Raw genomic sequence first — 57,196 nt, 5'->3', positions numbered from 1 at the left:
CTGTCGCAGGGTTCACGAGAAAAGCGGGCACACAAATCAGCCAGGGCTTCCGGCAAATCGGCAGTGCGATCTCCCGCAGCTTGGCAACGACGGTCTTGCGGAGCAAAACGGCGGGAGCAGGCGAAGGCTTTGCGGTCAGCGTGATGGATGACCGGGCGCGCGGGAAAAAGGTGGATTACCGCAAGGCGGTAATTGCGGCAGCCATCGGGGCGCTGCTGGTGACCGGCGGATCGATTGGACTAAACAAAGCGTATTCTACCGGGCAGGAAACGGCGCAGGCTGTGGTGAAGAGTGGTGCTGAGCAGAGTGGATCAAAATTCTTGTTACCTATTGATTTACAGTATTTTTCTTCCAAGGGGACGAGTGAAATTCAGACTGGTGGTAGAGAACTGTCCCTGAAAGAATGGCTTCGTCAAGAAGAAGAAGCTATCAAAATGTATGACTCAATAAGAAATTCTACATCAGATGTTAGTACCATTGCGAAGAATACTGGTATACCGGAGTGGCGTATTCAACGGATTAAGGAACATGTATTTATTAAAGAACATGCAAAATCAAGTGGGTATGGACGATTCGACCCTGATTATGAAATTGCTCAAGCATGGCAGAGGTTACAGAATGGTACACATACTCAAAAGGATATTGAACTACTTAATCACGAAATTTTTGAATCAAAATTTGAAGGTATGTTTAAGACGGATTACGAAAAAGCACATTCTGCCGCTGAAAAATCAGGGAGAGTATGGAGACCTTAGGAGGTATCAATATGGCGTCATTTGTACTATTGCTGAAAGATTATGAGGATGAGGAGAAGGTTGTTTATCATTTTGGGCCGAACGAGCAAATATTGGGAAAAATTGAATTGAACAAAAAGAGCGAAACTATTAGGGAAATTGAACCAGTATTAAACTCAACCCACGAATCGAAATTTTATTTTGACAGGGCGGCTCAAAGACTGGCTAGATGTTTGTATAAAGAAGGGGGAGTATTTCCAGATAAAGCTACATTTGAGTCATAATCATTACTCCCTAGCATAGAGGGGCGGCTACCCAGTGCCGAACGAACCACTTTACCTCATCATCACCAACATAATCTTTGTTCTATCTGTAGGAAGTATTCACGAATATTGATGTACGTACAGAATGTTTGGAAAAAGTATCCCTATTTAACGTAATAGCGTTACACGAAACAGGTCAATTATGGTCAGATACCGCCATAATAGACCTGTTTTTTGTTATGTTGATTTCCTGGCAGTTTTTTCAAATATGTTTGCAACTCTCTCCGTACATAAAGCGATAAATAGGATGAAAGGAACATCGTGCAACTTTTGTGTGGTGCCTGCAAAATCCAGCTCAGTCAAACTTAAAGCTAGTGGTCAACATTCCTGCCAAGAACCAGGTCAAGAAAGCGCGCAGCAATGGGACCAATCTCTTCATCCTCCAGCCGTGTACATATGTATACCGGACGCTCGATCTCAACGCCGGTAATACGGACGCGGCCAACCTCCCCTCGCTGCACCAAATCGCTGACAGCCGGTTCTGGTGCCAGCATGGCGCCATACCCGGCCTTGACGGATTGAATGGATTCAACCAAGCCGTGGTACTGCAGCCCGACTCTCGGCGGGGCGACCCCATGCTCCCGGCAGAGCGAGAACAGCTTTTCGCGTGTAGAGCTGCCCGTTTCTCTCAGCAGAAACGGCTCCCGCATCAAAACCTTCAGGGGAACCTCCTGACCAGCGAGAGGATGGTCGCGAGGCACGACAAACCAGTATTCTACATTCGTGATCAGCTCTTTTCTGACAGGGTGGTCGTCCCAGGACTCGTTCGTGATCACGGCGACGTCAGCTTGATTGCGGAGCAGGCGCTGGAGCGATTGCTGGGAATTGCCCGTGCGCATTTCCACCTCCACCTGCTCATAACGTCGTTTAAAAGAGGCCAGCCAGGCGGGAACAAAATACAGCGAGGGCAGAAAGGTTGAGGCGACCCGCAGCCGGCCGCGCATGCCAGACTTGACGTCTTCCCACTCCGCTTCCAGCTCTTTTTCCCAATCAAAGATGCGGCGTGCCCGCGCATACAAAAATTGTCCTTCCTGAGTAAGGACGATGCCTCTGCCTTTCGGGGCCAGGAGCCGTTTTCCCAGCTCTGCTTCCAGCTTGCGAATCTGTGCGGATACCGCCGGTTGGCTAATCGACAGGGAAGCGGCCGCAGTTGTCACGTTTCCTTTGGAAGCCACCTCGACGAAGATGCGCAGGGCATGCAGATTCATACGCTCTCTCTCCAATCATCCATTTTGTTTATGAATCAGGCGAAAATATGTATTGGAACTGATTGATTCTACCTCGTAGTGTATAGAGAGAAGACAGAGAAAGTAAAGGGGAACGGCATGGATCATTCAAGGAGTAGAGAAACAGGAAAAAAAGAAGTCGTCATGCTCTCAATCGTGACGGCTCTCTGTTTGTTGGGAGACTCGATGCTGTACGTCGTTCTCCCGCTGTATTGGAAAGAGGCAGGGCTGGAATCTCTTTGGGAAGTAGGGGTGCTTCTTTCGATCAATCGCCTGGTGCGCGTGCCGCTGAATCCGCTGGTCAGCAAATGGTACGAGCGCTCCGGCGGACGCTCCGGCTTGCTGCTGGCTGTCGCGCTCACCTTTGTCAGCACCGCTGCCTATTCGCTTCAAGGCTTTTGGCTCTGGCTGATCATGCGGGGGGTATGGGGGCTTGCCTGGACGTTTCTGAGGCTGGGGGCATTTGCGCTCATCGTGGAGGTCGCAGATAACGGCAACAGAGGGCATTTCATGGGGCTTTACAACGGATTGTATCGATTGGGCAGTCTGGTCGGGATGGTCCTCGGAGCCATTTTGGCGGCATGGGGCGGCATTCAGACGGCTGCGCTCGTGTTTGCAGGTGCCTCATTGCTTGCGTTTTTCCCGGTGCTTTTCTCCATTCGGCCATCGTTCGTGAAAGAACCGCGGATGTCTTCGGCCCCATCGTCTGAGGCTGTCTCTCTTTTTCGTTGGCCAAAGGGGATGGCGGCAACGATGTTGACCGGCTTATTTGTCGCGATGTGCTACCAGGGCATGTTTACGGCTACCCTCAGCAGGCTGATTGAGCTTTTTCATCCGACGATGGTGATAGGCGGAATTCTGATCGGCTCGGCGGTGATCTCCGGAGCGGTGCAGGGAGCTCGCTGGCTGTGGGAACCGTGGCTGGCGCCCTGGTTTGGAAGGCTGTCGGATCGATACGGACGCGGCAAGCTGTTTGTCATTTCGATGCTGGCAGCGTCCATTCTTTTCATCTGTGTCGCAGAGGGCCTTTCCTTGCCGCTTTTTTTGCTGGCTCTGCTTGGAATACAGGTAACCGCCACCATTTTGACCACAGTCATGGACACACTGGCGGCGGATGACGCGTCTCGCCGGGAAAACAGTTCGTCAGCGATGATGGTCTATTCGGTCATGACCGATTTGGGGGCGGCGCTAGGGCCAATGCTTGCCTTCTGGGTAGAGGAAAGGGCAGGCTTGCCGTTGCTGTTCACGGGCATGGGTGTCTCATTGCTTCTCGTTTCCCTCGGGTGGCGGAGCAGGAGAGTGCTCGCGTACCGCAGCTAGAACCCGGGCAATGGCGTCATCCCGGTCGGCATCGTGAAAAATCATATGACCGGAACGATCATACCAGGTGATATGTGGAGCGCAAGAGGGGGAAACGCTGCTGGCCAAATGCTCGGCGCTGCGAGCCTGAACAGTGTCATCCCGGCGCGACTGCAGCAGGACGTAAGGGATCGAAACCTGCGGCAGAATCGCTTTCGTCTCGGCAAGCAACTGACGGAACTGCAGCATGCTGCGGACAGGAATTTTGACCAGTCCCTGTACATACCTGCGCGAGTGGGAAGAAAAATCCTCGCGCAAATAAGCAAGCGCCTGTTCGACATCCCAGTAGGCGTAAGGCGTATTGATGGTAATCAAAAGCCGCGCCGGATAGCGGTGGACGAGGTTGATGGCGAGCAGGCCGCCCATGGAAAAACCGATCACGATGATCTCCTGGGCGCGCAGGGAAAGGCGTTTGTAGGCTTCGTCTGCGGAACGCAGCCAGTCCTTGCGCGTGCTTTTGGCAAGTACCCGTCTGTCCAGCCCGTGTCCTTCCAGTGTGGGGCATTCTACGTGATACCCTTCGGCGCGCAGAGCGTTGGCCAGGGGGAGTACATCGCGGATATCTCCAGCGAATCCGTGCAAAACAAGACAACCGACAGCAGGCATCATCGGGAATTCTCCTTTCCGATCCGGTAAAAAGCGAATGTTTTTCTCTCTTGCTATTATACACATAATGGAAAATCACTGTTGAATGAGCAAATGCAAGCGCGAATCCATTTCAGCCGATTGCTCGCAAAACGCTGCTGCAGTCCCGTAAAAACCGCATCCATTTTGCCAAGAAAAAACCGCCAGGATTGTTCCCGGCGGCATTCTTTATGCCTAGACCTTGACTGTTTTTAACTCGCTGGACACCAACAGCTTTGGCTGCGTGCAGGCCTGAATATCCTCCGGCGTGTAGCCTTCCGCTACTTCCACCAGCAGCAGACCTTCCGGGGTCACGTCCAGCACGGCCCGGTCGGTGATGATCCGATTGACCACTCTTTTTCCGGTCAATGGCAGGGCGCACTCGTTTAAAATTTTCGGCTCGCCGTGCTTGTTCACATGATCCATGATCACGACGATTTTCTTGGCGCCGTGCACCAGATCCATGGCGCCGCCCATGCCCTTGATCATCTTGCCGGGGATCATCCAGTTGGCGAGGTCGCCGGCAGCGGATACTTCCATCGCGCCGAGGATGGCCAGATCGATGTGGCCGCCGCGGATCATGGCAAACGATTCGGCACTGGAGAAGTAAGCGGCGCCCGGTATTGCCGTGACCGTTTCTTTTCCGGCGTTGATCAGATCGGGGTCTACCTCGGACTCAGTGGGGTAGGGACCGATCCCGAGCAGTCCGTTTTCAGACTGCAGCACGACGGTCATCCCCTCGGGAATGTAGTTGGCCACAAGCGTCGGCATGCCGATTCCCAGATTTACATAAAAGCCGTCCTGCACTTCCTGGGCGGCGCGCATCGCAATTTGTTCACGCGTAAGAGACATAGCGTTGTCCTCCTTCGTTCATACTGGGTGGCTCCCGTTATTGACGCACCGTTCTGCGCTCGATCCGCTTTTCAAAAGAGGGGGCCTGGATCAGGCGCTGCACGTAAATGCTCGGCGTGTGAATGTGATCGGGATCAAGCTCGCCCGTCTCCACGATTTCCTCTACCTCGACGATCGTTATTTTCCCCGCAGCTGCCATCATCGGGTTGAAGTTGCGAGCCGTTTTGCGGAAGACGAGGTTGCCCATCTTGTCTGCCTTCCACGCCTTGACCAAGGCGAAATCGCCTGTGATGCCATATTCGAGCAAGTATTCCTTGCCGCCAAAGTCGCGGGTCTCTCTGCCCTCTGCGACTGGTGTTCCTACTCCAGCAGGGGTGTAGAAGGCGGGAATTCCGGCACCGCCTGCCCGAATCCGTTCAGCGAGTGTACCCTGCGGCGTCAGCTCCACTTCCAGCTCTCCCGAGAGGAACTGCCGCTCGAATTCCTTGTTTTCGCCAACGTATGAAGAGACCATCTTTTTGATCTGCTTTTCCTTGAGCAAAAGGCCAAGACCCCAGTCGTCCACGCCGCAGTTGTTGGAGACGACAGTCAGGTCCTTCACGCCCTTGTCTCGCAAAGCAATGATCAGATTCTCAGGAATTCCGACGAGACCGAAGCCGCCGACCAAAAGGGTGGCTCCGTCGTGGATGTCAGCCACGATGTCCGCGTAGGACGTGTAGATTTTTGCCATGAAGCTCACTCCCACCATCAAAATTGAACTGCACACAGCTGAAAGCGTTGTCAAAAATGGAATCCCTCTGAAAACGGAGATGCTGCGAACTGAAAAGCGTGAGGATTTCCACTTTTTCTACTATAATAACAGGAAGAGTTACAAACGAGTGACGAACGCAGCCGGAGATTAATAAAGAAAAATAAAAAATGACAGAAAAGTGGTACAAATAATCCGACCCTTCTGTAAAATATATTTTGTCATTTTATGTTCATTTTAGGGAAAAAAAGTTTTGAGCAGGAGCTGATGGAATGAAAAAATGGATCGGGCTCACGCTGGTTGCGCTGTTGCTGACGGGGTGCGGGAAGCTGAGTGAGAGCGTACAAAGTTTGAAGCGGCTGGAAGAAGAGACAGTCATCAAGGTAAAGACCGTAAACGCTTATACAGTTGAACCGCCGCAAGACGGATTGACACAGGAAATTTCCGGCGTGATCTCGCCTTTGAAAGAACTCTCGCTTTCATTTGCACGTTCGGGAAAAATCGCGCAAATATTTGTGCAAAAGGGCAGCGAGGTCAAAGCGGGACAAACCCTGGCTTCTCTCGATACGTCGGTATTCCAGCAGGAAGTGTCTGCCGCTCAGGGGCAAGTAGCCAGTGCCAGCGTCCGCCGCGCCAAGACCTTGCAGGGACCCGAGCAGCATGAGCTGGAGACGCAGCGGCTGCAGGTGGAAAAAGCAAAGCAGAACGCTGCCAAGGCTGCCGAAGAGCACGCCCAGGCACAGCTTTTGTATGCAAATGGCGCGATTGCCAAGGATGAGCTGGATCGATTGGCACTTGCCGACAGGCAGGCCGCAATTGCTTTCCAGGAACAGCAGATTCGCTATGACGAGCTGAAAAAAGGCGCCGACAAGCTGGAGATCGAAGCGGCCAACGCAGAAGTCCAGCAGGCCAATGTCCAGTTGACGCGAGCTCGTCAGGAAGCGGCTGACGCGGTGCTGAAGGCTCCTTTTAACGGAGTGGTTGCGTCGATTGCGCAGACCGAGTCGGAGCAGACCGGACCGGGAAGCGAAGTCATCCGTCTGGTGGATACATCGCAGTGGCTGGTCAAGCTGCAAGTGGACAGCGGGCAGATCGGCAGTTGGCAGAAAGGCAAGACGGTGGTGGTCAAGGCAGCGGACGGTACGGAGGCGGAGGGGGTCGTCTCCTTTGTCGCGCCTGTGATGGATACGGCGACCGGCACCTATCCGGTGGAAGTGACTGTCCGGGAAAAAGCGGACCACTGGAGAGGCGGAATGGCCGTAACCTGCGTCTACCAGGTAAAGACCAACAACTCCTTGTTTGTACCCGTCACAAGCGTAGGTGTTGCCGAGGAGTCCTACTACGTCATGAAAATTGTAGAAAACACGATTAAAAAGCAGCCTGTCAAGGTTGGCAATTTGTACGGAACCCATTACGAGGTCTTGGAAGGATTGCAGCAGGGGGATCAGATCGTCTCCTCCGGACTATCCTACGTGGTGGACGGCGAGGCGGTGAAGGTGGAAGATGAATAACCGGACGTTTGCTTCTACATGGCCTGCGTTGGCCAAGCTTTTGGCGCTGGTTTGTTGTCTTTTGGCCGTGGGGGCCGCGCTCCGCATGGAGATCAGGCTTTTCCCCGACCGGCCACTGCCGGAGTATACGGTTCGTTTTACCGCTTCAGGCATGAGCGCGGAGATGGTCGATGAAAAAGTGGCGAGACCCGCTGAGGAGGCGATCCGCTCCACAGGTCTCGCCCTGAAAATATCGGCAAGAGCACAGGCCGGTTCAGCAATGATCACGGTCAAGACACGCAACAGTCTGTTTGGGGACGACCGGGAAAAGCTGGAGAGCAAGCTGCGGGAATTGGCCGCCTCTCTCCCCGTAAGCGACTGGAAGCTTAGCCAGTCCAACCTGGCGGATGATCGCGTTGGCTACTATCTTGTGCATGGCTCCGATGTACAAACGATCTCTGACGCGGCCCGGTATGAAGTGGCCGAAAAAATCGGGGCGATTCCGGGAGTGGCGCGTGTGGAAGTAGACAATACCAGCCTCCGTCAGGAAATGGAGCTGGTATTCCGTCCATCGATGCTGCAGGTATACGGACTGACCCCCGGAGATGTGATCGGCCAGATGCAGGGAAAAGCTGCCCGGGAACAAGTCGGCAGCGTCGGAACAGGAACGGATCAGACTCACCTTCAATGGTCTGCGGAGTGGACGAGTCCACAGGAACTGGGGAAACAGCTCATCTCTACCGAACGGGGCTACATCCCCTTGAAGACGCTCGTTGACATCCGCGACCTCAGAGGAAGCAAGGGGGAATCCGTGTACGTATACAGAGGAGAGCCTGCTGTCGGTATCACGGTGTACGGAGCAGCAGGCTCCCAGCTTCCCTCGATCCGGGCTGAAGTGATGAATACGGTCAGCGAATTGAACAATGCGGCGAAAGGGCGGTACCAGATTGACCTGGCGGATGACTTTGCCGCCAAATTGACCGCGGCTGTTCGCGATACAGGCTGGCTGGTTATGCTGCTCACACTCGGCAACGCGCTTGCTGTGGGCATCATCCTCCGCAGCCTGATGGCAGGAAGCCTGTCTCTTCTGTCCCATCTGATGGCCACGGGAGCCTTGCTGGGAGGCATGTGGCTTTGCGGCATACCGCTCACGCTCACCTCGATCGGGCCGGTTGCGCTGTTTGCCGTTTTGTTTGCAGGAGCGGGCGTACCGCTTTTTCACCGGATCGGACAGGAAGGGGTTCCTTCCCAGGAGAATTGCCTGAATCACGCAAGAGAGTTGATGAAGCCGGTCTTGCTTGCGATTGTGATTCTCGCAGCCTGCCTGACCGGGCTGATGACGACAGATATCATGAAGTCTGCTGACCTGCCGCTCCTGCATGACGTGCTGCCGGTAACGCTGATCGGTACGGTGGTAATGCTGGGCGTCTACGGCTTTATCGTTCCGATCCTGATTGCTGCCTGGCTTCCCGAAGGTTTTGGACCAGCACGTCAGGGGAGAGGCGGCAAGTGGACAAAGTATCTGGTTTCCCGCTGGGAGCGAACCGTCGGGCAAAGATTTTTGCCATTTGGAATAGCGTTGGCTGTCTCCTTGATTGCAGTGGTTCTGTTTCATTCATTTGTGCCGGTCGATCCGTACAGCAAAACAGACGGACATAAAAAGACACTCTCCCTGGCGATGATCAAGGGCAGCACCATCGATGAAGCCATGCAGGCTGCCAAAGCAGCGGAAGAGCGTCTGCTGGCTCTCGAGGAGGTACGGGATGTCTATACGGTGGCGTCCAAGGAAAATCTAATTTTCCATCTTCAGTTGGAAGAGAAGGACGAATGGACGCGGACCCGCATTGACCTGGAAAAAGAGCTGGAGAAAAGCTTGAGGGAGATTCCCCGTACCGATCCGTTTGCCATGGTCGTCTCGGATGATCAAAAGACCCGCCTGGAGGTCACGGTAAAGGGGCCGTCTCTCCATACGACCAAAGGCATCGCGATGCAGGTCGTCAGCTTTTTGCAGGAAATGCGCTGGCTGGATAAAGACGGCAAGGAAATCATCACGGATGAGCGTCTCGGTTCCGGTACGACAGGTACGTATATCGCGATCAAACCGAAACAGGATGTGCTTGCCCGTTACCGCGTGACGGAGGTCGAAGTACGGCGGCAGATGGAGAGCTATCTTGGAAAGCAGACGGCGGGAAATATGACCTGGAACAGCCAGAGCGTTCCGGTGACAGTCCGCTTTCCCGACAACTGGATGGAGCATGCCGACCAGGTCAAAAACATCTTGATCCGCACTCCGGCGGGAGCCGTTCGCCTGCAGGAGCTGGCCGACTGGTCGCTTACGGATGAACCGCCTGTTTATCAGCGAGAGGACGGCGATTACGTATTTCTGGTAAGCAGCGCCGTTTCCGTACAGAGTTGGATTGAGGGCATCTCGTACTCGATTTCGCACCAGATGGAGGAAGAAACGCCGATTCCGGAGGGGTATCGCATTTTAAGCGCTTCCGAATTGAAAAAAGAGCAGGAAGAGGCAACAAATGACACAGACGCGACCGGACGTTTCCTCGCCGGCTTTGCCGCCATCGCGACGATACTAGTGGCAAGCATGCTGCTTCTGCGCAGAATGCGTGACGGTATCATTGCGCTTGCCCTTTTGCCTGTGCTGTCCGGCGGCGTGATGTTCGGCCTGTTGCTGTTTGACCGGCCGCTGAACGTGATGGGCTTTTACGGCATTGCTGCCGCGGCCGCGATCATGGTGCAGCAAGCCGTGATCTTCCTGAACCGGCTTGCTGAAACAAAAGAGGACGCTGAAACGCTTCTGGATGGAATCAGAGCCCAGGCTGCGAGGTCTGTCCCGGGTCTGATCAGTGTTTTCGCAGCGCTGACAGTTGCCTGCCTGCCGTTTGCCTGCGGACTTGGCAACGGGGATGATCTGCACGCGCCCTTCGCGGCTGCTCTTTTGATCGGAACGCTATTGGCCATCTACGCCGTCATCGTCCTGACACCGGCCATCTATCTCGGTTCCGAGTATCGACGATTGTACAGTCAGCCATTGAGCGTTCCCGCCATCCGGCAGCATCTGCACACCTGGTGGGAAAATGAAAAGGTGCGCCGTCTGGATAGCCGAGGTCTGAAACGAAAGAGTCCGGACGGGCAGCCTTACTCGTATGAAGACTCGGTGCAACAGCCGGCTTCGGAGAGACCGAGAGAGCTGTCCAAAGAAGATTTCTTGCCCTTGTCGGCTTCGCCGCGAGATGCCAACCAATAGCGGTTGGCATTTTCTCGTTTTCACAAACAACTTGCATGCTGGCGGCAGACCGCTGCTATATTTTGTTATGATAAAAGAAAGAAAAGCAGCATAAGACAGGCAGCGGCGGTAAGGAGGAGGCAAGTGGGAAGAGCGAAACGAGTGCTTGAGATCATCCTGCTGGTGGGCATACTTGCGGGATTGTTCATCTCATCATCGACACCGTACGGGAAGCAGGATATTCGCGGTACGATTTCAAAGTTTGTCGATGAAGGGACGGTTTCAGAAAATTGGCAGGATTTTTCCTTTCAGTATGGAAAAAAAGAGATCAGTATTGACAATAATGGAGTAGCAGGGGTTATTGAGTTCTTTCTCCGCAAGGGAACGCATTTTTCTGTATTTGCCATTTTGGCGGCGGCGTGGTATCGGGTATTGCGTCAGCGCTTGACTGCTATGGTGGCTTTGCCCTGGAGCGCTTTTTTAAGCCTGGCTGTGGCCGTGCTGGACGAATGGCATCAAACGTTTACCCCTGACAGGACCGGACAGGTCGCCGATGTAGTCCTGGATGGGATCGGCGTGTGTACGATGCTGCTGATCATTGCCGTATGGTCGCTTTGGAGAAGCCGAAAAACAAGGTGATAAAATGGCAAAGTGTTATCCATCCTAGGATGAAGGACAGACTGGAGGAAAAGATGGGAGTGGAACCAATGATTGCATCTGCTGCCAAATAAAAAAATAGCGGAGATCGGAATAGCAGGAGCATTCTACCGATCATCCCAGACGGGGTAAGCTGGTAATAGAGCGTTCCTAGAAAGAATAGGCTTTTCAGTCATTGATTATCTCTGCTATACTAATGTAATGAGGCTTCTAGTAGAGGTTCTCACCATTTTTGGGAAATGATAAAAGGAGTGCAAACTGAATGGCAGTACAAGTGGGAAGCATCATCGAGGGAAAAGTGACAGCAATTAAACCGTTTGGGATGTTCGTAGCAGTCAGCGAAACCGAGCAGGGGCTAGTCCACATTTCCCAAGTAGCAAACGGTTTTGTCAAAGATATCAACGATCACTTTTCCGTAGGAGATCAGGTCAAAGTAAAAGTCCTCTCCATTGATGATGCAGGTAAGATCTCGCTTTCGGTTCGCGCCGCACTGCCTGCGCCGGAGCGTCCAGAGCGTGAAGAGCGTCGCGGGGGTGGATTTCGTGGAGGCGACCGCGGGGGCAATTCAAGACGCGATAGCGCAGCTTCCTTCGAGGACAAGATGAAAAAATGGTTGAAGCACAGTGAGGAGAACCTTGCTACGATCAACAAAAAGAACGCAAAACGCGGCTACTAGGGCCTAACCATATCAGAGCAGGAAAAAGACGGGAGCACCCGTCTTTTTTTTCTTGGTGCGCCCAGCATGGGCGATAGCTATAGGGTGAAAGTCCCGAACGGGGGTTGGCTGTACCAACCGTTAGCTCAAGGCAAGGGTGTCGACCGCGAGGTCGAATCTGAAGGAAGCCGGCGGCAAAATCCCGACCTGAGGTACACGAACCCAATTTGAGGCTGTTGTATCCGGGCGAGTCTGCCAAACAAGACAAAGCCCCATACAGCCAAGGGATACAGTAGTAAACTTGGGCAGGTACATGGGATGAAAGTTATCGTTCTTACCTGGGGAGGTCTGCATGAAACGCCTTCAACTGTTGGTAACCGTCTCCGTAAGGAGACGCTGAACATGCAGAAGTCAGCAGAGGCCATAGTACCCGAGTAGAGGACGCTTGAATGGGGAAGGGCCGAACATCAAGTCAGCATGCGATCCATGTCTTTTGATACGGTACGTCGAAGCAGAATTCTGTCAAGGAACTACTTTTGAAGAGCAGGGGTGAAGCCCCGAGGGTACAAAAGAGGGCTGAGTATCGTACAGCAAGCACGGAGTCCGCATGTGCGAAGGAAGGAACATCATTATGGATTTGCTGGAAAAAGTCTTATCACGGGAAAACTTACGGATGGCACTCCAACGAGTGGAGGAAAACAAAGGTGTCGGTGGAGTCGATGGTGTTTCAACCGAACAACTACGCGATTATCTACGTGAACACTGGCAAGCCATCCGCGAGAAGATGGAAAGGGGAACCTATAGACCTTCACCTGTTCGCAGAGTCGAAATCCCGAAACCTGACGGTGGTGTAAGGTTATTAGGCATTCCCACCGTGGTAGACCGCTTTATTCAGCAGGCCATCCTCCAAGTGTTAACGCCGATCTTCGACCCCACCTTCTCGGAATCTAGCTATGGGTTCCGTCCAAAACGTAGCGCTCACATGGCAGTAAGGAAAGCGCAAGCGTATATCTCCGAAGGATATCGTTTCGTGGTGGACATCGATCTAGAGAAATTCTTTGATCGCGTAAATCATGATATTCTAATGAGCCGTGTGGCTCGAAAAGTTCAGGACAAGAGAATTTTAAGACTGATTCGTTCCTACTTGAATGCGGGGATCATGATAAATGGCGTCTGTACAACATCAAGTGAAGGAACACCGCAAGGTGGGCCGTTAAGCCCACTTTTGGCAAATATCCTACTTGATGATTTGGACAAGGAACTCGAAAAGAGAGGCCACCGTTTCTGCCGCTACGCAGACGATTGTAATATCTACGTGAAAACAAAACGGGCAGGGGAACGAGTAAAGAAGAGTATTCAAAACCACTTGGAGAAGGTACTAAGGCTAAAAGTAAATGAGGAGAAAAGCGCGATAGACCGACCATGGAAACGAAAATTCTTGGGCTTTAGTTTTACCTTTGCAAAACAGACAAGGATTCGCATCCACCCCAAATCCCTCCTCAAGCTAAAAGAGAAAATCCGCACGATCACGAATCCGGTGTGGAGCATCTCGATGGAGAAGCGGATTGAAAGAATAAATCAGTACCTCATGGGCTGGATTGGATATTTCGCCCTTGCAGACGCGAAGGGCATTCTACAATCCATTGAGGAATGGACAAGGCGCAGGCTCCGTCTTTGTTTGTGGATGCAGTGGAAACGCGTGAGAACCAGATATCGAGAACTTCGCTCTCTTGGCATATCTCACGTAAAAGCCATTGAAATTGCAAATACCCGCAAGGGTGCATGGCGTACCACAAAATCTCCGCATATACACAAAGCCCTCGGCATTGCCTACTGGCAACAACAAGGGCTGAAAAGCTTAGTGCAACGATATTCTCAAATTCGTCAAGCTTGGTGAACCGCCGTATACCGAACGGTACGTACGGTGGTGTGAGAGGACGGGGGTTAGTCGCCCCCTCCTACTCGATTGGGGAATCTAAAGAGGTCCCCAGCAGACAGTATATAAGAAATGGTTGTCGCAGTCTTTGGCTGATTTGATCGGGGCTGACGCCAGCTTCGAGGATCAGAAAGGAGAGGGAGAGTAAAGTGGAAGCAGAAACCGCCTGCAACTATTTGGAGCCGTTTGTAGAAGCTGTCCCGGAGCTTTCTGTTGAGCCCGGTGTCCGTCTCTACACAGTCAGCTATTACAGTCAGGGACTTCTGGTCAAAGCGGCGCTCGCTGTGCCCGATGCCCAGTTGGGGGAATGCCTGCCCGCGCTGCTTTATTGCCGCGGGGGCATCAAGGGGGTGGGCAAGGTCCGGCCGGAGCGGATTAGCCAGATGGCCTCGTTTGGCTATGTCGTGCTTGCCCCTCACTATCGGGGCAATGAAGGAGGAGAGGGGCGAGACGAGTTTGGCGGTGAGGATCGGCACGATGTCTTTTCCGCTTATGAGCTGCTCTGCCGGATGCCCGGTGTAGACAGCGGGAGGATCAGCGTCTATGGCTTTTCACGAGGCGGAATTATGGCGCTTCTGGCGGCGATCGAGTGCCCAGGTCTGCGCTCTGCGGTTGTGTGGGGAGGTGTATCCGATCTGTTTTTGACGTACGAGGAGCGCATTGATTTAAGGAGAATGCTTCGCCGTGTGGTCGGCCACCCACGCAAGCAGGAAGAGGCCTACAGATGGCGCTCGCCGATTTTTCGCGCAGCGGAAATTAGCTGTCCGGTATTGATCATCCACGGTACAGAAGATGGGAATGTCGGAGTTGAGCACGCCCGGCGCCTGGCCGATGCGCTGAAAGCAAACGGAAAGCCCCATGAGCTGTGGCTGGCGGAGGGTGCCAGCCACTTGTTCAAAGGAGAAGTACTGGAGGCGTACACGAGGCGGATGTTTGACTGGCTGGCAGCTCCTCGGGCCTAAGCGCGTCCATGGCGGCAGAGCGGCAGGGAAATGACAATTTCTGTTCCCTTGCCCGGCTCGCTGAAGATCTGCATGCTCCCGCCGTGGTTTTCAACCATGCGGCGGGAGATGGGCAAGCCAAGTCCCGTTCCCTCTTCCTTGAGGGAGAAGAAAGGATCAAAGATGCGTACCAGATGCTCGGGAGGAATGCCCGAACCGGTGTCGGCCACGCGGATTTGGACAGTCGAATCAACCACCTTGCTTCCGATGCAGAGCGATCCCCCGTGCTTCATCGCCTCGATGCTGTTCTTCATCAGGTTGAGCAAAATCTGCTTGAGCTGCTCGACGTCAACCTCCAGCCGCGTATCTTTTTCCAGCAGGTCGACGATTTCAATTCCGTGCAGGGCAGCTTCGCCCTTCATCAACGGCAGGATGGAGTGCAGCACCTCTGTCAGCGACACCTCGCGATAGTTGGGCTCCGACGGCTTGGAGAGCATCAAAAGCTCTGTCACGATATGATTGACCCGTTCGATTTCCTGCAAGATCAAAGGGAGGTAGTGGCGGTCTCTTTCTTCCTCAGGCAGCCTTTGCTGGAGCAATTGAATAAACCCGTAGATCACAGTCAGCGGGTTGCGAATTTCGTGGGCAGCGCCTGCGGCCAGCTGGCCGACCATCGCCAGTTTTTCCGACTGGTGAAGGTAATCCTGGACTTGCTCTTGTTCGGTGATGTCAGAAAAAGCGACCATCCATCCAGCTTCCTGGTCGTGCTGATTCCGCAGCGGCACGTAGGAGACAAGCGCAGTAAATGGCGTTTCATTCTCGCGATAGAGCGAGATTTTCCGATTTTCAAACCAGGGTGTCTGCTCCCCCGGTCCGCCACTCCAGAGGTCGGGGTCTTTGGTCATGGGGAAATGACTGGAATCCAGGCGGACGAGTTCTTTTGCTTTTTGGTTGATGTGTACCCATTCCGAATGAAAATGGCGGGTAATGACGCCGACCGGGAGGGAGTTGAGAATCTGCTCTCTGACATTCTTTTCTTCCTCCAGCACCTGTCTGCGGGCTTCGTCCTGCTGGAACAGTCGGGCAATGCTGGTCGACATTTTGTTAAACTCCTGCGCCAGTTCATGAAATTCATCTTTGGTGTCGTAGACAATCTGCTGGCCGAATGTTCCTTTGGACACTTCCCGGACTTGTTCGATCAAAGACCGGATTGGACGCAGCAGCTCTCTTCGGAAGTAAAACGTGCAAAACAGTCCGAATAAAATAGAAGCGACAGATACGCTGTACGTCAGGATCAGGGAAACCTTCAAGGTCTCATTCGTTTTCTGAAATTCCTTGTTCGTCTGGTACTCCAGGCGGTTGAGGGAATAGGTCAGATGCCGTTCCAATTCGTTGATTTTTGGCTGCACGTCTGTCTCAAGTACATAGCTGACAGCCGTTACGTTGCCTGCTTGCAGCAGGGGATTGATTTTGTTCAAGAAGATGAAATCGAGCTGCGAGATCAAATCGATGACCGTGAGCAGCTCACCGTTTTCTTCCGTTTTGGGAACAGAGGAGAACCGGGCACTGTTGACAAGATTTGTGTAGTATTGATCAAGGAAAGATGGCTGTCGCGTCAAGGTGTACATTTTCAAGGCGTAAGTCTTCAGGTAGAGCTGGTTTTTCACATCCAAAAGAGCACTGGCCTGAGGAAGAACATTTTGGGTCAGATGCATCTCATCGGATGTCACCTTGGTCATCTGGTAGCTGAACAAGGTCGTTACACACCCGATCAGCAGCATCATGACCAAGTAGCTGAGCATGATTTTCTTCTGAAAACCTAAGCTGCGAAACGGAGACATCATGTCTATCCTCCAAACATCTAGCGGCGCTGAATCAACTTGTCCAGCTCCCGCTTGATTTCTTCGCGTATTTCTTTGGGAACCATGGGTCCAAACGAGCTCAGACGGTTTACTCCTTCTTTCAGCCCGTAGGTAACGCTGCCCGAAGGCAATTTTCCGGCAGTAAATTGAGACATGACCGTCCGATAGCATTGTCGAACGTCCTGAATCATCGACGCGATTACGTGATTGGGTGCGATGTAGCGTTGATCAGCGATGTAGCCGATCGCGTAGATATTGGCACGCTGCGCTTCGGTAATGACGGCCAGATTCAAGCTGTCCCCCGTGGTGTAGACCACGTCGACCCCTTTGGAGATCATCTCTTTTGCCGCCTTGGTGGCTCCTGCGATGTCATTGAAATCGCTAACCTTGCCGACGATCACTTTTGTTTTTCCGCTCGTGTCTTTGACTGCTTGTGTGAAGCCATTCAATTGATCGTATTCGGTGGGCTTGTCCGCGATGATATAGCCGACCTTTCGCGTACGGGTCATCTGCCCGGCGAGCTTTCCTACCAGGTATCCTGCGGGCCACATATCGTAGCGGATGGTGGTCTGGTTGGAGTGTGGAGCTTCTCCGTTAAAGGAAACAAAACGGGTCTCCGGATAAAACGGAGCCACTTTTGTAAAAGGTTCGGAAAAAATGACACCATGTCCGAATATGAGATCATAGCCATTGGAGGCGTACTGCTCGGCGGCCGCTGTAATCTTTTCAGGGTCCAGATTGCTTGCTACTTCCAGTGAGAACCCATATTGCTTCTGCAGCTCTGTCAAGCTTTCAAGGGCGCTGCTGTTCCACCCCTGGTCGTAGGTGGGACCTTCCAGCATAAGGGCGACGTGCAGCCGATGGCCAGGCACTCCTTTTTCCTCCATTTGCCGTATATGCTTCATACTGGTCAAAAATTGACTTGTATTCAGCAAAAGCAACCCGATCACCAGGCAGGCAAACAAAGCGGGAAACGGTTGAAGCTTGGGCATGAGTGTCTCCTCCACAAAAATGAAAACGTAATTGAACACATTTCTACAAAATGAGACAAAAATCCTCCCGCAGGAAAAAAGAGGAGGCCTGTACTCCTAGAGTACAGACCTCCTTTTGAATTACAGAAAACCGATTTAGAAACGATAGCCGCTTTGCAGAGCGCGTTGATTCTCAACCGCGTGAGCCGCATGCTGCGACAGGGCAGGGTTGGCTGGAGTGGCATACGGGTTTTGGTACTGGCTGAGCGATTGAATCGCCTCAGGAGAAATGTGACCGCGGAAAACCAGGGCGGCCGGGGAAACCTGGTCGTTGTACGCGGTGTTTTTCTCGTTGTAGGCAGGCTGATTCGGATACATCATATGGCCCTGACCTTGTTGCATCGAGTAGGCGTGGGCGTTTCGCTGGTGCATTTCGGCCTGCTGGTGATGGTACATCGCTTGCTGCTGGTGAGCCTGAGCGTGGCTCCGGTGCAGGTGGGCATATTGTTGGTGAGCTTGTCCCAGATCGTATTGATGACGATTGTTCATCTGCATACCCTCCAGTAAATGGAATAGACGTGCGCAAACAATTCGGCAGTTCGCCTTTTACATTATGTCCAACTGGCGCGTGATCATGCGAAAGAGGAATGGGGGAGTGGACGGCAGGGAATGATAACCGTGAGCAATTACGAAAGACAAAAAAGAGAGGTGCGGCAGGTGGAAAAAGATCTGATTGAAATTCCCCAAATCGACATTCCCGATGAAATCAGGCAGGTAGATCTTCCCGAGATTGGCGAGACGACCCCACATCCAAAACCAAGCAGCCCTTCCGTCCAGACAGGAGAAACCGAACGGTCCGTCGGCTTTTTAGCGGAGTAGAAGGAGAGTCAAAAAGCCCGCTGCTCCTCGTGTTTCATCTGCATTTTCCCTCAGGGAACCCAGCCGGATCGCAAACTGTACGTTCGACAAAAATAGCCATTTTCTCTCGTGGACAAGTCTCTGATTTTTTGTAAAAGTTAAAGGATAAGTGCGAGACAATTCAAGGGGGAAAACTACGTGGCCCGTTTGTTGATTGTAGACGATGCGGCGTTTATGAGGAAAATGCTGGCCGACATGGTAGCCGGGAAGCACGAGGTGTGCGGAGAGGCGGCCAACGGTGTGGAGGCCATTGAAAAGTACAAGGAACTGAAGCCTGACGTCGTCACGATGGACATTACCATGCCGGAAATGCAGGGAATCGAAGCGATGCGAGAGATTCTGGCCATCGACCAGGAAGCAAAGGTACTCATCTGCTCTGCTATCGGCCATCGGCAAAAAGTATTGGAAGCAATGAAAAATGGTGCCCGCGACTTTTTGGTCAAACCCTTTCAAAAGGAACAGATTCTGGACGCGATTTCCCGTCTGGTGTAAATGTATGAAAAGCTGCTCTCGTTTGCGGGAGCGGCTTTTTTCGTTCACTTTTGATACGAACCGGGACGTCTTTTCGTTATAATAAACAAATAGCAATACACGAGCGTTAAGAGGGTGGAGCCGTGTCAAACCAACCGAATGTTTTCCAACAATTTCAGCATGCCGATATCGACGAGCTGGCTGATGTCATCGGCGAGCTGCTGCAGAACCCGATCACAATTGAGGATGCCGACCACAAGCTGATCGCCTACAGCTCTCACAGCGAGAGCACCGATCAGGCCAGGTGGTCGACGATCATGGGCCGGCGCGTGCCTGAGAAGGTGCTGACCCGGCTGTGGAAAGACGGCGTGTTTCAGGAGCTGCTGACCAAGGATGAGCCTGTGCACATCCCGGCAAAGGACGAGGTCGGGCTGGGCAAGCGGGTAGCCATCGCCATTCGCAAAGGGAGCGAGGTCCTGGGGTATATATGGGCGATCGAGGTCAATCGGCCGATCACGGAGGAAGACGACGACATCTTGCGCCAAGCGGCACGGGCTGCCGTCTCCCGGCTTGTTCAAAGGCAGGGCAAGCGGAAGGCGGAGGAGCAGCGGCGCAAAGAATTTTTGTGGGAGCTGCTGCTCGGAAACCACAGCAGCGACACGCTCATTCGCCAGAAGGCGGAAAGTTTGCAATTGCAGCTGTCCACGCCGTATCTGATCTGTATCATTGAGGCGGCGGGGACGCGCCTGGAGCAGTATCTGTACCCGCTTTTGATGAGAGACAAGCTGCTCTGGGTCGTGGATGGCAACCAAATCGTCCTGTTGATCGGACAGGCCGGGGCAGGAAAACAGCAGGATGAGGCGCTGGTTCGAAAGGTGAAGCAATTCCTGGCCGATTCCTTGGGAAAACTGGAATCGCACGTAAGCGAGGGGCAGGTGACGGCAGGCTACGGCCGCAGCTACAAAGCCTACGCCGATCTCGTGAAAAGCTACCGGGAAGCCTTGCATGCGGTCAAGATCAAGCGGCTGTTTCCGCAAGAAACCGCGGGCATCCACGGCTATCGCGAGCTGGGGATCTACCGGTATCTGCTCAAGCTGAAGCAATGGGACGAGGAACAGGGGTACGAAAATGAAAGGCTCGCCAGGCTGAAGCAGTATGACGCGGAAAATCAGACCGCGATGACGGAAACGCTGGAAACGTATCTGGATGCTGCCGGAAAGGTGAACATCACCGCCAATCGGCTGCATATCCATATCAATACGCTTAGCTATCGATTGAAGAGAATCGAAGAGATCATGCAGGTCGATCTCGAAGACATGAATCAGCGGGTGGCGCTCTACCTGGAGTTGAAGCTGGACAAATTAAACAGCGAACGGTAGTTCGTTTGTGGATTTTCACAAATAAAAGGAAGGCAAGATTAAGGGAATCCCCAAGGAAAATCGGTTTGTAAACGCTGTACAATGTAGGTAATCTCGTCATTCGGCGTTTGCAAAAGGAGGACTTATACGATGATTGTAGGGATTCCCAAAGAGATTAAAAACAATGAAAACCGCGTGGCCATTACGCCAGCAGGTGTAGCAGCACTCGTGCAAAACGGCCATTCGGTCCGGATCGAAAACAGTGCTGGACTCGGCAGCGGCTTTACCAATGAAGATTACACCGCAGTGGGCGCGGAAATCGTAGCCACGGCAGCAGAAGCTTGGGCAGCCGATATGGTGATGAAAGTAAAAGAACCGCTTCCGAGCGAATACGGCTTTTTCCGTGAAGGCCAAATCCTGTTTACGTACCTGCACCTCGCTCCAGAACCGGAACTGACGCGTGCTCTGGTAGAGAAAAAAGTGGTAGCCATCGCGTATGAGACCATTCAGTTGGACAACGGCGCTCTGCCCCTCCTGATGCCAATGTCTGAAGTGGCTGGACGCATGTCCGTGCAAATCGGCGCTCAATTCCTGGAAAAGCCATATGGCGGCAAAGGCGTGCTTTTGGGTGGCGTACCAGGCGTGCCGAAAGGTGAAGTCGTCGTAATCGGCGGCGGTATCGTAGGTACCAACGCTGCGAAGATGGCACTCGGTCTGGGTGCGAACGTAACGATCCTCGATGTGAGCGCGGACCGTCTGCGTCAGTTGGACGACTTGTTCCAAGGTCGCGTGCAAACACTGATGTCGAACTCCTTCAACATTGCGAATGCCGTGAAAAAAGCGGATCTCCTCGTAGGCGCTGTCCTGATCCCGGGTGCGCGTGCGCCACGTCTGGTAACGGAGGAAATGGTAAAAACCATGGCTCCTGGTTCCGTGATCGTAGACGTAGCAATCGACCAAGGCGGCTCCATCGAGACCTGTGACCGCATCTCTACACATGACAATCCGACTTACGAAAAACACGGCGTCATTCACTACTCCGTTGCAAACATGCCGGGTGCTGTAGCCCGCACATCCACGCTGGCACTGACCAACGTGACCGTGCCGTATGCGGTGCAGTTGGCGAACAAAGGCTACCGTCAAGCGGTCCTGGACAATCGTCCGCTGTCGAAAGGTGTAAACGTCATCGACGGAAAAGTAACCTACAAGGCAGTTGCAGAAGCTCACAACCTGCCGTATGTAGCGCTTGAAGAAGTGCTTTTGGTGAAAAACTAAGGCTTGCCCTTTTCATACACATGCAGATCAACTGCCTGCCCTGCCGATCGGGGCGGGCAGTTATTAGTTCTGCTCGATCAACCGGGGATAGTCATACCAATCCAGCTTCATCTTGCCCGAATCCGCGAGATCGACGTTGACCTCGACTTTTGCCAGGGCGTTTGCTTGAAAGGGGAACGCTTGGGATTTGGGCATTTGCTTCCACCTTTGATAATCCTCACGGAACAAAACGTATTCCAGCCGCAGCAGATCAACCCCCGAACGCAGGCTTTTCTCAAAAGCTCCCCGTATCTGCCGCTCTATTTCCTTCTCCGATTCCTTCCGGATAAACGAAGACGGATTGTCTTCCATCAACTCCCGGATGTACCCTTTTACTCTGATGGATATATCAAAACGAACAGGACCTTTGGTCTTTTTCGGGCGAATGACGACATCCGGGCGCTGCAAGCGGACTGTCGCGACCGACTTGCCGTTTTTTCGGATGACGATTCCGGCACTCTGGGTTCTGGGAGTAAGCCAGCGCAAGCCGAGCAACTCGTCTTCGGGAAAGAAGCCGTTAAGCTTTCCGTGATGGATGGCAAATACGCCGTTGAGCGACAGGCGTGTAATAAATTGAGAGTCCATTTTCCATTTGTTCTTCACGACGGTGATCGAGGGGAGCAAGATCGTATTCGCAGGCTCCCAGTATTCGGAGATGAATTCGTGAAAGCGGATCGGCTGGATAAAAGAGCGCTGCTTGTAAACATCCACGGGCTGATGAAGCAAGGTGGATTCGGGAGAAAAGCCCAAAACAGGCTGTACACTCAGTACCTCCTCCAGCTTGTCGTGTGTTCCGAAAACCCACTTGGTATATCGGAGAAGGCCAGAGCGGTTCAAAATATCGTAGACCGGAAGAATCCCCTTTTCCAGTATTCGTTCGTGAAAGATCAGCGAAGAAACAAATCCGGTGAATGTCGGGATCTGGGCATTTTTGATCAGGTTGTCGATGGCCGATTGAGGCGTATCTCCTCTGCCTACGGCGATTACGGCAGGGGCTTCCCTTTCGTCTGCCTGGGTCTCTTGTTTTGCGACCCTGGCCAAATCCACCGTTTGCGTGTAAAAAACGTATTGGCCGTCCGTATAATCGATGCCGATGGCAGTCAAATACACCATATTCTGAATGACCTTTTGGTCCCAGCAGCCGGTCGTCAAGAACAGACACAGCAAAAGCGGGAAAAGCTTCCTCCCGGTTTTCATGAAACCTCCTCCCTCAGTCGGATCTTTTTTTGTTGGTGATCAAAGAAAGCAAGGGGCGGACAAGCACCTGCGCCAGATCGGAAAAGATCATGGGGGAGCGGCTAAGGACATACGGCTGTCCAAAAGGGGAAAGCGTGGACAGGTAGAGCACGGTACCGATGACACTGATGACAAAACCGTACATGCCAAGAATCGAACTGAGCAGGAAGACGGCAAAACGGGTGATCGTGACAGCGCCACTCAGGGATTGGTTTACCAGCGTAAAAGAGGCGACGATCGTCAGCGAGCCGATGAACAGCTGGGAGGGAGAGGTGAGCCCTGCCCGAATGGATGCGTCCCCAATAATCAACCCGCCTACCAACGCCAGCGTTTGCCCGACGTTTTTGGGCAGGCGTGCCCCGGCTTCGCGCAAGAATTCAAAAACAAAGAGAATGCCCAGCATCTCGATCGGCGAAGAAAAGGGCAGTCCCTTTCTGCCTTGACTCACGGTGGCCAGAAGCTGAAAAGGAAATTGCTCGACATTGTATGCCGACAGCGCCACCCAAAAGCCGGGAAGAAAGATCGCCAGCCAGATGCCAAACAGGCGCAAAACCCGCTCCAGCCAAATATAGGCCACGGGGTATTGGTCGTCTTCAGGGGCCTTGACCAGCTCCGGCAGGCTGCTGGGCACAAGCAGGGCGATGGGAGAGTTGTCTGCCAGGATGGCGGCTTTTCCCTGCAAAAGCAGATAGGTGACGTAATCGGGCCGTCCCGTGTAGTCGGTCAAAGGAAAAATAGAGTAGGGATTGTCGGTAATCGTTTTTTCCAGATTGGCGCTGGTTACGACCTCAAGCGATTCGTTTTTGACAAGGCGCTCTCTCAAAAGCCCGATAAGCTCTACGGGAGCCTTGTCAGTCATATAAAGCAGTGCCACCCGAGTTTTTGACTTGGTGCCCAAGGTAAAGGATTCATAGGCCAAAGAAGTGGTCCTCAACCTTTTGCGGACCAGGGCGACATTGGCCGATAGATCCTCGACGAAGCCGTCGCGGGGTCCTTTGATCGAAACCTCCGTATTGGCTTCTTCCGTCGAGCGCTGCGGGCGGTTGGAAAGACCGCAGGAATACGCACCCTTTCCACGCCAAAAAAGCAACAGCTCTCCGGCAAATAGCCGCTTTGTCCACTCCGTAAAGTCAGCAGGCAAAGGTTCTGCGAGAAAAGCGTCGAGCCCAGATCCTTCGTCCATTTCTTTTAGCTCAGGCAGGATGGTATCTTGCATCTGCTTGATATCGATCAGACCCTCGCAATAAACGAGAATGAATCCGGAGCCATCTCTTAATGAAACCGACTGGATCATGACATCCGCGCAGTGGGCAAAAGCTCGCCGCAGTTCGTCTTCGCCCGGATTTTCCAGAACGCCGAGAGCAGGCTCGCTTCTCAATTGGTAGCTCGGCAACGGCTTTTGCTCACGATTCATGATGACGTCCCTTCTGCTGTTTTCCCGCGACCAAGGCGACGATGGCAAGAACCATGGTAAGCACCAGGACGATGATCGCCGACATGGGAAAATACCATCTCGATAAAAAGGTGAGAAACTGCATGTCCGAAAAGGGCAAGCTCATCAGGGCGAGCATCGATGCGCCAAGAAACGAGAGAACCCCCAAGCGCTGTTTTGGTTTGCTGATTTGCAACAGCTCGGTCACAAGAAAGAGACAAAGAGAGAGGCGGACGAACGCCCCGGACAGCCACTGGTAAATGGAAAGAAATTCGAGATTTTCGATGTATCTGCCCATGGTCAGCAGCCGCCACTGCTCATAGGAAGGATAGCGCTGCTTGGTCGCTTCTACCGGTCCGAATTCCGCGATAGCCCCAGTCAGCGGGCTAAGTGTGAGAATGATGATAATCCCTCCGAGCACTAAGAGGTACATGAACTTCGTTTCCGTTCTCAGATGATGCTGCAAAAACAGAATCAGGACAATTTCCAGGAAGCCTCCAGCCGCATAGAGCATGCCATTTATAACCGGAGTCATTCCGTTTTGAAACAAGGGCAAAAGCAAATGGTAATCCTTCTTGGGCATATTGCCAAAGCCGACTAAAAAGCCGAACAAGACGACGAACGGCAATAGCAGCCCGGAGGCGATAGCGATCGAATGGATTCCGGCATACGCCGCAGCTACACTAAGCAAGACGAGGACCAATCCCGTTACGATTTCCGGAGTGTTCGGCAAATAGTTGACGGTTGTCCAGGTCTGCGTGTCGGTCAAATTGACGAATGCCATCAAGTACAAAAGAAGCATGAACGGGAAAAGCAAAAGGCGGCTCCCGACGTGTCCGACGGTGGCTTCCAGCCAATCGGAGAGCGACTGCCTGTTCATCCGGCGACAGATGAGAAAAAGAAGCCAAAGCCATCCGATGAAGGGAATGGCTACCAACAGAACGCTGATCCAGGCGTCCCGGCCTGCTTTGCTTAGCAAGAGGGGAATGATCGTTACGTGAGTGGTGATCCCGACAGACAACATGATCATCATCACAGCTTGCAAAAATCCAATAGATCCTGTTTGGTTTCTCACGGACCGGTGCACTCCTTTTTCAAAGGATGTCCATACTATGTACAAAAAGGAAAGGCGTTATGTAATGTCTACCCGGCACCCGTTTTTCCACTGGAAAAAAAAGAATCTTTCATTTTGTGCGCCTCATACGAAAAAATATGGTATGCTACTAGGCAGAAAAAAGCAGTGAGGAGTGCAGCGATGTATCAGCTAGTGCGGAAATTCCTGTTTCAGATGGATGCGGAAGAAGTGCATGAAAAAACCGTCCATCTCCTCAAAGTGGCAGAAAAATCAGCGGCAGGCAAAAGTCTTCTAAAGATGATGTATCAGGTGCGCGACGAGCGGCTTGAGACGAAGCTTTGGGGGATTACGTTTCCCAATCCGGTTGGGCTCGCCGCGGGCTTTGACAAAAATGCGGAGGTGTACCACGCCCTGGCAGCGCTCGGCTTTGGCTTTGTCGAGGTCGGGACGATCACGCCGCAAGGCCAGCCGGGCAATCCGAAGCCGCGGCTGTTCAGATTAGTGGAACATGGCGCCATCATCAACCGAATGGGCTTTAATAATCTGGGGGCATATTTGGCATCCCAAAATCTGATCGATTACGCTTATGCCGATATTCCGATCGGGATCAACATCGGCAAGAACAAGATTACGCCAAATGAACACGCCGCCAGCGATTACAGCAAGTGTTTGGACATGCTGTACAGCTACGGCCATTACTTTGTCATCAATGTCAGTTCGCCAAACACACCGAATTTGCGCGATTTGCAGGAGACCGAGAGCTTGCGCAGCTTGATTCGCGCAGTCAAGGACAAGGCTTCCGAGCTGGAATCGCGGGGAGCCAAGGCGAAGCCGATCCTGTTGAAGGTGGCTCCCGATATGGCAGACGAGCAGATGCGCGACGTCGTGCAGGCTGCCGTGGCAGAAGGAATCTCCGGTATCATTGCGACGAATACGACATTGTCCCGCGAGCCTGTGCAAGACCATCCGAGAGCGAATGAGGCAGGCGGCTTGAGCGGAAAACCGCTCGAAGCGAGAGCGACCGCCTGGGTCAAGGAGATTTATCAGGAAGTCGGGGACAAGGTGCCGGTCATCGGAGTGGGCGGCATCTTTACCGGAGAGGATGCGTACCGCAAGATTCGCGCCGGCGCCAGCCTCGTCCAGGTCTATTCAGGCATGGCGTATCAGGGGCCGGGGATTGTCAAAATGATCAACAAGCAGCTGCTCCAATTCCTGAAGCGCGACGGCTTTTCGCACATTAGCGAAGCAGTCGGCGTAGATGCACGGTAATTTTGTGATAAAAGCTTGGGAGGCGAGCCAGTCTGCAGCTTTCAGAGTAGCAGCTTCGGCATCTGGCGGTTTGCAGCTTTCAACTGCCAAAGAGAAAAGGGAGAACTGGCACGTTCTCCTTCAGGCTGTCGAGAAAGTCGACAGCCATTTTTATTTCCCTGTATTTTATGACGACACCGCGTTAATGTGTTATAATATTCTTGTAATTACATTTACTGGCGGGTGATTATTGTGCTTTCCTCTAATGAAAAAAAGCAACAAATGCAATATGAATTTGTATGCCTTGATGAGTTGGTCCCGGAGGACCATTTGCTACGAGTTATTCAAAAGCATGTAGACTTCTCTTTCATCCGAGAAAAAGTACGCCAATACTATTGTGAAGATAACGGTAGACCAGCCATTGATCCGGTGGTTTTATTTAAAATGATTTTCATTGGATACCTTTACGGTATCCGGTCAGAAAGACAACTCGAAAAGGAAATTCAGACGAATATCGCTTACCGCTGGTTTCTTGGCCTTTCACTAACAGATCGAGTTCCAGACCACACTACCATCAGTTGGAATCGTCGAACTCGTTTTAAAAACACAAATGTTTTCCAAGAGATTTTTGATGAAATCGTTCGCCTTGCTATCCAACATCGCATGGTTGGCGGACGTGTTTTGATAAGTGATTCCACTCATCTGAAAGCAAATGCGAACAAACGTAAATTTAAGAAGCATGTTATTGAAAAATCTAGTCGAGCCTACCTTAGTGATTTAGAAGCAGCCATTAATGAAGACCGTGAAGCACACGGAAAAAAGGATTGAAGCCTAGAGAGGATGTGAAGGAAGAAAAGGAAATCAAGGTGAGTACTACTGATCCGGACAGTGGTTACATGGTTCGTGACGGAAAGCCTGAAGGCTTTTTCTATCTCGATCATCGGACAGTCGATCATAAGTACAATATCATAACTGATGTACACGTGACTGCGGGTAACGTTCATGATTCTGTTCCTTATGTAGATCGGCTACAACACCAAATTGAGAAGTTTGGGTTTACAGATACCATTGAAGCCGTTGCATTGGATGCTGGCTATTTAACTACTCCAATCTGCAAGGCTCTGCACGATCTAAATATCTTTGCCGTCATTGGCCATCGAGCTTTTTCACCTGTTAAAGGCCTTATCGCCAAATGGCGGTTTAAATATGATCCCGAAAAGAATGTCTATATTTGCCCCCAAAAACATGAGCTTGCTTATTCGACAACTGACCGTAACGGATACAGAATGTATAAGTCAAATAAAGAAATATGTAAGGCATGTCCGATGCTCACTATGTGTACACGGTCAAAAAATCACCAAAAGGTGATAACCAGGCATGTATGGGAAGAGAGTAAAGAATGGGTTCGACAGAACCGCTTAAGTAAGTCAGGAAAATACCTATACAGGTTGAGATACCAAACGATAGAGCGAAGTTTTGCAGATGCCAAAGAACTGCATGGACTTCGCTATTGTAGGTTGCGCGGACGTGAAAATGTCCAAGAGCAAGCGTTGCTGACAGCAACCGTTCAAAATATAAAAAAGATAGCACTCCACCTTGCAAAGGCATGTTAGGTGTGGTGCTATCTAAGACTTCCAGCACTTCGTGCTCAATTTTATTGTTATGAAAGAAGAAACTCCAACATATTGTGGGGTTTCTCGACAGCCTGAGGGAGAACTGGCACGTTCTCCTTTTTCTTTTGCAACCCATCGTATATAATAGACAATCATCTGCGAATTTTTGGAAAAGAATAAAATGCAGCAAGGTGCCCTTATGAATAGTAAGGGGTAACAGGGAATCGGGTGAAACTCCCGAGCGGTCCCGCCACTGTAACCAGGGGAATGCTCTTTTTTCGAAAGCCACTTGTCGATTTGACGGGGAAGGCAAAAGAGCGTATTGATCCGGAAGCCAGGAGACCTACCTTGCTGCCACACCCATGAGCCTTCGAGGAAAGGAGAGGTGAGCCCAAACGAAACGACTGTTCGCAGTATCGTTAGTTGCCGTGTGCCAAGCTCATCCAAATCGGGTGAGCTTTTTTGCGTGTGTTCTTTAGAGAATCAGAGTAAGGAGTGTTGCTGAATGAGGGGTAGACGCACCGTTGCCAGTGGTCTTCTGATAACAGGATTTCTTGTTTACTTGCTGTTCAATACGCCACAAACCGGACATGCCATGCATATTATGGAAGGGTATTTGCCGGCAGGGTGGTCGCTGTTTTGGTGGGCTGTTTTTCTGCCCTTCTTTTTCCTCGGCTTGCGTCAGGTTCAACGCATTGTCAAAGAGAAGCCCGAATTCAAGCTGCTTTTAGGGGTAGCGGGAGCCTTTGCATTTGTCCTGTCCGCGCTGAAAATTCCGTCCGTGACAGGCAGCAGCTCCCATCCCACAGGAACAGGGCTGGGCGCGATCTTGTTTGGTCCGCTGGTCATGTCTGTACTGGGCAGTCTGGTGCTCTTGTTTCAGGCGCTGCTGCTCGCGCATGGGGGCTTGACGACACTCGGCGCCAATGCGTTTTCCATGGCGGTTGTTGGCCCGTTCGTCGCATATGGCGTGTATCGGCTGGTGGCCAGAAAGAAAGGTGGCCAGAAGCTCGGCATTTTTCTCGCGGCAGCGCTGGCTGACCTCAGCACCTATCTGGTCACTTCCGTTCAACTGGCGCTGGCATTCCCGGCTGCTTCTGGCGGGATTATGGCTTCCTTTGTCAAGTTTGCGGGGATATTTGCCTTGACGCAGGTGCCGCTGGCGATCAGCGAGGGACTGCTGACGGTGCTCGTGTGGAATTGGCTTCAAGCCTACAACGCGCAAGAATTGTCGCAGCTGAAGCTGCTGAAAAGGGAGGGGTAAGAGATGAAGCGTTGGACGAACTGGCTGCTCATTTTGGCGGCAGCGGTACTGGCGGTGGTGCCATTGCTGGTCGTAAAAGATTCGGAATTCGGCGGAGCCGATGGAGCGGCAGAGGAAGCGATCATGGAGGTGGCTCCTGACTACGAGCCGTGGTTTCAGCCTTTGCTCGAACCTCCCGGCGGTGAGACAGAAAGCCTCTTGTTCGCCCTGCAGGCTGCTCTGGGAGCAGGCGTGATCGGGTATGCCATCGGCTTGTACCGGGGCCGCCTGAAAAACAGGCAAGAATGATTGGACGGATCGACTCCCTCGCTTACGAAAACAGGCTGAAGAGGCTGCCGCCCGAACAGAAGCTGCTCTTTTCGCTGGCCATGCTGCTGTTGGCACTGATCAGCCATCCGCTTGTCCAGGGCATTCTGTTCGTCTGGATGAGCGTCTGGATCGTCGTCTATGCCCGCACTCCATGGCGGATCTATTTTGTCGTGGTGGCTGCCTCCGTCGCCTTCCTGCTCGCCGGAAGCCCGGCGCTGCTCCTGGAGGCATCCAGACTGGCGGAATGGACACGGGATGACAATGCAATCGCATCCTGGCAGTTGGGAAGCTGGGTTGTCTATGTGACGGCAGAGGGGCTGTCCAGGGCCATGAGCCTGGCCGCCCGCTCGCTGGCGGCGCTCTCCTGCTTTTCCTTTATTCTTTTTACAGTTCCCTTTGCCGAGGTTTTGCAAGTGTTCCGCCGGATCGGCATCCCCTCCATTCTGACTGATCTGATGATGATCATGTACCGTTTTGTCTTCGTTCTTCTGGAGACAGCCGAGCAAATCTGGACGGCGCAAAAGGCCAGAGGAGGGCACCGCGGCACGGCGGGAACACTCAAGGATGCGGGCAGGCTGATCGTTCAATTATTTATCCGCACGATGGCACGCTACCGCCAGATGTACATCAGCATGACGGCAAGAGGGTTTACGGACGATTTCCGCGTCCTGGTCCATGCCTCCCATATGCGTTCCAAAAGGTACGAATGGGAAGCGGTAGCCGGATGTCTCCTGCTGGCGATGCTGGAATGGTGGATGGGAGGATGAGGCGCGAGTGGCATTCGAAGTGACGACAGATGCAGCAGAACAGACAGATGCAGCAGAACAAGCAGATGCATCAGAACAGACAGCTAGAGCTGCCTTGGACATATTGCGATTTTCATTCGTTCACTACACGTATCCGGGAGCTTCCCAACCGGCGCTCAACGGACTTTCTCTCGGTGTCCCTGCCGGAAAAAAGTGTGTGCTATTGGGCCACAATGGCTGCGGAAAGTCCACCATGTTTCTGCATGCGAACGGAATTTTTCGGCCGAATCTGGGCCAAGTCCTGTGGAAAGGGAAGGCCGTTTCCTACGACCGGGCTCATTTGCTCAAGCTGAAACAAAAAATCGGTCTGGTGTTTCAGGACCCGGAGCAGCAACTGATCGCCGCGACGGTTGCCGAGGATATCTCCTACGGACTATGCAATCAAAAGCTGCCGGAAGACGTTGTCAGGGAAAAGGTGTACCGCACGATGGAAACATTCGGGATGACCGAATGGGCAGAAACGCCGATTCACCGGCTCAGCCTAGGGCAGAAACGGCGTGTGGCATTGGCCGGAGTCATGGTGCTGGAGCCGGAGCTGCTGCTGCTGGACGAGCCGACAGCCTATCTGGATCAAGAGCAGACGAGAAATTTTGTGCAGGAGCTGGACCGCATCCATGCGGCCGGAACGACAATCCTGATGGCTACGCATGACATTGACCTCGCATTTGCCTGGGCCGACTGGGTGCTGGTCATGGAAAAAGGGAAGCTGGCCCTGGAAGGAGAGCCGGAGGCGGTTTTCTCCCGGCGGGATACTCTGGAGAGGCTGCAGCTTCGTACGCCTGCTGTCTTCGATGTGTGGGAAGCGTTGCCTGCCGCCCTGCGGGAAGAGATCGGTTCCTCCCGGGTGCCGAGGTCCGTGGAGGAGCTGACTGCGGGATTGCGGCGAATAGCTGCAAGCTGCATTACATAAGCCGGTCGCTTGTGCTGGAGGAGCAGCAGTACAGACAGCATCCATGCAGGTGCAATATCGGAACAAAAACAGACTCCAAGTGGTTGAAATATTGGGACAAAACGGATTTCATGTCGTTGAAATATTGGAGTAGAACAGATTTTCATGTTGCTGTACTATTGGAGAAGTGCAGGCCTGCGTTCGCATGGCTTTTAGCAAATCAGGCTGCGAAAAAGGCAGCTTTTTTTGTACGCATGGTGACGCTTCTCACACCTGTCAGTCGGCCGTTTCGTTACGATAAGAGCAGCTGAAGCTGATTGGCAGGACAGGAGGGCGAGCGATGAGCTTGTTGAAAGAACGTGATTACGCTGTAAGTCCGTTTATCGTGGTCTGGGAGCTGACGAGAGCGTGTGCTTTGCAATGCCTGCACTGCCGGGCTGAGGCGCAGTACGCATCGGATCCGGCACAATTGACGTTTGAGGAAGGAAAAAGACTGATTGACGATATCGCGGAGATGGATCGTCCGCTGCTCGTTTTTACGGGAGGGGATCCATTGATGCGCCGAGATTTGTTTGAGCTGGCCGAGTACGCTGTTCAGGAAAAGGGTCTGTCCGTATCCATGACCCCCAGCGCTACGCCGAAGGTCACTTTTCAGGCAGCGCGCCGCGCCAAGGAAGCGGGGCTGGCGCGGTGGGCATTCAGCCTGGATGGATCGACTGCCGAGGTCCATGATCACTTTCGCGGGACGGCAGGCTCGTACGAAATGACACAGAGAGGCATCGGCTATTTGCAGGAGCTGGGGATACCGATCCAGATCAATACGACAGTCTCGCGCTACAACCTTCATGACTTGCCATTGATTGCAGAGGTCGTCCGGGAGATGGGAGCTGTATTGTGGAGTCTGTTTTTTCTCGTCCCGGTCGGCAGAGGGATGAAAGCAGACATGATCACCCCGGAGCAGCACGAAGAAGTGATGACCTGGCTGTACCAGGTGAACCAACAAATGCCGTACGATGTAAAAGTGACGGAAGCCCCTCATTTTCGCCGTGTCTGGAACCAGCTCAGGCAGCGCGAGACAATGCCTCGGGATGCGCGGACGAAGAAGCGTCCGGATTGGCTGGGCAGAGCCCCAAAAGGAGTCAATGACGGGGATGGCTTTGTCTTTGTCAGCCACATCGGCGATGTCTACCCGAGCGGTTTTCTTCCTGTAAAGGCGGGAAATGTTCGCGAGGGCTCTCTCAGGCAGATCTATCGGGAAGCGCCCGTAATGAAGCAGTTGCGGGACAAGTCTCTCCTCAAGGGAAAGTGCGGTCGTTGTCCATACAAGGAAATCTGCGGAGGCTCAAGAGCCCGGGCCTACGGCGTAACGGGCGATTACCTGGAAAGCGACCCTTACTGTGCTTATGATGAGGGCATTAGCGCGAACGCCGGAGAAACTTGCCAAGCGACGTAAGCAATTTTTTGTGCAATCGGAAAAGAAAGGAGAGCGTCGGAAATGAGAGCGTTCATCCCCAACCAGCACGGCGCCTGGGCGATGCTGATCGTGCCGTTTCTGTTCGGCGTGTTTGCGTCCGCTCCCGTGATTTTTCACCTCCCTTTGTTTTTGGGCTGGCTGCTGCTGTATCTGTTTACCTTTCCGCTGCTGCAGTTGATTCGCACCGGCAAGAAAGACCGTTACAAAAAGCCGCTCATGCTCTATGGTGTGCTGCTCGCTCCGCTCGCCGGAGCGTTGCTGCTGGCAAAGCCGGGATTGAGCTGGTACGCGCTGTCGCTGCTGCCGTTCTTCTTGATCAACTGCTACTACGCGCGAAAAAATCAAGAGCGGGCGATTGCGAACGATTTTGCGGCGGTGCTTCTGTTCAGCTCTATCGTCTTTGTCACCTATAAAATCGGCGGGGGCAACGACTGGGGAGTCGCTTTGTCGCTGTTCTCTCTGAGTGTTCTTTACTTTGCGGGAACGGTCTTTTACGTCAAAACGATGATCCGCGAGAAGCGGAACAAAGTGTTTTACTGGCTGTCAGTTTGCTATCATATCATTCAAATTGCCGTGATGGCCTGGCTGTTCTCGCCCTGGCTGCTATTGCCGGCCGGCGCGCTTTTGATCCGGGCGATCGTTTCGCCCCGGCTGCAGCCGTCCATAAAAGTCGTCGGAATCTCGGAGATCGGCTATGCCGTGATGATGACGGCCACCGTTCTGTGCTTGTATCTGTGAGGGATCGCGTTGCTTTTCTGTCTGCGTTCCCATCGCTTGGCTGGACGCAAGGACAGGGCAAATTGGATTAGCTCAACCGGCAAAGGAGCACACTAAACTCCAATCGGGCATGCAGCTAATAAGAGCGGAAAGCTTGCCGATGGGAGGGAATGGCGATGAAGAATATTGCTGTTTGGAGAGCCCTCGCCGGAGGTCTCGCAGCAGCGGCCTTTGCACTCATTCAGTGGATGATGTCGTAGGACCAACTTGCACCACATCAACGAGCCTGTGGGCGTGATTGCCAAGGCTCGTTTTTCATTGGAAATACCTAGAATTCGGACTATTCCTTTTGTATAATGGTTTCTACATAATCCATAGGAGGCGTTCTTATGAAGTACACGATGATGGTTAGGGCTCAAATTCAAGGGGAAGACGCATAACTTGCCCTGTAAACTGCGAGCTTCCCCTGAAATGGGGAAGGGGTTTTCATTTTGGTGGACAAGGAACGGAACGAGCAGGATCGTTTGCAAACAGAGGGCGCGGAAGCTGCCGGTCCCGCCAGAGCTATCGGCCATTTGCCAGCGGTGTTGGCGTGGCTTGGCTTTCTCGGGTTTTTCAGCGTATTGAATGAAACGGTATTTACCGTATCCTTGCCGGACATCGCCAACCAATTTGGCATACCGCCATCCACCGCCAACTGGGTAACGATCAGCTTTGTCATTACTTTCGGGATCGGTTCGGCCATTTATGGCAGACTGGCCGATATGTACGGCGTCAAATGGCTGCTTGTCATCGGTTTGTGTATATACAGCGGAGGATCGCTGCTCGGTCTGTTCGCGCCATTTTCATTTCCGGCTGTCATTGCTGCCCGGTTTATTCAAGGCGCAGGGGCATCGGCCGTTCCCGCGATGATCATGGTCATGATCGCCCGCTATATCGGACCTGAAGATCGCGGGAAAGCATTTGGAATCGTAGGCTCCATGGTTGCTATGGGAGAGGGAATCGGCCCCGTCATCGGAGGTGTCGTGGCAGACACGATTCATTGGTCATTCCTTTTTTTGCTCCCGGTAGTAACGCTTGTCTCCATTCCTTTCTTTCTGCGGGTATTGCCGCACGAGCCTTCTCGCAAAGGGAAAGTGGATGTGAAGGGCGCTTTGCTGCTTTCGGCTGTGATGGCGATGTTTACCCTGTATACGACAGGATACCAATGGGGGTATCTGGCGGGGAGCTTTCTCCTGCTAGGGATGTTTGCCTTCTATATTCGTCGCGTGGAACAGCCGTTTATCGAACCATCCTTGTTTAGGAAACCGAGGTTTGTCAAAGGCGTTCTGACGGGATGCATTTTGCTCGGGACTGCCGCAGGCTTCATTTCCATGGTGCCGTATATGATGAGAGACGTGCATCATTTGAGTACGGGCTTGATCGGGGGAGGAATTCTGTTCCCGGGTACCATGAGCGTAGCGTTTTTCGGTGTTGTTGGAGGGAGACTGGCCGATAGGCGAGGGCATCTGTTTGTATTGTCTCTCGGTGTGTTCCTGATCACTATGAGCTTTCTCGGCACAGCACTGTTTGCTGACCAAACACCGTGGCTTATGACTGGTGCACTGGTGCTGGCATTTGGCGGTCTGTCCTTTGTGAAAACAGCGATCTCCTCCAGTGTGGCAGAGACGCTGGAAGAACACGAAGCCGGCGCTGGCATGGGAATGCTCAACCTGGCTTGCTTCTTGTCAGAGGGGATCGGGGCAGCGATCGTCGGCGGCTTGTTATCGAATAGCCTGCTGGACTTCCCTTTGCTCCCGACAGTAGGCCAGCCTGCGGCATTCGTCTACAGCAATTTGCTGATCGTCTTTGCTTTGCTCGTGTTTGTTGGCCGAGTGATATACTCATCAGCATATGGCCGTAAACAAAGCTGACAAAATGATTGATTTTATACAGCGAAAACTGCTGGATGCGAAAAACAGCCGGATGCTTGTCCGGCTGTTTTTGTTGTCTAGGCTCTGTTGCCATATAGTGTTGATATTTTATCAAAATAAGAGATGCAACTAAAACGCTGCGCCTCTAACAGATATTGCCTCTGGATTATGCTAACTGCCTATATATTTGAATAGATGAATTCTGTTTTATTTGGTTAGATTGTAACTCCAATTAATTAAATCGTAGATTTCATCTTTAGGAAAAGGACTATCCAAAACAATTGTAATCCAATGCTCCTTATTCATATGGTATGCAGGCAAAATTCCTTGTTGACTCCTTAATAAACGATTTATTTCCGGGTCGCACTTCAAGTTAATTATATCGACTCTTCCTTCCCCTGATACACCTAATTTGATTCTCGGTACATTCATAATCACTCCATACCACTTGCCATCCTTGTTGTGTCGTAATACCGCATAATCTGGATACTTGAACCAAGGGTAGTCTGGCTCTGTGCCAAATTTCTCCTTTACATAAGTAAATATTTCTTCTCTATTTATCAAAAAAATACCTCCCGAAATACCTTGTCTGTCTTTCTGTTATACGAATAATTTTTGTCGCCCATAATTTTACTAATTTACAGTAAAACTTGACAGTCGCAAACTGTCATATGTCTCTGTCATTTCGTAGTTGTCGAGATACGCTGTAGTCACGCCTTTAAAGCGGTCTATCCATTGTTTCAAACGAGAATGGAGACTGTTGACATTTTAAAGGTGATACAAGCCAGAGCCTTTAACAGAGCCTTTGTCTAAAGAAATTTCGGCCCCCCTATAACTTTAGTTAGTCTACAGAGCAAGATTTTCGAACTAGACTTACATTGCCCGTTGTACAAGTTTTCTTATTCGTTGATGGAACGCCGTGTGCGCTGAAAGGCGCCCGCACGGTGTAGGCTCGTTCGAAAGCCATGCGTGGTATAAGGCGAGAATAGCGACAATCCTCCAGTGGTCGGTTGGATGCCAGAGCAAACGGCCGGTGGAGATCATTGGGTAAACAAGGAGGAATATCAGGACGGCTTCCATGTAGTAGTGAAAAGCACGAAGGCTGGCAGTGCATATCTCGTTCCCAGCGGCATACCCGGCGATGAGAACCGGATCCGACTGGCCGCAGTTGGCAGCACCGATGTGACCGCAGCCGATGCGGAAACGGTGATCACCATTGCCCCGAGGGAGACAAAGCTGACCCATGGAGGACAATACGTTCTCTATGCAATTGATCAACAGGGCATTGTTTCCCTGCCCACCCCGATTGTTTTTGCTGTTGACCTGGAAGGGCCCGTCTCGGAGGATGCCGAGACAAAAGCTGGAGGATGGGAAGAGACGGCGAAGATGATGGAGCCGAATATCGGTGGAGCAGCCGCGGTTTTGCCAGATGGTGAAATTCTGGTCGCTGGAGGCAGTATGAAAAAAACAGTGGTCATGTACGACCCGCGTCGTGAAAAGTGGACACAACTGGAAGACATGAGCGTGCCTCGGTACGGTCCGGCTGCAGCCGTACTGCCTGATGGCAAGGTACTGGTCGTTGGCGGCGACCCGGAAGGAAGGGGTACATTTTTAAAGTCGACAGAAGTGTACGATCCAAAAGCGGATAGCTGGACCGAAAGTATCCCCATGGAAATGGAACGGTTTAAGCCGGCAGCTGCAACGCTTGAGGACGGAAGAATTCTCGTAGTGGGAGGTTTTTCAAAGAAAGGCGTTCAAAAGTCAGCGGAAATATTTGATCCAGAGACCGAAGAATGGAGCAGCGCTGCAAACATGAATACAGGAAGGGAAGGTGCTGGCGCAGTTCTTCTTCCAACCGGAGAAGTATTGGTAATGGGCGGTATAGATGCGGCCGGCAACGAGCTGAAGTCCGCGGAAGTCTACGATCCCGACGCGGATTCGTGGACATATGCAAGTGATATGTATGAGAAACGATACAAGCCTTCAGCAGTCGCATTGAAAAATGGCAAAGTGCTGGTAGCAGGGGGGATTTCGGAGAGCTCGGCGGAAATATATGATCCCCGAACCGATACGTGGGAGTATACCGTTCCGCTTTCCAGCAGACGCTTGGAAGGAGTAGCTGCGCCTCTCCCGGATGGACGCGTCATCGTAGCTGGCGGCTATGATCGGTCGGAATTGGCGACAGCCGAGACCTATGCGCCTCATCTGGAAGTAACGCTTTTGTTTGCAGAAGAAGTCACGCTTAGCAGAGATCTTGATGACGTCAAGGGTATGATCAGTTATTCGGTAGATGGAGGCCCTTACGAATCTTTGGGCCGGGACGATACGATTCAATTCTCCGCGAACAAGCTGGTGATTACCCTTGATTTGTTGCCAAACGGAAGCTATGTTCAGGTGAGGGTGGGGGAGGCGATTGTGGAGGATGAGGCCGGGAACCCAAATGAGGAGCAGTTGACAGACGAGCTGCGTTACTAAAACAGCGATTGCCTTCGCGACGAAACAATCCGCGCCATTATAAGCGAAAGCCCTCCTCGACAGAGAAGGGCTTCGCTTGTTCGCATCATGAATGTTTGTCCCGGGAAGGGTTTGTTTGCTCTTATGTTCCTTGTTTACGTGAGGATAATTGCCTTTGATTCGTAAGTCCATCATTGGGCGGCTTGGAAAAGCCGCCCGCAAGCATTGCAAATTAATCACAGTCGCAACCGACGATTACCAACAGGATGAACAGAACCAAAATCAAAGAAAAGTTGTCGCCAAAAATTCCGCAGCTGCTGGACACTCTGAATCACTCCTTAGCTAGGTTTGGAAAAAGCTTCAAAATAAGCTATGCGTGAGAAGAGTGTGGGGTAAGGGCGAATGCGGAGATTGATCAAAATTGGGTGCCGTGATGGTAGCCGCGGATTTTTCATCAAACCAATATAAAAAAGCCCTCTTGAACGGGAAGGGCTTTGCTTATTTAGCTGGCGGTTGTTTATTCAGCATTGCCAGGAAGTTGATGAACACAGTGGCAGTACGCCTATTTGTACAGAATATCATCCCGTAGCGACCCGACCTTGGTCAACGCATCATCAATATCTTCTTCACTTACACCAAAATGGGCAAGGGCAGCATGCAAATGCTTCACAATGGCGTCAAAGTGAACCGGCTGCAGATTCATGCCTTCATGGGCCTTTGCCATCGATTGGCCCGAATATTGATTTGGCCCACCCAGGGCAAAGCTGATGAACTTTGTTTGATGCTTCCGCTGCTTCTCCATATCGGTGTTGGCAAAAAAATGGTTCACGGTATCATCAGCTAAAACCAACTCATAAAAGTAGTCAACGACTTTAGCAACTGTTTCTTCGCCACCGTATTTTTCGTAAAACGTTGCCATGATGAAACCTCCCTGGTAGACATAGATCAATGTAGGTATTCCGCAAATGACGAAAACTTATGATAGACTTTCGCAATAATCCTCTGCAAAACAGGACATCAAAGCGCGAAACAATCTCTTCGCCACTCTCTCTATAGCCAAAAGGGCGCATACATGAACAAAGCCCTCCTCAAGTGGTCTTACCCCTGTCAAGTAGACAGACTTTAATAAGCCCTTTCATTTCAATGTTAGTTAAGCTGCTTGAGCTCGGTATTGTACCGGGCTCAGGTTGTTTAAGCGGGTCTGAAAACGTTTGTGATTGTAAAAACGAATGTAGTTATGAATGGCGTTCTGTACTTCTTCATCCGTTTTGAAGTTGTGTAAATACAGACACTCTGATTTCAGATGGCTGAAAAAGCTCTCGATACAAGCGTTGTCCAAACAATTTCCTTTTCTGGACATACTCGCCGTGATGTTATATTGTTGGAGTAGTTGGTTATATTGTCGGGATGTGTATTGGAATCCTTGGTCGCTATGCAACAGGACTCCGTTCACATCTCCTTTTTTTATGGCAGCCTTGACCGTATCGATCACCAGCCGCAGATCGTTTCTTTTGCTCAACTTGTAGGCAACAACTTCGTTGTTGAACAGATCGTAAATAACAGATAAATATAGTCGACGTCCGCTGAAAATTACGTAAGTAATATCGGTTACCCATTTTTCGTTCGGACGTGAAGCAGTAAATTCACGGTTCAGTTTATTTTCGGAAATCACGACCTTCTCTTTGTGGCCGAAATGTTTTCGCTTCTTCCGAATACAAGCCTGGATGCCTAGTTCTCTCATGAGCCGATACACCCGCTTATGATTCACGTGAATCCCATACTTTTGACGAAGCCACACCTTCACTCGCGGATAACCGTATATTTTGTTTACCTCTTGATGACACTCCAAAATCTTTGTCTTCAAATCCTCATCCTCCACCAACTTGCTAGACAGACTCTGTTGTCGGGCTACCCACTTGTAATAACCACTTCGCGAAACACCTGCGAGAGAGCACAACATAAGAATCGGATATCTTTCAGACAGTTCCTTTATAATGGCGTAGGCTTTGGCTTGTTCTCTTTGATTCTTCACCGCCTTTCGAGTCCGAGCCACTTTTTTAGATACTCATTTTCTGCTCGTAACCGAACATTTTCCTCTTCCAAACTCATGGGGTGTTTCCGCGGCCTTCCTTTCCGAAATCCTCTGGACTTGCCTCGTTTTTCTTCAAGCCCCTCCAGCCCTTCATTCTCAAAGTGTCTGACCCATCTCATCACGATTTTATGACTCGGTATACCAAGCTCTCTTGCGATTGTGGTGCTTCCAACTCCCTCTTCGAAATAGAGCCGAACAGCTTTTTCTTTGATTTCTTTGGAATAAGTCGTACGTATTTTCCCCATAGAAAAATCCCCTCCAAGTAAACAGTAAGGGACTTGCTTTTTCCTGTCTACTTAAAGGGGATAATATCAAAGCGAGAAGGGCTCTCTTCCTTTCATCATTATGTGGTGCTTTTGTACCGTTTGTCCCCAATCTGTCCCAATTTTCAGATGAAACACAAGATCATACTTCATACAAAAGGGATTTTATACGAGCATTCCTCTTACAGATCGTAATACAACTCAAATTCCTTCGGATTCACCGTACGCTCGACCTCTTGAATTTCGCCGCGTTTCACGGCAATCCAGCTTTCGATTACCTCGCGTGTAAAGACGCCGCCTTCGAGAAGGAAGTCACAATCTCTCTCCAGAGCATCCAGAGCTTCAGCCAGCGACCCTGGCGCGCTCTTGATATCCACTTTTTCGGCATCGGACAAGTCGTAAATGTTTTTGTCGATCGGACCGTAGCCCAGCTCGCGAGGGTCCAGCTTGCGCTTGATTCCGTCCAGTCCGGCCATCAGCATGGCGGCGAACGCCAGATATGGGTTGGCTGTAGAGTCCGGGGTGCGGAATTCAATTCGGGAAGCCTTCGGTGTTACGGCCGCGACTGGAATGCGGACAGCTGCCGAGCGATTTCCTTTGGAAAACACCAGATTGACGGGTGCTTCGTAGCCGGGAACCAGCCGCTTGAACGAGTTGGTGCTCGGATTGGTCAGGGCTATCAATGCCGGCGCGTGATGCAGGATGCCTCCGATGTAGTGGAGGGCCATCTCGCTCAAGTTCGCATATCCGCCTTTTTCAAAAAACAGCGGCGTGTCGCCGTTAAAGAGACTTTGGTGGACGTGCATGCCAGAACCGTTGTCGCCGACGATTGGCTTCGGCATAAAGGTGGCAGTTTTGCCATGCTTGGCAGCTACATTGCGCACGATGTACTTGAACAGAAGCAGGTTGTCTGCCGTCCGGGTCAGCGTGTCAAAGCGGAAGTTGATTTCGCCTTGGCCAGCCGTTGCTACCTCGTGGTGGTGGCGCTCGACTTTCAGACCCGCTTGCGACATCAGGGTGCACATTTCATTGCGGATATCCGCTTGCGAATCCGTCGGCTGAACCGGGAAGTAACCGCCTTTGTTGCGGACCTTGTAGCCAAGATTTTTTCCTTCCGCGCCAGTGTTCCAGTAAGCCTCCTCGGAATCGATGTGGTAGAAAGAGCCGGATGGACCGGAAGCATAGCGGACGTTGTCAAACAGGAAGAACTCCGATTCCGGACCAAAGTAGGCATCTGTTGCCACTCCGAGCTCCTGCAAATACGCTTCCGCCCTCAGGGCGATGCCGCGGGGATCGCGATCATAAGCGGACCCGTCGGGATTGTGAATGTTGCAGACGATATTCAATGTTTTGGCTTCGACGAACGGATCGACGAAGGCGCTGGCCGGGTCGGGAATCGCGACCATATCGCTTTCCTCGATGCCCTTGTAGCCTGTAAGGCTGGAGCCGTCAAAAGCGACGCCGTTGTGAAAAGTGTCCTCGTCGACAGCATAGGCAGGAATGGTGACATGGTGTTGGCGACCGAGCAAATCTACAATGCGGAAGTCCACATATTCAATGTTTTCCAGCTCAATGAGAGACAGAATTGTTTTAGCATCCATTCGAATCACTCCGTTCACGAATATTTATTAAGAATCCATTTTTAAACGTTCGACTTTCTTCTGTTTTCTATACTGAGGATTATAAAAGTTTACGAACGAGGCTGTCAAGAGGTTTAGTGACATTCAATGTTAGTTTTTCTAACATAATATTGCGGGGTGTTGTATCCGGTTCCTTTTTTGTAAAATATAGACGAACTATTTCGAACAAAAAGGGTGGAGGGATTTAGGTGAAGGTGCTGGTGTTGGGAGCGGGGGCAGTAGGCGGTTATTTCGGTGCCCGGCTCGCTGAAAAAGGGGTCGACGTCACGTTTCTCGTAAGGGAACGCAGACGGGAACAATTGAAGCAAAGAGGGCTGAGAGTACAAAGCGTTCACGGCGATATTCACCTGGAGCAGCCCCAATTGATTGTCTCGGGAGAAAAGGCAGGACCGTTTGATGTCATTTTGTTATCCAATAAGGCGTATCACCTGGATGACAGCATCGAGTCGATCGAGCCGTATGTAGGCGGAAATACGGTCATTCTGCCGCTTTTGAATGGAATCGCTCACATGGAGCGGTTGTGGGATACATTCGGTCGTGACCGGGTGCTGGGTGGATTGTGCTTCATCGAAACGACGCTGAACCCGGAGGGAGATGTCGTCCAGACAAGCCAGACGCACGACATGGTTTTCGGCGAGTGGGAGGGTGGAGGAAGCGAACGAGTCGAAGCGCTCAAACAGGCATTCGCCGGTACGAAAGCGAGCATTCGGGCCAGCGCCGATGTTCAGCGTGACATGTGGCAAAAATACTTGTTTATCACCACGCTGTCAGGAATCACGACATTGATGAATTCGTCAGTCGGTCCGATCCGCGATGCGGTGTACGGACTGGAGCTGACACGCCAGTTGGCCGAGGAAAGCGCAGCCGTTATGCGCAAGCTGGGAGCTCCGATCGACGAGGACGTTGAGGACAAGCAAATGGATACATTTATGAAGCAAGGCTATCGCATGAAGGCATCCATGCTGCGCGACATGGAAAAAGGCTTGCCGGTGGAAGCCGACCACTTGCAAGGATTTTTGATTCAGAAAGCAGACCAGCTCGGGATTGCCGTACCGATGCTCAAGGTTGTTTACAACAATTTGAAGGTGTACGAATTGAAGCGTGAAGCGGCCAAATAAGTTATAATGAAGGCAATACGCAAAATGGAGGAGGGGTAAACGTGGAAGTCATCAAGATTTCCCCCCGCGGCTATTGCTACGGCGTCGTTGACGCTATGGTGCTCGCGCTCAAAACGGCGCAAAACTTCGATCTGCCCCGTCCCATCCACATTCTTGGGATGATCGTGCACAACGCCCATGTGGTTGAATCGTTTGAAAAGATGGGGGTCAAAACGCTGGATGGCGAAGACCGGCTTGCCCTCTTGGATCAAATAGACGAAGGGACAGTCATTTTTACCGCCCATGGCGTTTCGCCGGAGGTGCGAAAAAAAGCTCGTGATAAAGGGCTGACCGTCGTGGATGCGACATGCCCCGATGTCACCAAAACGCATGATTTGATCCGTGAAAAGGTGGCGGAGGGATACCACGTCCTCTACATCGGCAAGAAGGGGCATCCGGAGCCTGAAGGGGCAGTAGGAATCGCTCCTGATCGGGTGCATTTGGTGCAGACCGTAGACGAAATCGAAAAACTGTCGATGCCGACCGACAGACTGATTGTCACCAATCAGACCACGATGAGCCAGTGGGATGTCAAACACCTGATGGACGCGATCATCAAGCGTTATCCGCAAGTAGAGGTCCACAATGAAATTTGCCTGGCCACGCAGGTTCGGCAGGAAGCTGTTGCCGAACAGGCAGGCGAGGCCGATCTGACCATCGTCGTCGGCGATCCCCGCAGCAACAACTCCAACCGGCTCGCTCAGGTAGCGGAAGAGATTGCCGGTGTGCCGGCATATCGGATCGCAGACTTGTCCGAGCTTGATCTGGAGTGGCTGAAAGGGAAAAAGCGGGTGGCTGTAACATCCGGGGCGTCCACCCCGACGCCGCTGACCAAAGAGGTTATCCAGTTTCTCGAGCAATACGACGAAACGAAGCCGGAGACGTGGGATAAGAAAAGAACGGTCAATATGAACAAAATCCTTCCATCGGTAAAGTAAAGCGCCGGCTTTCGTCAGGCGGCTGGCTCACTGCGGCAGGAGAGCCAGAGCCTGTCGATGGGGCGCGGATGCTGAAGACCTGCAAAAGACGAGCACTGTTGGCTCGTCTTTTCTTTGGTCGACCGCCAAACAGTTTGGCGAAAACCTGGTTTTCTTAAATCAGAAGGAGGACTCTATGGAGGGCAAGGTAGGGCGGCATATGAGCTTGTGTGCTTTGTATCTGTTCATCTATTACGGGTACGGGGCGCTTTATCCGCTGATTACTCAGTATTATCAGTCCATTCAGCTCACGGGAACCCAAATCGGCATCATCAGTGCAGTGACTCCTGTTGTTTCCATGGTCACCCAGCCGATTTGGGGAATGATCTGTGATCGTTTTCAGATACGAAAACCTGTATTGATGCTTGCGCTGGTCGCTTCGGGATTGGTCGGTCTGCTCTTTCCGGCGGTTTCGACGTTTGCGCTCGTCTTCCTCATGTACGTCCTGCTCTCTATTTTCCAAAGTGCGCTGGTACCGATCTCGGACAGCATGGCGCTCGGCTATGCCAAACAACATCACCTCCAGTTTGGAGACATTCGCCTATGGGGTGCCGTCGGCTTTGCCGTGGCAGCGCTGTTGACAGGACTCGCTCTGGAGCAATGGGGTACGGGAAGCATTTTCGTTTCCTACTGTGCGGCGTCGCTGATCGCTGTTTGGTTTTTGCGAAATATTCCGGATAATACCGAATCGGCTCCGCGGATTGGCGGGAGCCTCCTTCAGGGCGTGATGGAGCTGATGAAGCTCCCTCGCTATGTCCTTTTTCTCATTGCTTCTTTCTTTATCTACGGAGCCATTAATGCGCACAACATCTGGTTTTCGCTGTACTACCAGCATATTGGCGGCTCTGTCGCCGGCATCGGGCTTGCCTTTATGCTCTTTGCCGGCAGTGAGGCGCCGTTCATGAAGCTGGCCAGTTTCTTTGTCCGCCGCTTCGGCCTGGAGCTGACGATTCTTTTGGCGGGGACTGTTTCTGCCATGCGCTGGCTATGGTACAGCTCGGCGCCGGGGACGACATTTGTGATCGCCTTCTTTTTCCTGCAAGGACTTTCCGTTGGCTTTTATTTGGCCACAGCTTCCCAATTTGTCAGGGACAACACACCGGCTTCTTTGCAAGTGACGGCGCTGTCTTTATTTGTGTCTATCGGGAATGGACTCGGGTCGATGACCTGCAATCTGGTCGGCGGCTGGATCAAGGACCTCTCGTCGATTTTGGAAACGTATTTGTTCTTTGGGATTGCGACTGCTCTAGGCTTGATTCCCTTGCTAGTAATCCGCTATGGGCCGTGGAAGCAGCCCCGGTTTGCCCAAAGCAGCCACCTCTAGCAAAGCTCTTCCGTTGCTAGAGCCATCCAGCGTGAAGGCTAATTGACGATCAAAGTCCCCTGGTAACCGATTTCCGGATAGCCGGGGGTATTGGAGATGAATGGAAATTGGCCTTCCTGCTCAGCCAAAAATTGCAGCGTTGCCGACTGGTTTGGCTTCAGATCGGAGGATTGCACGTTCAATTCGCGGATCACGAGATTGTGCGGGCGAATATCCGTATTGACGATCATCAGGGAGACGGTCTCTCCTTTGTTGACGGATAGCTTGTTGGGCAAGAAACCTGCATTGGAGATGGTTACAGTCTGCACGCGTTGGGCAGTCACTGGAGAGGCATACAGGCGGTACCGATGAATAGCCAGTAACCCCAGTATCAACGCCAACGCGATTAACGGATAGCGAAGCTGCCTGTACCGTTGACGAGTCATATCCCTTCAGCTCCTTTGCGTGTGCGGAATTCTTGGAGGTGTTACTATTATCCTGCCCTGGACCTCTTTGGGATAAACAAGAGAAGTGTTTGCGGCCGAAAAGCGCAGAGGAACGCAGAGAAGCAAAAAAGGAGAGCGGGGAGGCTCTCTTTTTTTGGTCAGGAAAGAGACTGAAAATCGCGGATCAAGGAAATGGCCATATACAATGCGATAGCCCAGATAATCAGCGCGGAGACGATGTTTAGCCCGCGGAGCAGTCTGCCGGAGGTGTCGAGCTTTCCAGCGGTTCTTCCGGCGATGGCAAGCGCCAGAAACCAGAGCCAGGAGACCAGGATGCAGGAGAGGGAAAAGGCCCATTTCAGCGTACCCGTATACTGAAGCGAGCTCGTTCCGATGACCCCGATCGTGTCCAGGATGGCATGCGGATTCAACAGGGAAACGGACGCGGCGAACATGATCTGCCGCTTGGGCGTGAAGCGCTCCGCTGCCTCTTTGTCCACAGCCGGGCGGCTGCGCCAGGTCATGAAGCCCATATATGCGAGGAAACAGACACCGATTGCAAACAGGATCATTTTCAGCCAGGCAAAGGTAAGGACGACCAGTGAAACACCGAGCACAGCCAGCAAAATAAGGGCGGTATCACAAAGAGCAGCCGTGATGACGACTGGCAGTGCACGCCAGAGAGTAGGCTGCAGTGCTCCCTGGTTAAAGACAAATACGTTTTGCACACCTAGCGGCAGTATTAAGCCAAGTGCGAGTGCGAAACCGTGCGCGATTGCTTCCCACATGCGGGAGCCTCCTTTGTATCCTTTTCATAGGTTTTAGCGTACGTGAAAAAACGGAGAATGTCTCCAGCCAATTGGTTTGCTTTGAGACCAACCAATTCGTAAAATAGCAACAAAACGAACTGTCGGAAAAGGAGGGGAATGCTGTGATGCTGAAGCTGGACTGGAAGCCGGACAAACATGCTGACCTGCCTGTTTATTTGCAAATCATCCAGTATATAAAGGAAAAGATCGCAAGCGGCGAATGGCCGGTTCATACCCGACTTCCCACGCAAAGGGCGATGGCGGAGGCTTGGGGGGTAAATCGCAGTACAGTGGTCACGGCCTTGGACGAGCTAAAAGCGGAAGGACTGATCGAGTCTGTAGTGGGAAGCGGAACGGTCGTAAGCAACAATACATGGTCCGTTCTCGCATCCGCAGCGCCTCCCGATTGGATGAGCTATGTACAGACAGGAGATCATCCGTCCAATATGCAGACGATACAGGACATCAACAAATACGAGAGTGATCCTTCCATGATCCGTCTGGGAACGGGAGAGCTGTCCCCCGACCTGTTGCCGCTCAGGGAAACGGAAGAGATCCTCGGTTCGCTGCGGGGACGCCTTACCCACCTGGGCTACTCGGAGCCAAAGGGCTGGATGCCGCTGCGCAAGGCCGTCAGCGGCTATCTGCGGACAAGAGGGATTGAGGCGTCGCCCGCATCGATACTGATCGTGTCGGGAGCCTTGCAAGCCCTGCAATTGATCTCGCAAGGTATCCTGCGACAGGGCTCCGGTATTCTCCTGGAGCGACCTTCCTACCTTTACTCGCTATCGGTTTTCCAAGCTTCCCGGATGCGCCTGCTGGGGATTCCGATGGATGACGAAGGAATACGGCCGGAGTCTTTGGCCAGGCAAAAGCAGCTCCGGGATGCGGCTCTTTTGTATACGATTCCTTCTTTTCACAATCCGACCGGCACGCTCATGTCTGAAGACAGAAGACGTCAGGTCATGGCTATTTGCGAACGGGAGCGGCTTCCGATCCTGGAGGACGATGTGTACGGCGAGCTGTGGCTGGACGAGCCGGGACCGCTGCCGCTGAAAGCGCTGGACCAGAACGGGCTTGTCCTGTACACCGGGAGCCTGTCCAAGACGCTCAGCCCCGGGCTGCGTATCGGATGGATCGTCGGGCCGGAGCCGGTGATCGAGCGGCTGGCCGATGTCAAAATGCAGACAGATTACGGTGCAAGCGCTCTGTCCCAGTTGGCTGCGGCAGAGTGGCTGCGGGGAAATCGCTACGAGCAACACTTGAAGCGGGTAAGAGCGTCGCTGAAAGAGCGGAGGAACCTGACATGCAGTGCTCTTTCTCGCTGGTTTTCCGGCATTGCCGAATGGCAGGAGCCGCGTGGCGGGTTTTACATCTGGCTGCGCCTAGAGCAGGCGAGATCCATGCGGACGCTCTTTTTACGGGCGCTCTCCGAGGGAATCCTGCTGAACCCCGGATATGTGTATGACCAAACAGACAGTCAGCATATGCGTCTTTCCTACGCTTACGCAAGCGAGGAGGACCTGGAGCATGCGCTGTACCGGCTCTCGCAGTTATTGCGGAAGTAGCGGGTTTATCGCGGCGGGAAAAAGGGTAGGGAAATCCATACAAAAACATGTCGGGAAAGCCATTGCTGGGGGGATTCCATGAAAACAAAAAAACAGACAAGCATCGTGACAAATATCGTGATCATCATCGGAGTGGTGATGCTTTTATTGGCGGCTGTCAATGCGCTTAGTCTTTATTTGCACAACAGCAATGCCGTAGAAAAGTCGATCTCCGCTTTCGGGATGGATTTGGCCCGGAATGCGGCAGCACAGGTGGACATCGGGACGTATCAACGCTTCCTGGAAAACCCTGTGGAGGGCGAGGACTATTGGAGCATCCGGAATCAATTGGACGACATTCGCAAGAAAATGGGGGCAAAGTACATTTATACGATTCAGGTAGATGAGGCAGAAAACGTGAAGCTGATGATCGATGGCTTGCCCAAAGGGGAGCCGAATGCAGCCGAGATCGGCGATGAGGCTTCCACCTTGACGTACAAGGAGCTGGTTCCTGTTCTCAACGGGGGAACAGCCAGTCAGCCGATCGTCCATGATGCCAAATACAATGAGGACTACCTTTCTGCATTTGCCCCATTGGTCCAGTCTGGCAAGGTGGTAGGCATTCTCGGCGTCGATATTGATGCTTCGGCTGTCCAAGGCATCATCTCGAAGGTCCAATGGGAAAGCCTGCCCACTACGCTTTCACTCAATTTGATTGTCTCCTTCCTCGCCGCGATCTGTCTGGCGCTGTTCATTCGCAGGAGGCTGCGTCCTCTGCGCCAAATCAGCGAAAAGGCCGGGGAAGTCTCAGCCGGAAAACTCGCGGAAGCGGATTTTGCCTATTCGAGAAAAGACGAGATCGGCCTGATTATGGATTCTTTTTCCCAGATGATTGCGCACCTCAGAGAGCTGATTGGCGATGTGAAAACAGCGGCTGGACAAATGGATCAAATGACCGACGAAATGGCCCGCAGCATGCAAAACGTAGAGGAACAGGCACTTGCAATCGGCACGGCGAGCAGCGAGATCGCGCGGGGGAACGAGCAGACGGCCCGGTCTGTCGAAGCCATCTCCGGGCTCAATGGCGAGTTGACGGATAAGATTCAAAACGTGAATCAACAGGTGCAAGACATGCAGCGCCTGGGCAGAGACGTTTTGCGGACAGGAGAAGAAAGCCGGCTGCAGCTAGAGTCCTTCCTGGCGCATTCCAGAGAAACGTCAGCCCAGCTCAGACAAGTCAATTCCGGTATGGAACGGCTGGTGCAAAAGTCGGCTGACATCGGCAGCGTCGTGACCACGATTCAGGAAATTGCCGGGCAGACGAATCTGCTCGCACTAAATGCGGCCATCGAGAGCGCCAGGGCGGGGGAAGCGGGGAAAGGCTTCGCTGTCGTCGCCCAAGAGGTGCGAAAGCTGGCCGAGAAAACCTCCGAAGCGACCCTGGTGATCCAAAGAAATGTGCAGGATGTCATCGGAGAAGTAAACCGGGTGACAAGTGAATTGGAATTGACGATGTCGAAGTACGAAGAGGAGTCCGAAAAGATCAAGGGCGTTTCTGACGGAGTATCCCGTCTGGCAGCCATCACGGACGCTTTGCAGATGGCTCTGGAGCAAGTCGTAGTCATTACGGATGAGATGAGCCGATTCCAGCAGTCGATTCGGCAGGACGTCCTTTCCGTGACCGCGGTTTCCGAGCAGACCGCTGCTTCGGCCGAGGAGGTCACCGCTACGATCCAGGAGGTTGGGGAACATATCCGGCAGGTTGCGAGGGAAGCAGAAGAGGTAGCAGTCCACATCAGGCAGCTGCGGCAAAAGACTGATATTTTTGTGCTGTAGTCATTAACGCCAAGCGGTATTGCATTGCGTACATCGATTTCAAAGCAAAGGGACATCCGGTCGTGGATGTCCCTTCTTTCGTGTTTCTCCCATCAATGATAAGGAAATTGGCTGGAGTACCCGCTGAACTGCTGATATGCCTGCTGCAGCTTTTGCTGCTCTTCTGCCTCCAGCTTGTACCAGCCCTTTTGGAACATCAGATTGTACATTTCCCGAGCGCTCTGGTGCGTCTCGTTCAAGATTTGCAAGAGGTCGTCGTACAACTGCTGATGGCTGGCTTCCCGTACGGCAACATTGAGGCTGTCAGTCAGGTATTTGCACGTGGCAAGGCCATCGTTGATAAAGTCCCGATCGTTCATCTGCGGTCCTTTTACCTGGGGGAGCTGTCCGCTTTGTGGATTGGCAATCTGATTTTGATTGGGCATCAGGTTTCCCCTCCCTTTACTGGGCCTGGTTTTGCTGTTGCTGCGCTTGGGCTTGTATCTGAGGGATGGAAGCCATCACCGCGGCGTTGTTGACCTGCAAATGGGTCAACAGCTTCTGGTAGTGCCGCTGGTGCATTTGGCCTGCTTTTTCCAAAGCCTGCTTCACTTCCGGATCGGTCGCTTGCTGGGCAAAAAAGTGAAGCTTTTTAAAGGCCAAAAGCTGCCATGACAGGGCATCCTTCAGGTAGCTGCAGTCCTTTGTGGTGATTGCGCGGGGAGGCTGGGGAATCGGCACTTGTGTTTGCTGCGGAGCAGTCATCATTGCAGGCATCGGTGTTCTCCTTTCATTAACCATGATGGGATACACACGTATTAGCATGGGGCAAGCCAAAGGGGAATATCCTTGCAGGAAGGAAGCAAAAAAAGGCTGGAAGCAGAGAACTGCCCCAGCCCTTTATTTTTCCAATTCGAGTTGAACCACTTTCAGATCGATGCTTGCGGGTGCGATGTTCAGACAATACGTCGCTTCCTCGTGAAGCGCTTGCTGAATCCGGTGAGCAAGCGGCTGCAGGGGAGTGCCGAAGGGCAGACGCAGCGTCAGGGAAACCTCCAGACGCGGCAAATCCTCAAACGTATAGACTGTTTTTTGCAGCTGCGTGACCTCGGGAAATCGGGCGCATGTAACCTGAACGATTTTTCGCAAAACCTGGGGATGAATCATGATTCGTCCGCCAGTAAACGAAGGGTGGACGACGGTCGTTTCGCCAATCACTTCTTTTTTCGGGGAAAAAATTTGTTGGGCGGAGGCGATCAGGCGCTGCAGCAAATCCTTTTCCACCTCGACCCGCGGAATCGGGATCACATGCTTTCCCTGCGTCTCCCGGATGTAGCGGGCTGCTTCAATCTCCTGCTGGGGCTTGATCGATTCGATCGGGATGTAGCGGACAGGGTCCGGCAGTCCGAGCGCTTCGACGATTCGGGAGATCATCCGGCGGGAGGTGCCAAGGATCAGCAAGCGCTCCGGATTGGTCAGCGCGAGCGTCCGGCGCACTTCATCGGCGTGGTCCTGGTAGTGAAAAATGGCCCGTTTTACCGCCTGTATTTTTGTTTTTTCATATTTGGCGGAAGTCCCGGCCAGCTTGCGTCCCTGATAGATCAGAATGCCGTCGTCAATGATGGCGTCAATCCCCAACTGATGGGCAAGCTGGAGGGCGCTCGTGCTTTTTCCGGTTCCGCTTGTTCCAAAAAGGGCGTAGATCTCCATGCATGTTCTCCTCGTTCGGTTCATTTCTACCAGTATACACGAAAGCGGGCCCCAGCGGAAAAGCCCGAGGGCTTATTGGTACTGGGCACCGAGTTCACGGGCCCGCTCGGCTGCGCGAAGAACAGCTGAAGTGATCGCTTGTTGAAAGCGGAACGATTCCAGCACCTCCAGGCCAGCTTGAGTGGTGCCTCCCGGACTGGTCACCTTTTTCCGGAGAAGGGCAGGTTCATCCGTAGTGTGCAGCAGCATCTGGGCTGCCCCGAGCAGAGTCTGGACCGTCAGCTTCCGGGCCATCTCCCTGGAAAGGCCGGCTTTCTCGCCTGCACCTTCCATCGCTTCCACCAGATAGTAAATGTATGCAGGGCCGCTGCCGGACAGACCTGTGATGATGTCCAGCTCTTCCTCGGCAACGGTGTAGACGGAACCGATTGCTTCAAACAGCAGGGTGGCGAGCTGGAGCTGTTCCTTTGTGACAAAGCGGTTGGCTGCCATGCCGGTCGCCGACAAGCCGATGGCGGACGAAGTGTTGGGCATCGTTCTGACGATCGGGCAGTCGATATCGAGCCATTCGCCGAGGCAATCGGTAGAGACACCGGCGATGACGGAGATGATCAGCTGCTCCTTGCGTACCAATCCTCTCAGGCTTTGGCAGGCCTCGGCAGCGTCCTTCGGCTTCATCGCCAGGATCAGGATGTCCGATTGGGAAATCAATGTATGTTTATTGGAGCACGCGGATACGCCAAATTGTTCTGACAGCCATTGAAGACGATCCTGGTTGCAGCGATTGGTGATCAGCACCTGCTCCGGCAAAAGCAATCGGTTTTTGACGATACCGGCCAGCATGGCTTCTACGATGGAGCCTGCGCCGAGAAAGCCGATGCGCACGGTTTGAAGGTTGATGCTACTCATGCTGAATCCTCCTCTGTCTGCGCGGGGACCTGCCTGCCAGTCGCCTTCCCAGGCGGGCAGCGGTGCAGGCGAGCCCACTTGCAGCTGATTTGTTTGTATTAGCGGATCTGGCCAGAGCCGCGGACGACGTACTTGCTGGTCGTCAGGGCGGTCAAACCCATCGGGCCGCGTGCATGCAGTTTTTGAGTACTGATGCCGATCTCCGCGCCGAAGCCGAATTCTCCTCCGTCTGTAAAGCGGGTCGACGCATTGTGATAAACCGCAGCGGCATCTACACGGGACAGAAACAACTCGGCTCTCTCGTTGTCCGAAGCGACGATGGCTTCCGAATGCCCCGTTCCGTGGCTTTCGATATGCCCGATGGCGTCATCAAGACTGTCAACAGTGGCGACTGCCAGGGTCAGACTCAAGTATTCGGTATCCCAATCCGCTGACGAAGCTGCTGCCAATCGGTTCGCAAGAGCGGGGTGGAGCAACCGTGTCTTTTCGCAGGCGCGAAGCTCGATTCCGGCTGAAAGCAGCTTGGCAAGCAGTCTGTTTTGCAAATCTTGCGGCCAGTTGCGGTGGACGAGCAGAGTTTCGGCGGCGTTGCACACAGCCGGGCGGCTTGACTTCGCGTTCAGGATGATCGCTTCGGCCATGTCGTAGTCGGCCGTTTTGTCGATGTAGACGTGGCAGTTTCCGACCCCTGTTTCCAGAACGGCCACAGTCGACTTTTGCAGTACGCGCTGGATCAGCGAAGCGCCTCCGCGAGGAATGATGACGTCGATCAAGCCGTTTGCGGTGCACAATAGATCTACAGCTTCATGATCCGGATAAGGCAGGTACTGAACGGCTTCTTCGGGGAGGCCGGATTGGACCAGCGCTTTGCGGATGCATTCGGTGAGCGCGAGGTTGCTGGAAAGTGCGCTTCGGCTGCCACGCAGGACGATCGCGTTTCCTGTCTTCAGGGCGATTGCCGCCGCATCGACAGTGACGTTGGGACGTGCCTCGTAGACGATGCCGACCACGCCGAGCGGGACGCGGATTTGCTCGATAACCAGACCGTTTGGACGAGTCCAGCGCTCCATGATTTCACCGACCGGATCGGTTTGCTTTGCGAGCTGATGCAGGCTGTCCACCAAATCCTGCAGCCGCTCAGGCGTCAGTCGCAGCCGATCCAGATAGGCGGCGGGCTGACCAGCCTGCTGGGCCTTGATCAGGTCTTGCTCGTTTGCCGCCAGGATCGCCGTCTGGTTTTGCAGCAACTGTCTGCCTGCTTCGCAAAGGGCGGCGTCTTTGGCTTCCTGCTTGAAGCGGGCCAACTGGCGGGACGCTTCCTTTGCCAGCTTCATTTGCCCATACAATTTCTCTTTCAGGGCGCTCTCCATGGTTCTCATCTCCCTTTCCAATACGTCAGCGGCTACTGCCGTTTATTTGTCTTTCTAGGTTAAAAAGGCGGCTTCCGTCCATTGATCGCGGTGGATTACCGTACCGCTTGGCTTCGCCGGGTGATGCGCTGACAACAGGTCTTGCAATTCGCTCGCGTCATAACGGCTTACGCCTCTGCCGATCAGGCGGCCGTCGCAGTACACGTCGATCACCTCGCCCTGCAGGAAACTTCCGCTGACCTCCAGAACGCCTGCTATCAGCAAGCTTCTCCGCTTTTCCAGGACAGCCTCTGCCGCCCCGGAGTCAATCGTGATCCGGCCGCTGACAGGGGAGTGCAGGGCAATCCATTGCTTGCGGGTCGGAAGAGCGTGCAGCGGCGGTTCTTCCGGCTTGTGGCCGACGTACGTGCCCTTCCCTTGGCCGCGCAACACGGCAATCAGGTCGTCCGGCTCTCCCAAGCGCCCGATGAAGGTAGAGATGCCCAGATGATGGGCTGTTTTGGCAGCGATGAGCTTGGAACGCATTCCGCCTGTACCGAGCCGGGAAGCGCCACCGGCAAGCGCCTCCACGTCTTCTGTGATCGCAGACAGGTGAGGAATGCGAACGGCGTGGTCATGGCTGCTCGGATCTTTGTCGTACAGACCATCCGTATCCGTCAAAATAAGATAGAGATCGGCGTGAACGAGACCGGCAACGAGCGCGCCCAGCATGTCGTTGTCGCCGAAGGTAAGCTCTTCCACAGAGACTGTATCGTTTTCGTTGATGATCGGCAGCACGCCTTTCTCCAAAAGGAGCGACAACGTCTGGAAAGCGTGTTGATACCGTCCCCGGTGAGAAAAGTCGCTGCGTGTAAGCAATATTTGCGCAATTGTGATCCCGTAGGACCCGAATAGCTGGGTATAGGTCTGCATCAGCAGGCTCTGGCCGATCGCGGCTGCTGCTTGTTTGGCTGCCAGCGTTCGCGGTCGCTGCTGATACCCCAGTCCCCGAAAGCCGCTCGCCACCGCGCCCGAGGAAACCAAAACGACCTGGTGTCCTGCCTCTCGCAGCTTGCTTACCGCGGAGACGAGCAGAGACATCTTGTACGGGTCGCAGCCTCCACCCGCAGCGGCAAGCGAGCTGCTGCCCACCTTTACAACCAGCCGCAATTTTCCCTTTTTCATCTCAGAGCCTCCTTGTCTAGAAAAATAAAAAACCCTTTCGTTCCTCGACATAAGGACGAAAGGGTTCATTTACCTTCGCGGTACCACCTTACTTGACGATAGGAGCACGTTGGATGCTCGGATATCGTCCAGCTCTCTTTCTTTGATAACAGGTGAAAGAAACCTGTCCAGGTCATCCCTGGCAGCTCTGGGGGTGGGTTCAAACCGTATCGCGGGCGAAATCTCTCAGCCGCTGAATTTCGCTCTCTGGTCCGGACATGCGATTTTACTAGTCCCCGTCATTGCAATCCGTATGCGCTTATTAATTCATAATTATTCGCATGGAGGGATAAAAATGTCAAGAGGGTTATTCAAATTGTTCGCTGCCGTACGCACCCGTTCTCGATTTGATTTCATACCGCTTTGTTTTTTTGTCGCGAACGAGCAAATACGTAATCGTCCTTTCCGACGCAAAAGAAGGGGAGGTGGCCTCGTTCACCGTGACGAGCAGCCCGTCTGCCGTTTTTTCCAAGCTCGTGTTGCCGGTCGAAATCAATACCGGATACAGGGCGGAGGGCCCTGCCAGATAGACCTTTCCCTTGACTACCTTAGTAGTCAGATTGTCGTACATCCGCTCAGCCAAGGGGCGAGTCCAGTAGCGGGAAAAATAGGAGACGATTTTCTCCCGGCTGTCAAAGCGGGAGGGAAGGGCACGATAGGTCAAGCCGTCTTCGCGGATCGGCTTTCTTTTGCTTTCCATCGCCGCAAAGTAAAGCTCCTCCCAGACGTGTTCAGCCCTGTTGAGGAAAATAACCGTATCGGCCTTGCTCTCCCCCAGTTTTTGTACAGCGATTTGTCTTTCTTGTCTTTGCGTCGTTTTGGCTTTTCCCTTCTCGTCCTGCGGTCCCGCATTGCAGCCAGCGAAGAGAGCAGCCGCCACAAACAGAATCAACCATCGTTTCATGCCAGCACCTCACTTCTCCTCACATGATTCTCTTTATCTAGCATGCCTGCGGGAGAGAACAGCCAATCGCGTTAACTTTTTCCTGACAGGGCAAGAAAGACCAGGTGAAAGAAACAGGAAACAGATAGGGGTTGTTTCCAACCAGTATTTACGGCTATCATGAAGGGAGTCATGCAGTTCGAATAGTTGAGGTGGATAATCATGTTTGGTTTTGGAAAAAAAGTGAAAAAGCTGGAAGGTACGGACGTACTGATCATTAAGACAGAAGAAGCAGCCAACCGGAATTTTTATCAGGTGGCCTTTCCCAGCATGTATGCAAACGATATTGTGAGCATGTTGAAAAAATTGGAGCGCTCTTCTTTCAACAAGCCCGAATACCTCGGTGAGATCGGCGGTTTTCGCATGGTTACCCACCTGGAAGCCATGATGGACATCACTGTCATGGACGAGGCAGACATGGAAGGGCATCCGGTGCAAATCCAGGACTTTGCCAATATTTTGCTGCGCCGTCTGGAAGCGCTGGAAGAGCGCGGCGTGCTGGGCGACAATGAAGATATTGCCTTTATCATGGGCGAATTGACCATGCTCAGAGACGGAAGCTTCATTCCGCAAGCCTAATGAACAGAATGCGGCAAACAGTTGCATCCAAAAAGGAGAGTGAATTTGTTCACTGCTCCTTTTTGTTTTGTTTGATAAATTTGGGGAATTGCGCAAATTCCGATATATGCAACCAATAAGCCGGTTAAAACGTACTTAAACAGGGGACCTTCCTTCCCAGCGGCACATATGAGGAGGTACATGATGATAGAACTCCAAGGAGTTACCAAAAGCTACAACGGCTCGACAAAAGCGGTCGACAACCTTCAGTTGACCATTCCGAGAGGCGAGATATTCGGTTTTCTGGGGCCAAATGGCGCAGGGAAAACAACCACTATCAAAAT

At 52.6% G+C, this 57,196-nt stretch carries 55 protein-coding genes, 1 pseudogene, 1 riboswitch and 1 other annotated feature (2 of these 58 cut by a window edge); of the genes and pseudogenes, 30 read left to right on the top strand and 26 right to left on the bottom strand.

Translation table 11 applies throughout. From position 1 onward, the window contains the following. Together NST37_RS20965 and NST37_RS20960 are read left to right on the top strand one after the other, a co-directional pair. On the top strand, window positions 1–755 hold the 3' portion of the coding sequence (locus tag NST37_RS20965) for a hypothetical protein (protein WP_339185751.1). Its footprint begins 19 nt before the window's first position; 755 of the gene's 774 nt are visible here — the last part of the coding sequence; its start codon lies off the left edge, out of view; its stop codon occupies window positions 753–755. Window positions 756–766: 11 nt separating this feature from the next. Further along, window positions 767–1,018 (top strand): hypothetical protein, encoded by a 252-nt coding sequence (locus NST37_RS20960; protein WP_003391210.1) that lies wholly within the window; start codon window positions 767–769, stop codon window positions 1,016–1,018. A gap of 350 nt (window positions 1,019–1,368) precedes the next feature. Here the strand turns inward: NST37_RS20960 and NST37_RS20955 are convergent, their stop codons facing one another. Next, complete coding sequence (locus NST37_RS20955; protein WP_024985373.1) at window positions 1,369–2,265, bottom strand: LysR family transcriptional regulator; 897 nt, start codon at window positions 2,263–2,265, stop codon at window positions 1,369–1,371. Between the two features lie 117 nt (window positions 2,266–2,382). On the opposite strand from NST37_RS20955, the gene NST37_RS20950 reads away from it, so the two are divergent. After that, window positions 2,383–3,603 (top strand): MFS transporter, encoded by a 1,221-nt coding sequence (locus NST37_RS20950; protein WP_339185749.1) that lies wholly within the window; start codon window positions 2,383–2,385, stop codon window positions 3,601–3,603. Here NST37_RS20950 and NST37_RS20945 read toward each other — a convergent pair. From NST37_RS20945 to NST37_RS20935, 3 genes are all read right to left on the bottom strand, one after another. Beyond that, on the bottom strand, window positions 3,544–4,251 hold the full coding sequence (locus NST37_RS20945; protein WP_003391219.1) for an alpha/beta fold hydrolase: 708 nt from the start codon (window positions 4,249–4,251) through the stop codon (window positions 3,544–3,546). The genes NST37_RS20950 and NST37_RS20945 overlap by 60 nt on opposite strands. A gap of 210 nt (window positions 4,252–4,461) precedes the next feature. Continuing rightward, on the bottom strand, window positions 4,462–5,118 hold the full coding sequence (locus tag NST37_RS20940) for a CoA transferase subunit B (RefSeq protein ID WP_003391222.1): 657 nt from the start codon (window positions 5,116–5,118) through the stop codon (window positions 4,462–4,464). Between the two features lie 37 nt (window positions 5,119–5,155). Beyond that, window positions 5,156–5,848: a CoA transferase subunit A gene (locus NST37_RS20935; protein ID WP_003391224.1), complete on the bottom strand. Its 693-nt coding sequence runs from the start codon at window positions 5,846–5,848 to the stop codon at window positions 5,156–5,158. Between the two features lie 290 nt (window positions 5,849–6,138). On the opposite strand from NST37_RS20935, the gene NST37_RS20930 reads away from it, so the two are divergent. The 6 genes from NST37_RS20930 to NST37_RS20905 all read left to right on the top strand — a co-directional run bounded on the left by NST37_RS20930 (window position 6,139) and on the right by NST37_RS20905 (window position 14,807). Then, entirely contained in the window at window positions 6,139–7,377 is a 1,239-nt protein-coding gene (locus NST37_RS20930; RefSeq protein WP_024985369.1) for an efflux RND transporter periplasmic adaptor subunit, read from the top strand. Next, complete coding sequence (locus NST37_RS20925) at window positions 7,370–10,618, top strand: efflux RND transporter permease subunit (protein WP_339185748.1); 3,249 nt, start codon at window positions 7,370–7,372, stop codon at window positions 10,616–10,618. Before NST37_RS20930 ends, NST37_RS20925 begins: the two co-directional genes overlap by 8 nt. Before the next feature lie 123 nt (window positions 10,619–10,741). Then, on the top strand, window positions 10,742–11,236 hold the full coding sequence (locus NST37_RS20920) for a VanZ family protein (protein WP_003391229.1): 495 nt from the start codon (window positions 10,742–10,744) through the stop codon (window positions 11,234–11,236). 280 nt (window positions 11,237–11,516) lie between these two features. Then, entirely contained in the window at window positions 11,517–11,930 is a 414-nt protein-coding gene (locus tag NST37_RS20915) for a S1 RNA-binding domain-containing protein (protein ID WP_003391231.1), read from the top strand. 610 nt (window positions 11,931–12,540) lie between these two features. Further along, on the top strand, window positions 12,541–13,806 hold the full coding sequence (gene ltrA, locus NST37_RS20910; RefSeq protein WP_024985202.1) for a group II intron reverse transcriptase/maturase: 1,266 nt from the start codon (window positions 12,541–12,543) through the stop codon (window positions 13,804–13,806). 188 nt (window positions 13,807–13,994) lie between these two features. Continuing rightward, entirely contained in the window at window positions 13,995–14,807 is an 813-nt protein-coding gene (locus tag NST37_RS20905; RefSeq protein WP_003391235.1) for a prolyl oligopeptidase family serine peptidase, read from the top strand. Here the strand turns inward: NST37_RS20905 and NST37_RS20900 are convergent. The 3 genes from NST37_RS20900 to NST37_RS20890 form a co-directional block, all read right to left on the bottom strand. Next, window positions 14,804–16,627 carry an ATP-binding protein gene (locus NST37_RS20900; RefSeq protein WP_339186806.1) on the bottom strand — a complete coding sequence of 608 codons (1,824 nt, stop codon included), beginning with the start codon at window positions 16,625–16,627 and terminating at the stop codon, window positions 14,804–14,806. The two genes, NST37_RS20905 and NST37_RS20900, sit on opposite strands and share 4 nt — an antisense overlap. 20 nt (window positions 16,628–16,647) lie before the next feature. Beyond that, complete coding sequence (locus NST37_RS20895) at window positions 16,648–17,640, bottom strand: BMP family ABC transporter substrate-binding protein (RefSeq protein ID WP_003391237.1); 993 nt, start codon at window positions 17,638–17,640, stop codon at window positions 16,648–16,650. A 135-nt stretch (window positions 17,641–17,775) separates the two neighbouring features. Beyond that, the gene (locus NST37_RS20890) at window positions 17,776–18,168 is read right to left on the bottom strand and encodes a hypothetical protein (RefSeq protein WP_035980135.1); all 393 of its coding nucleotides are present in this window, start codon (window positions 18,166–18,168) and stop codon (window positions 17,776–17,778) included. Between the two features lie 129 nt (window positions 18,169–18,297). Between NST37_RS20890 and NST37_RS20885 the strand changes: the two genes are divergently transcribed. From NST37_RS20885 to ald, 4 genes are all read left to right on the top strand, one after another. Further along, complete coding sequence (locus tag NST37_RS20885) at window positions 18,298–18,498, top strand: hypothetical protein (RefSeq protein ID WP_141334198.1); 201 nt, start codon at window positions 18,298–18,300, stop codon at window positions 18,496–18,498. 177 nt (window positions 18,499–18,675) lie between these two features. After that, the gene (locus NST37_RS20880) at window positions 18,676–19,029 is read left to right on the top strand and encodes a response regulator (RefSeq protein ID WP_003391241.1); all 354 of its coding nucleotides are present in this window, start codon (window positions 18,676–18,678) and stop codon (window positions 19,027–19,029) included. A 122-nt stretch (window positions 19,030–19,151) separates the two neighbouring features. Further along, window positions 19,152–20,387 carry a helix-turn-helix domain-containing protein gene (locus NST37_RS20875; RefSeq protein WP_003391242.1) on the top strand — a complete coding sequence of 412 codons (1,236 nt, stop codon included), beginning with the start codon at window positions 19,152–19,154 and terminating at the stop codon, window positions 20,385–20,387. A gap of 129 nt (window positions 20,388–20,516) precedes the next feature. Then, window positions 20,517–21,641, top strand: a complete 1,125-nt coding sequence (ald, locus tag NST37_RS20870) for an alanine dehydrogenase (protein ID WP_003391243.1) — start codon at window positions 20,517–20,519, stop codon at window positions 21,639–21,641. A gap of 63 nt (window positions 21,642–21,704) precedes the next feature. Here the strand turns inward: ald and NST37_RS20865 are convergent, their stop codons facing one another. Genes NST37_RS20865 through NST37_RS20855 form a run of 3 tightly spaced genes read right to left on the bottom strand, consistent with a single transcriptional unit; the run spans window position 21,705 to window position 25,423 of the window. Next, window positions 21,705–22,877, bottom strand: coding sequence for a Ger(x)C family spore germination protein (locus tag NST37_RS20865; protein ID WP_003391245.1), 1,173 nt, complete (start codon window positions 22,875–22,877; stop codon window positions 21,705–21,707). Window positions 22,878–22,890: 13 nt separating this feature from the next. Then, window positions 22,891–24,330, bottom strand: coding sequence for a spore germination protein (locus NST37_RS20860; protein WP_327956706.1), 1,440 nt, complete (start codon window positions 24,328–24,330; stop codon window positions 22,891–22,893). Then, window positions 24,320–25,423: an endospore germination permease gene (locus NST37_RS20855; RefSeq protein WP_339185746.1), complete on the bottom strand. Its 1,104-nt coding sequence runs from the start codon at window positions 25,421–25,423 to the stop codon at window positions 24,320–24,322. Before NST37_RS20855 ends, NST37_RS20860 begins: the two co-directional genes overlap by 11 nt. A gap of 180 nt (window positions 25,424–25,603) precedes the next feature. Between NST37_RS20855 and NST37_RS20850 the strand changes: the two genes are divergently transcribed. The 9 genes from NST37_RS20850 (at window position 25,604) to NST37_RS20810 (ending at window position 35,656) form a co-directional block, all read left to right on the top strand. Then, entirely contained in the window at window positions 25,604–26,692 is a 1,089-nt protein-coding gene (locus NST37_RS20850) for a quinone-dependent dihydroorotate dehydrogenase (RefSeq protein ID WP_024985365.1), read from the top strand. A 261-nt stretch (window positions 26,693–26,953) separates the two neighbouring features. Further along, window positions 26,954–28,284 (top strand): IS1182 family transposase gene (locus NST37_RS20845; RefSeq protein ID WP_122958896.1). Its coding sequence is split into 2 segments (ribosomal slippage): window positions 26,954–27,494 and window positions 27,494–28,284, totalling 1,332 coding nucleotides; the frame shifts between segments, so codons are not numbered across the junction. Window positions 28,285–28,456: 172 nt separating this feature from the next. Next, window positions 28,457–28,650: riboswitch (cobalamin riboswitch) on the top strand. Window positions 28,651–28,789: 139 nt separating this feature from the next. Further along, window positions 28,790–29,548: an energy-coupling factor ABC transporter permease gene (locus NST37_RS20840; protein WP_024985364.1), complete on the top strand. Its 759-nt coding sequence runs from the start codon at window positions 28,790–28,792 to the stop codon at window positions 29,546–29,548. 3 nt (window positions 29,549–29,551) lie between these two features. Then, window positions 29,552–29,836, top strand: coding sequence for an energy-coupling factor ABC transporter substrate-binding protein (locus NST37_RS20835; RefSeq protein ID WP_003391254.1), 285 nt, complete (start codon window positions 29,552–29,554; stop codon window positions 29,834–29,836). Further along, window positions 29,833–30,624 carry a cobalt ECF transporter T component CbiQ gene (gene cbiQ / locus NST37_RS20830; RefSeq protein ID WP_003391256.1) on the top strand — a complete coding sequence of 264 codons (792 nt, stop codon included), beginning with the start codon at window positions 29,833–29,835 and terminating at the stop codon, window positions 30,622–30,624. The genes NST37_RS20835 and cbiQ overlap by 4 nt, the downstream gene beginning before the upstream one ends. A 7-nt stretch (window positions 30,625–30,631) precedes the next feature. After that, window positions 30,632–31,573 carry an ABC transporter ATP-binding protein gene (locus NST37_RS20825; RefSeq protein ID WP_227278519.1) on the top strand — a complete coding sequence of 314 codons (942 nt, stop codon included), beginning with the start codon at window positions 30,632–30,634 and terminating at the stop codon, window positions 31,571–31,573. Between the two features lie 319 nt (window positions 31,574–31,892). Next, entirely contained in the window at window positions 31,893–33,005 is a 1,113-nt protein-coding gene (locus tag NST37_RS20820) for a TIGR04053 family radical SAM/SPASM domain-containing protein (protein WP_339185743.1), read from the top strand. A 42-nt stretch (window positions 33,006–33,047) separates the two neighbouring features. Beyond that, window positions 33,048–33,764 (top strand): YwiC-like family protein, encoded by a 717-nt coding sequence (locus tag NST37_RS20815; RefSeq protein WP_003391262.1) that lies wholly within the window; start codon window positions 33,048–33,050, stop codon window positions 33,762–33,764. A 470-nt stretch (window positions 33,765–34,234) separates the two neighbouring features. Then, window positions 34,235–35,656: an MFS transporter gene (locus tag NST37_RS20810; RefSeq protein WP_339185742.1), complete on the top strand. Its 1,422-nt coding sequence runs from the start codon at window positions 34,235–34,237 to the stop codon at window positions 35,654–35,656. Window positions 35,657–35,863: 207 nt separating this feature from the next. Here NST37_RS20810 and NST37_RS20805 read toward each other — a convergent pair whose 3' ends face one another. Both NST37_RS20805 and NST37_RS20800 read right to left on the bottom strand, forming a co-directional pair. Next, entirely contained in the window at window positions 35,864–36,220 is a 357-nt protein-coding gene (locus tag NST37_RS20805; protein ID WP_003391266.1) for an MmcQ/YjbR family DNA-binding protein, read from the bottom strand. 69 nt (window positions 36,221–36,289) lie between these two features. After that, window positions 36,290–36,442 (bottom strand): annotated as a pseudogene (locus tag NST37_RS20800) (IS1595 family transposase); the annotation flags it as partial. A gap of 228 nt (window positions 36,443–36,670) precedes the next feature. Between NST37_RS20800 and NST37_RS20795 the strand changes: the two are divergent. Beyond that, window positions 36,671–38,131, top strand: a complete 1,461-nt coding sequence (locus tag NST37_RS20795; protein WP_227278706.1) for a hypothetical protein — start codon at window positions 36,671–36,673, stop codon at window positions 38,129–38,131. Window positions 38,132–38,342: 211 nt separating this feature from the next. Here NST37_RS20795 and NST37_RS20790 read toward each other — a convergent pair whose 3' ends face one another. The 5 genes from NST37_RS20790 to glnA form a co-directional block, all read right to left on the bottom strand. Continuing rightward, window positions 38,343–38,435 carry a YjcZ family sporulation protein gene (locus NST37_RS20790; protein ID WP_024985359.1) on the bottom strand — a complete coding sequence of 31 codons (93 nt, stop codon included), beginning with the start codon at window positions 38,433–38,435 and terminating at the stop codon, window positions 38,343–38,345. 237 nt (window positions 38,436–38,672) lie between these two features. Next, the gene (locus NST37_RS20785) at window positions 38,673–39,029 is read right to left on the bottom strand and encodes a group 1 truncated hemoglobin (protein ID WP_003391270.1); all 357 of its coding nucleotides are present in this window, start codon (window positions 39,027–39,029) and stop codon (window positions 38,673–38,675) included. Window positions 39,030–39,260: 231 nt separating this feature from the next. After that, window positions 39,261–40,142, bottom strand: coding sequence for an IS3 family transposase (locus NST37_RS20780; protein WP_339185500.1), 882 nt, complete (start codon window positions 40,140–40,142; stop codon window positions 39,261–39,263). After that, window positions 40,139–40,447, bottom strand: coding sequence for a transposase (locus tag NST37_RS20775; RefSeq protein WP_339185498.1), 309 nt, complete (start codon window positions 40,445–40,447; stop codon window positions 40,139–40,141). The genes NST37_RS20780 and NST37_RS20775 overlap by 4 nt, the downstream gene beginning before the upstream one ends. Window positions 40,448–40,647: 200 nt before the next feature. Continuing rightward, window positions 40,648–42,066: a type I glutamate--ammonia ligase gene (gene glnA, locus NST37_RS20770; RefSeq protein WP_003391272.1), complete on the bottom strand. Its 1,419-nt coding sequence runs from the start codon at window positions 42,064–42,066 to the stop codon at window positions 40,648–40,650. 227 nt (window positions 42,067–42,293) lie between these two features. Here glnA and panE point away from each other — a divergent pair, with 227 nt between their 5' ends. The 3 genes from panE (at window position 42,294) to NST37_RS20755 (ending at window position 45,563) form a co-directional block, all read left to right on the top strand. Continuing rightward, window positions 42,294–43,223: a 2-dehydropantoate 2-reductase gene (gene panE, locus NST37_RS20765; RefSeq protein ID WP_003391274.1), complete on the top strand. Its 930-nt coding sequence runs from the start codon at window positions 42,294–42,296 to the stop codon at window positions 43,221–43,223. Window positions 43,224–43,264: 41 nt separating this feature from the next. Next, entirely contained in the window at window positions 43,265–44,200 is a 936-nt protein-coding gene (locus tag NST37_RS20760) for a 4-hydroxy-3-methylbut-2-enyl diphosphate reductase (RefSeq protein WP_003391276.1), read from the top strand. A 175-nt stretch (window positions 44,201–44,375) separates the two neighbouring features. Further along, a complete protein-coding gene (locus NST37_RS20755; RefSeq protein ID WP_024985585.1) occupies window positions 44,376–45,563 on the top strand; it encodes an MFS transporter in 1,188 nt (395 codons plus the stop codon). A gap of 38 nt (window positions 45,564–45,601) precedes the next feature. Here the strand turns inward: NST37_RS20755 and NST37_RS20750 are convergent, their stop codons facing one another. Continuing rightward, on the bottom strand, window positions 45,602–45,988 hold the full coding sequence (locus tag NST37_RS20750; protein WP_339185739.1) for a cupredoxin domain-containing protein: 387 nt from the start codon (window positions 45,986–45,988) through the stop codon (window positions 45,602–45,604). A 158-nt stretch (window positions 45,989–46,146) separates the two neighbouring features. Then, window positions 46,147–46,776: a LysE/ArgO family amino acid transporter gene (locus NST37_RS20745; protein ID WP_003391283.1), complete on the bottom strand. Its 630-nt coding sequence runs from the start codon at window positions 46,774–46,776 to the stop codon at window positions 46,147–46,149. Window positions 46,777–46,922: 146 nt separating this feature from the next. On the opposite strand from NST37_RS20745, the gene NST37_RS20740 reads away from it, so the two are divergent. Then, window positions 46,923–48,365, top strand: a complete 1,443-nt coding sequence (locus NST37_RS20740; protein WP_122957785.1) for a PLP-dependent aminotransferase family protein — start codon at window positions 46,923–46,925, stop codon at window positions 48,363–48,365. A gap of 78 nt (window positions 48,366–48,443) precedes the next feature. Further along, on the top strand, window positions 48,444–50,180 hold the full coding sequence (locus NST37_RS20735; RefSeq protein WP_339185737.1) for a methyl-accepting chemotaxis protein: 1,737 nt from the start codon (window positions 48,444–48,446) through the stop codon (window positions 50,178–50,180). Between the two features lie 92 nt (window positions 50,181–50,272). On the opposite strand, the gene NST37_RS20730 is transcribed toward NST37_RS20735, so the two are convergent. From NST37_RS20730 to NST37_RS20700, 7 genes are all read right to left on the bottom strand, one after another. Then, a complete protein-coding gene (locus NST37_RS20730; RefSeq protein ID WP_003391289.1) occupies window positions 50,273–50,605 on the bottom strand; it encodes a spore coat protein in 333 nt (110 codons plus the stop codon). Window positions 50,606–50,621: 16 nt separating this feature from the next. Further along, complete coding sequence (locus NST37_RS20725; protein ID WP_003391291.1) at window positions 50,622–50,936, bottom strand: ferritin-like domain-containing protein; 315 nt, start codon at window positions 50,934–50,936, stop codon at window positions 50,622–50,624. A gap of 123 nt (window positions 50,937–51,059) precedes the next feature. After that, window positions 51,060–51,869 (bottom strand): isopentenyl transferase family protein, encoded by an 810-nt coding sequence (locus NST37_RS20720; RefSeq protein ID WP_339185735.1) that lies wholly within the window; start codon window positions 51,867–51,869, stop codon window positions 51,060–51,062. Window positions 51,870–51,941: 72 nt separating this feature from the next. Next, the gene (proC, locus tag NST37_RS20715; RefSeq protein ID WP_003391295.1) at window positions 51,942–52,778 is read right to left on the bottom strand and encodes a pyrroline-5-carboxylate reductase; all 837 of its coding nucleotides are present in this window, start codon (window positions 52,776–52,778) and stop codon (window positions 51,942–51,944) included. 98 nt (window positions 52,779–52,876) lie between these two features. After that, entirely contained in the window at window positions 52,877–54,148 is a 1,272-nt protein-coding gene (locus NST37_RS20710) for a glutamate-5-semialdehyde dehydrogenase (RefSeq protein ID WP_339185734.1), read from the bottom strand. Window positions 54,149–54,202: 54 nt separating this feature from the next. Further along, window positions 54,203–55,312: a glutamate 5-kinase gene (proB, locus tag NST37_RS20705; protein WP_327956710.1), complete on the bottom strand. Its 1,110-nt coding sequence runs from the start codon at window positions 55,310–55,312 to the stop codon at window positions 54,203–54,205. Between the two features lie 48 nt (window positions 55,313–55,360). Further along, window positions 55,361–55,603: a binding site (T-box leader), on the bottom strand. A gap of 55 nt (window positions 55,604–55,658) precedes the next feature. Further along, entirely contained in the window at window positions 55,659–56,255 is a 597-nt protein-coding gene (locus NST37_RS20700) for a DL-endopeptidase inhibitor IseA family protein (protein ID WP_024985581.1), read from the bottom strand. A gap of 201 nt (window positions 56,256–56,456) precedes the next feature. Between NST37_RS20700 and NST37_RS20695 the strand changes: the two genes are divergently transcribed. Both NST37_RS20695 and NST37_RS20690 read left to right on the top strand, forming a co-directional pair. Further along, window positions 56,457–56,873 (top strand): hypothetical protein, encoded by a 417-nt coding sequence (locus tag NST37_RS20695; protein WP_003391307.1) that lies wholly within the window; start codon window positions 56,457–56,459, stop codon window positions 56,871–56,873. A 183-nt stretch (window positions 56,874–57,056) separates the two neighbouring features. Next, a protein-coding gene (locus NST37_RS20690; protein WP_003391310.1) for an ABC transporter ATP-binding protein crosses the window boundary here: on the top strand, window positions 57,057–57,196 show its 5' portion. The gene runs 586 nt beyond the window's last position; only the first 140 of its 726 coding nucleotides appear in the window; it begins with the start codon at window positions 57,057–57,059; its stop codon lies off the right edge, out of view.

It is taken from the genome of Brevibacillus sp. FSL K6-6036, from assembly GCF_037964015.1.
Classification (GTDB): Bacteria; Bacillota; Bacilli; order Brevibacillales; family Brevibacillaceae; genus Brevibacillus; species Brevibacillus borstelensis.
Note: the sequence above shows the minus strand (reverse complement) of the source record. Positions and strands in the feature narration are given on the sequence as shown.

Excerpts from the sequence above, each read along its gene's own strand:
- NST37_RS20890 (WP_035980135.1), bottom strand. The coding sequence starts at position 18,168 with ATGAACAATCGTCATCAATACGATCTGGGACAAGCTCACCAACAATAT.
- proB (WP_327956710.1), bottom strand. The coding sequence starts at position 55,312 with ATGAAAAAGGGAAAATTGCGGCTGGTTGTAAAGGTGGGCAGCAGCTCG.
- NST37_RS20730 (WP_003391289.1), bottom strand. The coding sequence starts at position 50,605 with ATGCCCAATCAAAATCAGATTGCCAATCCACAAAGCGGACAGCTCCCC.
- NST37_RS20940 (WP_003391222.1), bottom strand. The coding sequence starts at position 5,118 with ATGTCTCTTACGCGTGAACAAATTGCGATGCGCGCCGCCCAGGAAGTG.
- NST37_RS20820 (WP_339185743.1), top strand. The coding sequence starts at position 31,893 with ATGAGCTTGTTGAAAGAACGTGATTACGCTGTAAGTCCGTTTATCGTG.
- NST37_RS20725 (WP_003391291.1), bottom strand. The coding sequence starts at position 50,936 with ATGCCTGCAATGATGACTGCTCCGCAGCAAACACAAGTGCCGATTCCC.
- NST37_RS20930 (WP_024985369.1), top strand. The coding sequence starts at position 6,139 with ATGAAAAAATGGATCGGGCTCACGCTGGTTGCGCTGTTGCTGACGGGG.
- NST37_RS20710 (WP_339185734.1), bottom strand. The coding sequence starts at position 54,148 with ATGGAGAGCGCCCTGAAAGAGAAATTGTATGGGCAAATGAAGCTGGCA.
- NST37_RS20900 (WP_339186806.1), bottom strand. The coding sequence starts at position 16,627 with ATGTCTCCGTTTCGCAGCTTAGGTTTTCAGAAGAAAATCATGCTCAGC.
- ltrA (WP_024985202.1), top strand. The coding sequence starts at position 12,541 with ATGGATTTGCTGGAAAAAGTCTTATCACGGGAAAACTTACGGATGGCA.
- NST37_RS20700 (WP_024985581.1), bottom strand. The coding sequence starts at position 56,255 with ATGAAACGATGGTTGATTCTGTTTGTGGCGGCTGCTCTCTTCGCTGGC.
- NST37_RS20895 (WP_003391237.1), bottom strand. The coding sequence starts at position 17,640 with ATGCCCAAGCTTCAACCGTTTCCCGCTTTGTTTGCCTGCCTGGTGATC.
- NST37_RS20840 (WP_024985364.1), top strand. The coding sequence starts at position 28,790 with ATGAGGGGTAGACGCACCGTTGCCAGTGGTCTTCTGATAACAGGATTT.
- NST37_RS20865 (WP_003391245.1), bottom strand. The coding sequence starts at position 22,877 with ATGAAAACCGGGAGGAAGCTTTTCCCGCTTTTGCTGTGTCTGTTCTTG.
- NST37_RS20695 (WP_003391307.1), top strand. The coding sequence starts at position 56,457 with ATGTTTGGTTTTGGAAAAAAAGTGAAAAAGCTGGAAGGTACGGACGTA.
- NST37_RS20960 (WP_003391210.1), top strand. The coding sequence starts at position 767 with ATGGCGTCATTTGTACTATTGCTGAAAGATTATGAGGATGAGGAGAAG.
- NST37_RS20925 (WP_339185748.1), top strand. The coding sequence starts at position 7,370 with ATGAATAACCGGACGTTTGCTTCTACATGGCCTGCGTTGGCCAAGCTT.
- NST37_RS20815 (WP_003391262.1), top strand. The coding sequence starts at position 33,048 with ATGAGAGCGTTCATCCCCAACCAGCACGGCGCCTGGGCGATGCTGATC.
- NST37_RS20750 (WP_339185739.1), bottom strand. The coding sequence starts at position 45,988 with ATGACTCGTCAACGGTACAGGCAGCTTCGCTATCCGTTAATCGCGTTG.
- NST37_RS20795 (WP_227278706.1), top strand. The coding sequence starts at position 36,671 with ATGCCAGAGCAAACGGCCGGTGGAGATCATTGGGTAAACAAGGAGGAA.
- NST37_RS20950 (WP_339185749.1), top strand. The coding sequence starts at position 2,383 with ATGGATCATTCAAGGAGTAGAGAAACAGGAAAAAAAGAAGTCGTCATG.
- proC (WP_003391295.1), bottom strand. The coding sequence starts at position 52,778 with ATGAGTAGCATCAACCTTCAAACCGTGCGCATCGGCTTTCTCGGCGCA.
- NST37_RS20945 (WP_003391219.1), bottom strand. The coding sequence starts at position 4,251 with ATGATGCCTGCTGTCGGTTGTCTTGTTTTGCACGGATTCGCTGGAGAT.
- NST37_RS20835 (WP_003391254.1), top strand. The coding sequence starts at position 29,552 with ATGAAGCGTTGGACGAACTGGCTGCTCATTTTGGCGGCAGCGGTACTG.
- NST37_RS20915 (WP_003391231.1), top strand. The coding sequence starts at position 11,517 with ATGGCAGTACAAGTGGGAAGCATCATCGAGGGAAAAGTGACAGCAATT.
- NST37_RS20720 (WP_339185735.1), bottom strand. The coding sequence starts at position 51,869 with ATGGAGATCTACGCCCTTTTTGGAACAAGCGGAACCGGAAAAAGCACG.
- NST37_RS20955 (WP_024985373.1), bottom strand. The coding sequence starts at position 2,265 with ATGAATCTGCATGCCCTGCGCATCTTCGTCGAGGTGGCTTCCAAAGGA.
- glnA (WP_003391272.1), bottom strand. The coding sequence starts at position 42,066 with ATGGATGCTAAAACAATTCTGTCTCTCATTGAGCTGGAAAACATTGAA.
- NST37_RS20785 (WP_003391270.1), bottom strand. The coding sequence starts at position 39,029 with ATGGCAACGTTTTACGAAAAATACGGTGGCGAAGAAACAGTTGCTAAA.
- NST37_RS20745 (WP_003391283.1), bottom strand. The coding sequence starts at position 46,776 with ATGTGGGAAGCAATCGCGCACGGTTTCGCACTCGCACTTGGCTTAATA.
- NST37_RS20755 (WP_024985585.1), top strand. The coding sequence starts at position 44,376 with ATGGAGGGCAAGGTAGGGCGGCATATGAGCTTGTGTGCTTTGTATCTG.
- NST37_RS20740 (WP_122957785.1), top strand. The coding sequence starts at position 46,923 with ATGCTGAAGCTGGACTGGAAGCCGGACAAACATGCTGACCTGCCTGTT.
- NST37_RS20775 (WP_339185498.1), bottom strand. The coding sequence starts at position 40,447 with ATGGGGAAAATACGTACGACTTATTCCAAAGAAATCAAAGAAAAAGCT.
- NST37_RS20935 (WP_003391224.1), bottom strand. The coding sequence starts at position 5,848 with ATGGCAAAAATCTACACGTCCTACGCGGACATCGTGGCTGACATCCAC.
- NST37_RS20735 (WP_339185737.1), top strand. The coding sequence starts at position 48,444 with ATGAAAACAAAAAAACAGACAAGCATCGTGACAAATATCGTGATCATC.
- NST37_RS20860 (WP_327956706.1), bottom strand. The coding sequence starts at position 24,330 with ATGAATCGTGAGCAAAAGCCGTTGCCGAGCTACCAATTGAGAAGCGAG.
- cbiQ (WP_003391256.1), top strand. The coding sequence starts at position 29,833 with ATGATTGGACGGATCGACTCCCTCGCTTACGAAAACAGGCTGAAGAGG.
- NST37_RS20850 (WP_024985365.1), top strand. The coding sequence starts at position 25,604 with ATGTATCAGCTAGTGCGGAAATTCCTGTTTCAGATGGATGCGGAAGAA.
- ald (WP_003391243.1), top strand. The coding sequence starts at position 20,517 with ATGATTGTAGGGATTCCCAAAGAGATTAAAAACAATGAAAACCGCGTG.